45 protein-coding genes (2 of these 45 cut by a window edge) are annotated in these 57671 nt (G+C 72.1%); 34 read left to right on the top strand and 11 right to left on the bottom strand.

The window, feature by feature from the left end:
• From LN042_RS19315 to LN042_RS19370, 12 genes are all read left to right on the top strand, one after another.
• On the top strand, positions 1–478 hold the final stretch of the coding sequence (locus LN042_RS19315) for a vitamin B12-dependent ribonucleotide reductase (protein ID WP_230052517.1). 2405 nt of this gene lie to the left of the window's left edge; 478 of the gene's 2883 nt are visible here — the last part of the coding sequence; the start codon falls outside the window, past its left edge; its stop codon occupies positions 476–478.
• 285 nt (positions 479–763) lie between these two features.
• Positions 764–2488, top strand: a complete 1725-nt coding sequence (locus LN042_RS19320; protein ID WP_230052518.1) for an ATP-binding protein — start codon at positions 764–766, stop codon at positions 2486–2488.
• Positions 2485–2904: a roadblock/LC7 domain-containing protein gene (locus LN042_RS19325; protein ID WP_230052519.1), complete on the top strand. Its 420-nt coding sequence runs from the start codon at positions 2485–2487 to the stop codon at positions 2902–2904. Before LN042_RS19320 ends, LN042_RS19325 begins: the two co-directional genes overlap by 4 nt.
• The gene (locus LN042_RS19330; protein ID WP_230052520.1) at positions 2901–3266 is read left to right on the top strand and encodes a DUF742 domain-containing protein; all 366 of its coding nucleotides are present in this window, start codon (positions 2901–2903) and stop codon (positions 3264–3266) included. Before LN042_RS19325 ends, LN042_RS19330 begins: the two co-directional genes overlap by 4 nt.
• Complete coding sequence (locus tag LN042_RS19335) at positions 3247–3954, top strand: GTP-binding protein (RefSeq protein ID WP_230052521.1); 708 nt, start codon at positions 3247–3249, stop codon at positions 3952–3954. The genes LN042_RS19330 and LN042_RS19335 overlap by 20 nt, the downstream gene beginning before the upstream one ends.
• Positions 3951–5213: a cytochrome P450 gene (locus LN042_RS19340; protein ID WP_230052522.1), complete on the top strand. Its 1263-nt coding sequence runs from the start codon at positions 3951–3953 to the stop codon at positions 5211–5213. The genes LN042_RS19335 and LN042_RS19340 overlap by 4 nt, the downstream gene beginning before the upstream one ends.
• Positions 5210–6421 (top strand): cytochrome P450 family protein, encoded by a 1212-nt coding sequence (locus LN042_RS19345; RefSeq protein ID WP_230052523.1) that lies wholly within the window; start codon positions 5210–5212, stop codon positions 6419–6421. Before LN042_RS19340 ends, LN042_RS19345 begins: the two co-directional genes overlap by 4 nt.
• A gap of 404 nt (positions 6422–6825) precedes the next feature.
• Positions 6826–8199: an ABC transporter substrate-binding protein gene (locus LN042_RS19350; RefSeq protein WP_230052524.1), complete on the top strand. Its 1374-nt coding sequence runs from the start codon at positions 6826–6828 to the stop codon at positions 8197–8199.
• Between the two features lie 17 nt (positions 8200–8216).
• Positions 8217–9401 carry a carbohydrate ABC transporter permease gene (locus tag LN042_RS19355; RefSeq protein ID WP_230052525.1) on the top strand — a complete coding sequence of 395 codons (1185 nt, stop codon included), beginning with the start codon at positions 8217–8219 and terminating at the stop codon, positions 9399–9401.
• A complete protein-coding gene (locus LN042_RS19360) occupies positions 9398–10537 on the top strand; it encodes a carbohydrate ABC transporter permease (RefSeq protein WP_230052526.1) in 1140 nt (379 codons plus the stop codon). Before LN042_RS19355 ends, LN042_RS19360 begins: the two co-directional genes overlap by 4 nt.
• 310 nt (positions 10538–10847) lie before the next feature.
• Positions 10848–11528 (top strand): ribonuclease HII, encoded by a 681-nt coding sequence (gene rnhB / locus LN042_RS19365; RefSeq protein WP_230052527.1) that lies wholly within the window; start codon positions 10848–10850, stop codon positions 11526–11528.
• A gap of 467 nt (positions 11529–11995) precedes the next feature.
• On the top strand, positions 11996–12457 hold the full coding sequence (locus LN042_RS19370; RefSeq protein ID WP_230052528.1) for a hypothetical protein: 462 nt from the start codon (positions 11996–11998) through the stop codon (positions 12455–12457).
• Positions 12458–12691: 234 nt separating this feature from the next.
• Here the strand turns inward: LN042_RS19370 and LN042_RS19375 are convergent, their stop codons facing one another.
• A complete protein-coding gene (locus LN042_RS19375) occupies positions 12692–13360 on the bottom strand; it encodes a hypothetical protein (protein WP_230052529.1) in 669 nt (222 codons plus the stop codon).
• Positions 13361–14322: 962 nt separating this feature from the next.
• Positions 14323–16572, bottom strand: coding sequence for a RecQ family ATP-dependent DNA helicase (locus LN042_RS19380; protein WP_230052530.1), 2250 nt, complete (start codon positions 16570–16572; stop codon positions 14323–14325).
• A 203-nt stretch (positions 16573–16775) separates the two neighbouring features.
• Between LN042_RS19380 and LN042_RS19385 the strand changes: the two genes are divergently transcribed.
• On the top strand, positions 16776–18479 hold the full coding sequence (locus tag LN042_RS19385; RefSeq protein ID WP_230052531.1) for a DUF4192 domain-containing protein: 1704 nt from the start codon (positions 16776–16778) through the stop codon (positions 18477–18479).
• Positions 18480–19099: 620 nt separating this feature from the next.
• Here LN042_RS19385 and LN042_RS19390 read toward each other — a convergent pair.
• Entirely contained in the window at positions 19100–20413 is a 1314-nt protein-coding gene (locus LN042_RS19390; protein ID WP_230052532.1) for an alpha/beta fold hydrolase, read from the bottom strand.
• A gap of 672 nt (positions 20414–21085) precedes the next feature.
• Here LN042_RS19390 and LN042_RS19395 point away from each other — a divergent pair.
• The 7 genes from LN042_RS19395 (at position 21086) to LN042_RS19425 (ending at position 31174) form a co-directional block, all read left to right on the top strand.
• A complete protein-coding gene (locus LN042_RS19395; RefSeq protein ID WP_230052533.1) occupies positions 21086–23032 on the top strand; it encodes a glycogen debranching N-terminal domain-containing protein in 1947 nt (648 codons plus the stop codon).
• A gap of 167 nt (positions 23033–23199) precedes the next feature.
• A complete protein-coding gene (locus tag LN042_RS19400; RefSeq protein ID WP_230052534.1) occupies positions 23200–23943 on the top strand; it encodes an NUDIX hydrolase in 744 nt (247 codons plus the stop codon).
• 170 nt (positions 23944–24113) lie between these two features.
• Positions 24114–25907 (top strand): DUF8746 domain-containing protein, encoded by a 1794-nt coding sequence (locus tag LN042_RS19405; protein ID WP_230052535.1) that lies wholly within the window; start codon positions 24114–24116, stop codon positions 25905–25907.
• 4 nt (positions 25908–25911) lie between these two features.
• Positions 25912–26739: a hypothetical protein gene (locus LN042_RS19410; RefSeq protein ID WP_230052536.1), complete on the top strand. Its 828-nt coding sequence runs from the start codon at positions 25912–25914 to the stop codon at positions 26737–26739.
• Positions 26740–27128: 389 nt separating this feature from the next.
• The gene (locus LN042_RS19415; protein ID WP_308191830.1) at positions 27129–28061 is read left to right on the top strand and encodes a FadR/GntR family transcriptional regulator; all 933 of its coding nucleotides are present in this window, start codon (positions 27129–27131) and stop codon (positions 28059–28061) included.
• Between the two features lie 389 nt (positions 28062–28450).
• Positions 28451–30091, top strand: coding sequence for an RNA polymerase sigma factor (locus LN042_RS19420; protein WP_230052538.1), 1641 nt, complete (start codon positions 28451–28453; stop codon positions 30089–30091).
• Between the two features lie 204 nt (positions 30092–30295).
• Positions 30296–31174 (top strand): S1 family peptidase, encoded by an 879-nt coding sequence (locus tag LN042_RS19425; RefSeq protein ID WP_230052539.1) that lies wholly within the window; start codon positions 30296–30298, stop codon positions 31172–31174.
• Positions 31175–31290: 116 nt separating this feature from the next.
• Here LN042_RS19425 and LN042_RS19430 read toward each other — a convergent pair whose 3' ends face one another.
• The gene (locus LN042_RS19430; protein WP_230052540.1) at positions 31291–31521 is read right to left on the bottom strand and encodes a DUF7455 domain-containing protein; all 231 of its coding nucleotides are present in this window, start codon (positions 31519–31521) and stop codon (positions 31291–31293) included.
• A 510-nt stretch (positions 31522–32031) separates the two neighbouring features.
• Between LN042_RS19430 and LN042_RS19435 the strand changes: the two genes are divergently transcribed.
• The 6 genes from LN042_RS19435 to LN042_RS19460 all read left to right on the top strand — a co-directional run bounded on the left by LN042_RS19435 (position 32032) and on the right by LN042_RS19460 (position 39481).
• Positions 32032–34143: a DNA gyrase/topoisomerase IV subunit B gene (locus LN042_RS19435; protein ID WP_230052541.1), complete on the top strand. Its 2112-nt coding sequence runs from the start codon at positions 32032–32034 to the stop codon at positions 34141–34143.
• A gap of 155 nt (positions 34144–34298) precedes the next feature.
• On the top strand, positions 34299–34784 hold the full coding sequence (locus tag LN042_RS19440; RefSeq protein ID WP_230052542.1) for a CcdC protein domain-containing protein: 486 nt from the start codon (positions 34299–34301) through the stop codon (positions 34782–34784).
• A 29-nt stretch (positions 34785–34813) separates the two neighbouring features.
• Positions 34814–35971, top strand: coding sequence for a sensor histidine kinase (locus LN042_RS19445; protein WP_230052543.1), 1158 nt, complete (start codon positions 34814–34816; stop codon positions 35969–35971).
• A 34-nt stretch (positions 35972–36005) separates the two neighbouring features.
• Entirely contained in the window at positions 36006–36821 is an 816-nt protein-coding gene (locus LN042_RS19450) for a response regulator transcription factor (protein ID WP_230052544.1), read from the top strand.
• Between the two features lie 387 nt (positions 36822–37208).
• Positions 37209–37802, top strand: coding sequence for a DUF485 domain-containing protein (locus tag LN042_RS19455; protein ID WP_230052545.1), 594 nt, complete (start codon positions 37209–37211; stop codon positions 37800–37802).
• Complete coding sequence (locus tag LN042_RS19460) at positions 37799–39481, top strand: monocarboxylic acid transporter (protein WP_504871030.1); 1683 nt, start codon at positions 37799–37801, stop codon at positions 39479–39481. The genes LN042_RS19455 and LN042_RS19460 overlap by 4 nt, the downstream gene beginning before the upstream one ends.
• A 202-nt stretch (positions 39482–39683) precedes the next feature.
• On the opposite strand, the gene LN042_RS19465 is transcribed toward LN042_RS19460, so the two are convergent.
• Both LN042_RS19465 and LN042_RS19470 read right to left on the bottom strand, forming a co-directional pair.
• Positions 39684–40586: a ferredoxin family protein gene (locus tag LN042_RS19465; RefSeq protein WP_230052546.1), complete on the bottom strand. Its 903-nt coding sequence runs from the start codon at positions 40584–40586 to the stop codon at positions 39684–39686.
• A 41-nt stretch (positions 40587–40627) separates the two neighbouring features.
• Entirely contained in the window at positions 40628–43078 is a 2451-nt protein-coding gene (locus LN042_RS19470) for a DNA gyrase/topoisomerase IV subunit A (RefSeq protein ID WP_230052547.1), read from the bottom strand.
• A 235-nt stretch (positions 43079–43313) separates the two neighbouring features.
• On the opposite strand from LN042_RS19470, the gene LN042_RS19475 reads away from it, so the two are divergent.
• The 3 genes from LN042_RS19475 (at position 43314) to LN042_RS19485 (ending at position 47539) form a co-directional block, all read left to right on the top strand.
• Entirely contained in the window at positions 43314–44636 is a 1323-nt protein-coding gene (locus LN042_RS19475) for a M16 family metallopeptidase (protein ID WP_230052548.1), read from the top strand.
• Positions 44633–46012 carry a M16 family metallopeptidase gene (locus LN042_RS19480; protein WP_230052549.1) on the top strand — a complete coding sequence of 460 codons (1380 nt, stop codon included), beginning with the start codon at positions 44633–44635 and terminating at the stop codon, positions 46010–46012. Before LN042_RS19475 ends, LN042_RS19480 begins: the two co-directional genes overlap by 4 nt.
• Before the next feature lie 333 nt (positions 46013–46345).
• Positions 46346–47539 (top strand): RtcB family protein, encoded by a 1194-nt coding sequence (locus LN042_RS19485; RefSeq protein ID WP_230052550.1) that lies wholly within the window; start codon positions 46346–46348, stop codon positions 47537–47539.
• A gap of 93 nt (positions 47540–47632) precedes the next feature.
• Here LN042_RS19485 and LN042_RS19490 read toward each other — a convergent pair whose 3' ends face one another.
• The 3 genes from LN042_RS19490 to LN042_RS19500 form a co-directional block, all read right to left on the bottom strand.
• Positions 47633–48388, bottom strand: coding sequence for an SAM-dependent methyltransferase (locus LN042_RS19490; RefSeq protein ID WP_230052551.1), 756 nt, complete (start codon positions 48386–48388; stop codon positions 47633–47635).
• A gap of 73 nt (positions 48389–48461) precedes the next feature.
• A complete protein-coding gene (locus tag LN042_RS19495; RefSeq protein WP_230052552.1) occupies positions 48462–49193 on the bottom strand; it encodes a GNAT family N-acetyltransferase in 732 nt (243 codons plus the stop codon).
• Between the two features lie 98 nt (positions 49194–49291).
• Entirely contained in the window at positions 49292–49570 is a 279-nt protein-coding gene (locus LN042_RS19500; RefSeq protein ID WP_230052553.1) for an HPr family phosphocarrier protein, read from the bottom strand.
• Positions 49571–49707: 137 nt separating this feature from the next.
• On the opposite strand from LN042_RS19500, the gene LN042_RS19505 reads away from it, so the two are divergent.
• From LN042_RS19505 to LN042_RS19520, 4 genes are all read left to right on the top strand, one after another.
• Entirely contained in the window at positions 49708–52542 is a 2835-nt protein-coding gene (locus tag LN042_RS19505; protein ID WP_230052554.1) for a bifunctional acetate--CoA ligase family protein/GNAT family N-acetyltransferase, read from the top strand.
• A 94-nt stretch (positions 52543–52636) separates the two neighbouring features.
• Complete coding sequence (locus tag LN042_RS19510; protein WP_141633883.1) at positions 52637–53224, top strand: DUF5998 family protein; 588 nt, start codon at positions 52637–52639, stop codon at positions 53222–53224.
• A gap of 3 nt (positions 53225–53227) precedes the next feature.
• Entirely contained in the window at positions 53228–54412 is a 1185-nt protein-coding gene (locus LN042_RS19515; RefSeq protein ID WP_230052555.1) for an alkaline phosphatase family protein, read from the top strand.
• 52 nt (positions 54413–54464) lie between these two features.
• Positions 54465–55115 (top strand): thymidine kinase, encoded by a 651-nt coding sequence (locus LN042_RS19520; RefSeq protein ID WP_230052556.1) that lies wholly within the window; start codon positions 54465–54467, stop codon positions 55113–55115.
• 1 nt (position 55116) lies between these two features.
• Here LN042_RS19520 and LN042_RS19525 read toward each other — a convergent pair whose 3' ends face one another.
• The gene (locus LN042_RS19525; RefSeq protein WP_230052557.1) at positions 55117–55905 is read right to left on the bottom strand and encodes a VOC family protein; all 789 of its coding nucleotides are present in this window, start codon (positions 55903–55905) and stop codon (positions 55117–55119) included.
• A gap of 165 nt (positions 55906–56070) precedes the next feature.
• On the opposite strand from LN042_RS19525, the gene LN042_RS19530 reads away from it, so the two are divergent.
• Positions 56071–56949, top strand: a complete 879-nt coding sequence (locus tag LN042_RS19530) for a sulfurtransferase (RefSeq protein ID WP_230052558.1) — start codon at positions 56071–56073, stop codon at positions 56947–56949.
• A 39-nt stretch (positions 56950–56988) separates the two neighbouring features.
• Here LN042_RS19530 and sepH read toward each other — a convergent pair whose 3' ends face one another.
• Positions 56989–57671, bottom strand: partial view of a septation protein SepH gene (gene sepH, locus LN042_RS19535; RefSeq protein WP_230052559.1) — the 3' portion only. It continues 415 nt past the right edge of the window; the window shows 683 of its 1098 coding nt (coding positions 416–1098); its start codon lies off the right edge, out of view; the stop codon is at positions 56989–56991.

The raw sequence follows: 57671 nt of genomic DNA on the forward strand, positions 1-57671 counted from the left end.
GCAGTACGGCGTCCCGCTGGAGACCTACGTCTCGAAGTTCACCAACATGCGCTTCGAGCCGGCCGGTCTGACGGACGACCCGGACGTGCGGATGGCCCAGTCGATCGTCGACTACATCTTCCGCCGCCTGGCGCTGGACTTCCTGCCGTTCGAGACCCGTTCGGCGCTCGGCATCCACTCCGTCGAGGAGCGCCAGCGCCACCTGGAGACCGGCTCCTACGAGCCGCTCGAGGACGACGTGGACGTCGAGGGCCTGGCCCAGTCCGCGCCGCTGGCCAGCCAGCTCGGCAAGCCGGCCCCGGCGGTCGAGCCGGCGCCGACCGTCTCCAAGGCTCCGCACAACTCGACGGAGCTGCTGGAGATCCAGCTCGGCATGAACGCCGATGCGCCGCTCTGCTTCTCCTGCGGCACCAAGATGCGCCGCGCGGGCAGCTGCTACCTGTGCGAGGGGTGCGGCTCCACCAGCGGCTGCAGCTGATTCCGCGCGAGCGGGCACTGGCGTCCCGCTGACTCGGCGGTGAACGGGCGGGGCCACCGGACCATCCGGTGGCCCCGCCTTTCGCGTGCCCGGGGGACCATTCGGTGGCCCCGCCCTGCCACAGGTGCGGCGCATTTGACAGACGTCACGTCAACTGAACGTTTGAGCGGAATATCTAAGTCGATATCATCTGTTGACCGCGTGAACTGATCATGCTGCTCCCGGCCGCCGGGGGGCCGGTGCGCTGTCGCCTGCCCGATCCCGACCCCGCCGAGGAACCGACCGATGACCGCACGCTCACGCCTCACCGGCAGACCCGCCACACTGCTCGCGGCGCTGGCGGCCGTGCTGGTCGCCGCAGCCGCCGTGATCGCCGCCACGGCGGCGGCCCCCGAGCGGGACCGCACCGCGGTCGGCCTGTGGTCCGTGGTCGCCGCCGCGGCCTGGTGCGCCGCGGTCGCCGCCGCCCTCGTCCAGCGCCGCCGGGCCCGTCACCTGGCCGCCCAGCTGGCCACCGCCCGGACCAAGGGCGAAGCCGCGCTGGCCGCCGTGGTGCGGGCGGAGGCCGCCACCGCCGACGCGATGGCCGAGGCGCAGGCCGCCCGGGCCCGCGCCCAGGCGAGCCGGACCGACGCCGAGGCAGCCCGCGCCGAGACCCTGGCCGCCCGGGCGGAGGCCATGGAAGCCCGCAGCGAGGCGGCCGCCGCCCGGGCCGCGGCCGACGACGAGCGGGCCGAACTGGTCAAGCTGGCCGAGCACACCATTCCCGAGGTGGTCCGCAGGCTGCGGGCCGGCGCCTCGGTGGAGACCGTCCTGGTGGAGCACCGGCAGACCGCCCACGAGGACCTGCTGGCGTTGCTGGCCCGCGAGGTCGCGCACGGCGAGCGCCAGCGGGCCGCCGCCCTGGCGGTCTGCGCGACCGCCGCCGGCCGGGTGCAGGCCCTGGCCACCAGCATGCACGCCGAGCTGCGCGAGATGCAGCACCGGCACGACGAGGCGGTCCTCGGCGATCTGCTGAGCCTCGACCACAGCACCGCCCAGGTCGGACGGATGGCGGACAGCATCGCCGTGCTCACCGGCGCTCGCAGCGGCCGCCGGTGGACCAGGCCGATCCCGGTGGAGAGCGTGCTGCGCGGTGCGCTCGGCCGGATCGGCGCCTACCGGCGGGTGCGGCTGCACTCGGCCAGCACCGCGTCGGTGGCCGGCTTCGCCGCCGAGGGCGTGATGCACGTCCTGGCCGAACTGATGGACAACGGCGCCAACTTCTCCGCTCCGCCGGCCGAAGTGCACGTTTACGTCGAAGAGCTGCACACCGGCCTGGCGGTCACCGTGGAGGACGGCGGCCTCGGGCTCTCCGAGGTCTGGCTGCGCCGGGCCGAGCAGGCGGTCTCCGGTGAGCCGCTCGACCTGACCGCGCTCTCCGCCGGAACGAGGCTGGGCTTCGCGGTGGTCGGCGCGCTGGCCCGCAAGCACGGCCTGTCGATCTCCTTCCGGCCCTCGTCGCGCGGCGGCACGGGTGTGGTGGTGCTGGTGCCGGCGCAGCTGGTGAGCCACCCCGAGCCGGAGGACCGGCAGCCGGAGGTCCCGGCGGCGCTCCCGCCCGCGGCACCGGCTCCCGCGGCGCCGGTTCCCGCCGCCCCGGGCCGGCCCGCGCTGCCGGCTGCCCGGCCCACGGTTCCGGTTGTGCTGCCCGCGGCTGACGCCACCTCGGACGGAACCAGGGCTCCCGAGGCCGACGCCACCTCGGACGGAACCAGGGCTCCCGAGGCCGACGTCGTTGAGAGCGTGCCCGCGCCGCCGACCGGCGGCAGCGACCTGCCCAAGCGCCGCCGCGGTCAGACCCTGGCCGCATCGGCCGACCCGGCGCCCGCAGCCCCCGCGGTGCGGCGCCGACCGCCGAACGCCGCCCGGCTCGGTGCCTTCCGGCAGGCCGTGCAGGGCGCCCGAACCGTTGTGCCCGTGCCCGATCCCGCGCCACCCACCGACTTCCCGAAGGACGACCCCCGATGAGCAGCACCACCGATCGCGACCTCGACTGGCTGTTGGAGAACCTGCTGGCCAACACGCCCGACTCCCGGCACGCCCTGGTGCTCTCCGCCGACGGCCTGAAGCTCTGCCACAGCACCGGCCTGACCGAGGACCAGGCCGACCAGCTGGCCGCCATCGCCTCCGGGATCCAGAGCCTCGCGCACGGCGCCTCGATCGAGTTCGGCGACGGCACCGGCGGGGTGCGCCAGTCGATGACCGAGTTCCACGGCGGCATCCTGTGCATCGTGGAGGCCGGCCAGGGCGCGCACCTGGCCGTGATCACCGAGGACAGCGCCGACGTCGGCCTGGTCGGCCACAACATGCACGCCCTGATCGAGCAGATCGGCGAGTTCCTGAGTGCGCCGCCGCGCGAGGACGCCACCGCCGGGGAGGCATGACCGGCCGTCGGCGGCTCGGGCCCGACGACGGCCCGGACCGCCTCTACACGGTGACCGGTGGCCGCAGCCGGCCCGCCACCGACGCCTTCGACGTGGTGACGCTGATCGTCGCGGAGAGCGCGCCGGTGCCCGGCATGCAGTCCGAGCACGCGCGGATCCTGCGGCTGGCCGAGCACCCGATCGCCGTGGTGGAGCTCTCCGCCGAGCTGGAGCTGCCGGTCAGCGTGATCAAGATCCTGCTCGGCGACCTGTTGGAGGCCGGCCGGATCACCGCCCGTCACCCCCGGTTCGCCCCGCGGACCAACCGGTTGCCCGACGTCGACACGCTGAAGCAGGTGCTGCATGGACTCCAACGGCTCTGACGCCCCGGGTGCCTTCGGCACCGCCGGTGCCCCGGGTGCTGCCGGCGTCCCCGGCACCGCCGTCCTCGAAGCCGCCCGTCCCGCCCGGACGCCGCTGCGCAGCACCACCGACAATGCCTGGAAGATCGTCGTGGTCGGCGGGTTCGGCGTCGGCAAGACCACCCTGGTCGGTGCGGTCAGCGAGATCCGTCCGCTGACCACCGAAGAGGTGATGACCAAGGCGGGCGTCGGAGTCGACGATCCGTCGGCGGTGGCGGACAAGCGGTCCACCACGGTCGCCTTCGACTTCGGGCGGATCACCCTCTCCGCCGAGAGCGTGCTCTACCTGTTCGGCGCGCCCGGGCAGGAGCGCTTCTGGTTCCTCTGGGACCGGCTGTTCTCCGGTGCGCTCGGCGCGGTGGTGCTGGTCGACCCGCGACGGCTGGAGGACTCCTTCTACGCCATCGACCGGCTGGAGCACCATGGGATGCCGTTCGTGGTGGCGCGCAACAACTTCGAGCCGCCCCGGCACACCCTGGAGCAGGTCCGCGAGGCGCTCGACCTGTCGCCCGAGGTGCCGCTGCTGGACTGCGACGCCCGTGCGAAGGAGTCCGGCAAGCAGGTGCTGATCACTCTGGTCCGCCACCTGACCGAGCTGGCCGCGGCCCAGTACGGGTCGGCCGACGCTGATGGGGAGAACCTCTCGTGACCGAACCGGCGACCACCCCGCCCCCCGGCTGCCCGGCGCACCGCGGCGCCGCCGCGCTGTACGGGCCCCGGTTCCAGACCGACCCCGGTCAGGTGTACCGCGAACTGCGGGCCGCGCACGGGCCGGTGGCCCCCGTCGAGCTGCCCGGCGGGGTGTCGGCCTGGCTGGTGATCGGCTACCGCGAGCTGCAGCTGGTGACCAGCCAGCCCAAGGTCTTCGGCCGGGACTCCACCCGCTGGAACGCCTGGCCGTCGATCCCCGAGGACTGGCCGCTGCGGCCGATGATGGCCCCGGTGCCGTCGATCCTCTACGCCGAGGGGAGCGAGCACCAGCGGCGCTCGGCCGCGATCACCGACGCGCTGGCCGCGGTCGACCCGTACGAGCTGAAGACCTACAGCGAGCGCGTCGCCGACCGGCTGATCGACGATTTCGCCGGCCGCGGCGAGGCCGACCTGGTCACCGAGTACGCCCACCGGATGCCGCTGCTGGTGCTCTGCTGGATGCTCGGTCTGGACCCGTCCCAGGTGCCGGTGCTGATCCAGGGGCTGCTGGACATGCTGGACGGCGGCGCCAACGCCCAGCAGGGGGCGCAGCAGCTCATCGCCGTGATGACGGAGCTGGTGGAGGCCAAGCGGGCCCGGCCCGGCGCCGACGTCACCTCGCGGCTGCTGGTGCACCCGGCCGGGCTGACCGACGACGAAGTGATCCGCGACCTGCGCGTGCTGCTGATCGCCGGGCACCAGCCGAGCGCCTACTGGATCGCCAACGCGCTGCGGCTGATGCTGACCGACGAGCGGTTCGCGGCCTCGCTCTCGGGCGGGCGGCGCAGTGTCGGGCAGGCGCTCACCGAGGCGCTCTGGGAGGACACCCCGACGCAGAACTTCGCGGGCCGCTGGGCGATCCGCGACACCCAGCTGGGCGGGCAGAAGATCGCCGCGGGCGACATGCTGCTGCTCGGCTTCGCCGGGGCCAACGCGGACCCGGCGGTGCGGCTGCCGGACGGCTCGGCGCCGGAGGGCAACCACGCCCACATGAGCTTCTCGCACGGGGAGCACCGCTGCCCGTTCCCGGCGCAGGAGGCCGCCGAGGTGATCGCCGCCACCGCCGTCGAGGTGCTGCTCGACCGGCTGCCAGACCTGGGCCTGGCGGTGGCCGAGCACGCCCTGGTCTGGCGGCCCTCGCCCTGGGTGCGGGCACTGGTAGCGCTGCCGGTGAGCTTCACCCCGGCCGCCGACACGGGAGGAGGGGCTTTCCGGTGACGCAGACGGTCATAACGCTGGACCCGTTCGCGCGGGACAGCGCTGCTGAGGGCGCGTTGCTGCGGGCGGCCGGGCCGGTGGTGCGGGTGCTGCTGCCCGGCGGGGTGCCGGCTTGGGCGGTCACCCGGCACTCGGCGGCCCGGGCGCTGCTGACGGACCACCGGCTGGTCAAGGACGCCAAGCACTGGGCCGCCCTGCAGCGCGGTGAGGTGCCGCGCGACTGGCCGCTGATCGGGCTGGCGGTGCCCGGGCCGAGCATGGTCACCACCGACGGGGAGGAGCACCGGCGGCTGCGCGCGCTGGTGGCGCAGGCGTTCACGCCGCGTCGGGTGGAGCTGCTGCGCCCTCAGGTGGAACTGCTCACGGGACGGTTGCTGGACGAGCTGGCCGCCGGTGAGCCGGTGGTGGACCTGAAGAGCGCCTTCGCGTTCCCGCTGCCGATGTCGGTGATCGGCTCGCTGCTCGGTCTCGACCCGGCCGACCACGGATACCTGCGCGGCCTCTACGAGGTGTTCCTGAGCAGCGTGCCCGACCCGGCCGGCATCCAGGCCACCATCGCGGCGCTCAACGCCTTCGTCAACGATGTGGTGCGGCAGCGCCGTGCGGCGCCCCGCGACGACCTGGCGAGCGCGCTGCTCGCGGCCGACCTGGAGGGCAGTGCGCTCACCGACGAGGAGGCGGCGGCCACCATCCGGGTGATCATCGCGGCCGGGCACGAGACCACGGTGAACCTGATCACCAATGCGGTGCGGGCCCTGCTCACCCACCCCGACCAGTTGGCGCTGGTCCGCTCCGGGCAGGTGGGTTGGGACGCGGTCGTCGAGGAGTCGCTCCGCTGGACGCCGCCGACCAGCAACTTCCTGTTCCGTTTCGCTGCCGAGCCGATCGAGGTGGGGGACGGCGTGGTGGTGCCGGCCGGCGACCCGGTGCTGATCTCCTACAACGCGATCGGCCGGGACCCGCAGCAGCACGGGGTGACCGCCGAGCTGTTCGACATCACCCGCAGCCCCAACCGGCACCTGTCGTTCGGGCACGGCCCGCACGTCTGCCCGGGTTCGCCGCTGGCCCGGCTGGAGGCGCAGGTGGCGCTGCCCGCGCTCTTCGATCGGTTCCCCGGGTTGGCGCTGGCGGTGCCGGACGGCGAGCTGCGGCCGACCGCCTCGATGGTGGTGAACAGCCTGCAGGAGTTGCCGATCCGGTTGTTCTGACGGCCGTGGATTGCCGGCGTCGTCGCGGGCTCGATGTCGTGTCGGCCCGGCTGCGGCGACAGGACGCCCGGTGCGCGGAGTCGACCTTTCGTCGACTCCGCGCACCGGAGTCGTTTTCGGCTCCGGCCCGGGCGGGCAAGCAACCATGGTCCGGTCCCTTGGCGCCGGATGATCAATACGTTACCGTCGTCGGATCAGTTGCCGAGGATCAGCGCCAACTACACGTCATCGTCGACTCGTTCAGTGCCGCGCCCGCACCTGCTCTTTTCGCGCGCACCTGTTCTTTGCGCGCACATGTTCTTTGCCGCACCTACTCTCTGCCCGCACCTGCTCTTTGCCCGCACCTGCTCTTCGTTCGTCCCGTTCGTCCGCTCGTCGTCCGTTCCAGGCCGCAGGAGAACGCAGTGAACAGCATCTTGAGTGTCCGGCTTCGTAGGAACCTGATCGTCGCACCCGCTCTGCTCGGCCTGGCCCTGGTCTCGGCCTGCTCCAACAGTTCGGGCGGCGGGGGCGGCGGCGGGCCGACCACGCTCGCCGGGGACTGCGCCAAGTTCCAGCCCTACGCGGGGCATTCGGGCACCAAGGTGACGATGTTCGCGTCGATCACCAGCCCGGAGTCGGACTCGCTGGAGAAGTCATGGGCGGACTTCAGCAAGTGCACCGGGATCCAGATCTCCTACGAGGGTTCCAACGACTTCGAGTCCCAGCTGCCGGTGCGTGTGGCCGGCGGCAACGCACCCGACCTGGCGATCATTCCCCAGCCCGGGCTGCTGGCCCAGATGGTCAAGACCGGGAAGGTGGCCAAGCCGTCGGCCCGCACCGAGGCCAACGAGAACCAGTGGAGCCCGGTCTGGAAGAGCTACGGCTCGGTCGACGGGACCTTCTACGCGGCCCCGATGAGCGCCAACATGAAGTCCCTGGTCTGGTACTCGCCCAAGGCCTTCAAGCAGGCCGGCTATGACGTGCCGAAGACCTGGGCCGACCTGATGGCGCTCAGCGACAAGATCGCCAAGGCCGGTGCCAACGGCAGCAAGCCGTGGTGCGGCGGTATCAGTTCGGGCACCGCGACCGGCTGGCCGGCCACCGACTGGCTGGAGGAGGTGGTGCTCGGCGGCCAGGGCGGTGACGTCTACGACCAGTGGGTCAGCCACAAGACCAAGTTCAGCGACCCGCAGATCATCCAGTCCATGCAGACGGTGGCGAACTGGATGCAGAACCCGGCTTGGGTCAACGGCGGCATCGGCGACGTGAAGTCGATCGCCACCACCACCTTCCAGGACGCCGGCACGCCGATCCTCACCGGCAAGTGCTGGATGCTGCAGCAGGCTTCGTTCTACGAGGCGCAGTGGCCCAAGGGCACCAAGGTCGGGCCGGACGGCGACATCTTCGCCTTCCAACTGCCCGCGGTGAACCCGGCGATCACCAACCCGGTCGAGGGCGGCGGCGAGTTCGTGACGGCCTTCTCCAACCGGCCCGAGGTGCAGGCCGTTCAGGACTACCTGTCGACCGCGGACTGGGCCGACTCGCGGATCAAGGTCGCGCCCGGCTGGGTCTCGGCCAACCAGGGCGTCGACAAGAGCCTCTACACCGACCCGATCGACCAGCTCTCCGCTGCTGCGCTGACCAATCCCGCGTCCACCTTCCGCTTCGACGCATCAGACATGATGCCGGCTGCGATCGGGTCCGGGCAGGAGTGGAAGTCGCTGACGGCCTGGTTCGCCGAGGGGCAGTCCGTCCAGAAGGTGGCCGCTGACATCGACGCCGCCTGGCCGCAGTAGAGCGGCGGGAGGGTCGCATGGTGGTCATGGATCTCTGGGCCGGCCACGGGGGCGTCGCGTACGACGGCGCCGGGCGCGGTGGGCAGGCCGCTGTCGCGTACGGCGGTGTCGGGCACGGGGGTGTCGGATACGGCGGTGTCGGGCACGGTGCCGTCGCGTACGGTAACGGCGCGTTCGACGGTGCCGGGCATGGGGCTGTCGGGCTGCGAGCGGTTGAGCTCGCCGGTTCGTGGAACGACGCGGTGATCAAGTTCGGCAACACGGCGGGCGCGATCGCCGGCTTCCTGGCCGTGCTGCTGCTGGTGTTCTTCGCCGCCGGGCGGGCCACCGGCCGCTTCGCCCGGCCGCTCGCGGTGCTGATCTTCCTCGGGCCGGCGTTGCTGCTGGTTCTGGTGGGGCTGGTGGTCCCGCTGATCCGGACGATCTTCCTGAGCTTCCACAACGACGACAGCACCCGGTTCGTCGGCGCCGCCAACTACAACTGGGCGTTCGGCAACGACTCGATCCACCAGGTGCTGCTCACCACCCTGCTGTGGTTGCTGATCGTCCCGGTGGCGGCCACCGGGCTCGGCCTGGCGCTGGCGCTGCTGGTGGACCGGATGCGCGGACAGTCCGTCTACAAGTCGCTGATCTTCATGCCGATGGCGATCTCGCTGGTCGGGGCGAGCATCATCTGGAAGTTCGTCTATGACTGGCGTGACACCTCGCAGTCGCAGATCGGCCTGCTCAGCCAACTGGCGATCTGGCTCGGCTGGCGACATCCGCCGAACTGGATCCTCTCCCAACCGCTCAACACCTTCCTGCTGATGGTGGTGATGGTCTGGGTGCAGACCGGGTTCGCCATGGTGGTGCTCTCCGCCGCGATCAAGGCGATACCCGACGAGATCACCGAGGCGGCGCGGCTGGACGGCGCGAAGGGCCTGCGGCTCTTCTGGTACGTCACGGTGCCGATGATCCGCACCACGCTGGTGGTGGTGCTCACCACGGTGCTGCTCATCACGCTCAAGGCCTTCGACATCGTCCGCACCATGACCGGCGGCAACTTCGGCACGCAGGTGCTGGCCAACGAGATGTACTCGCAGTCCTTCACCCAGTTCAACGTCGGGCGGGGGAGCGCGCTCGCGGTCCTTCTCTTCATGGCGGTGCTGCCGCTGGTCGCCTACAACATCGTCCAGTTGCGGAAGGAGCGGGCCAGCCGATGAGCGGACAACCGGGCAGGGGCGGCCAGGTGGACAGCGGTGGTGGGACGGACAGGGGCGGCCGGGCGGACAGCGGTGGTGGGACGGGGAGGGGCGGCCGGGCGGACAGCGGTGGTGGGAAGGGCAGGAGCGGCCGGGCGGACAGCGGTGGTCGGGCGCGCAGGAGCGGCTGGGAGGCCAACGGAGTTCGGGCGGGCAGGGGCGGCCGGCAGGTCAAGGGCGGCCGACCGGGCAATGGCGTCAGCGCGGTGCGGAAGTCCTTCAGCAGCCCGCTCGCCTCGCTCTTCGTGGTGGTGATGACGGCGCTGTGGACCATCCCCACTCTGGGCCTGCTGGCCACCTCGCTACGGCCGAAGCAGGATGTGGCGGACACCGGTTGGTGGACCGTCTTCACCCACCCGCATCTGGGACTGTCCAATTACCATGCGGTGCTCTTCGAGGGCGGGTTCGGGGTCAGCGGTGGCATGATGCCCTACCTGGTCAACTCGCTGGCGATCAGCATCCCGGCCACCGTCTTTCCACTGGTGCTGGCGTCGATGGCCGCCTACGCCCTGGCCTGGGTGCGGTTCCGGGGCAGCGACACCCTTTTCTTCGTGATCTTCGCGCTGCAGGTGGTTCCGCTGCAGATGGCGCTGATTCCGCTGCTCCGGCTCTTCTCACACGGCTTCCACCTGGGCGCGCTCACGGTGATCCCCCCACTCGGCACCGGGAACAGCTACGCCCCGGTCTGGCTCGCGCACACCATGTTCGCGATGCCGCTGGCCATCTTCCTGCTGCACAACTTCATCTCCCAACTGCCGCAGGACCTGATGGAGGCGGCAGTGGTGGACGGCGCCTCGCACTTCAGGATCTTCCGGTCCATCGTGCTGCCGCTCTGCGCACCGGCGCTGGCCTCGTTCGCGATCTTCCAGTTCCTGTGGGTCTGGAACGACCTACTGGTGGCGCTGACCTTCGCGGGCGGCACACCCGACGTGGCGCCGATGACGGTGCGCCTGGCCCAGCTCTCCGGGTCCTTCGGCGGGCACTGGGAGCTGCTCACCGCCGGGGCGTTCCTGACGATGGTGGTGCCGCTGATCGTCTTCTTCGCGCTGCAGCGGTACTTCGTGCGGGGTCTGCTGGCAGGCTCGGTCAAGGGGTGACGCCGGCTGCCTCACGGGGTGGTCGGGGCGTTGTGGGGTGAGGTCGAAGACCTACTTCGATCGGAGCGACCGGACGGTCCTTCGGTCGATCGAACGACTCTGCGCCCGGGCCGGTGGGTCCTGCGGTGGACCGGTGGGTCCCTGCGGCGGGCTGGTGGGTCCTACGCCGGGCCGGTTGGTCCTGCGGCGGGCCGGTGGGTCCCGCGGTGGACCGGTGGGTCCTGCGGTGGTCGTAGGGTGGAGGGCGCGGGGTCGGGTGCTGGCTCTGCGCGCGTCGACTGCCCGCGTTACTTGAAACGGACCTGCCGCCATGCCCTTTGAGCCGCCAACCCACAGCGTGGAGCGCTCGCTGCGCCGGGCCGGCGCACGGGTGGTGGTCGGGCTGGACGAAGTCGGACGTGGAGCCTGGGCCGGGCCGGTGACGGTGGGCGCGGCGGTGACCGGGATGCGCAAGCCACCGGAGGGCCTGACCGACTCCAAGCTGCTCACCCCACTCCGTCGGGAGCACCTGGCCCCGGTACTGGCGACATGGGTCACTGCCTCGGCGATCGGGCAGGCTTCGGCGCAGGAGTGTGACGAACTCGGCATGACGGCGGCCCTGCGCCTCGCCGCGGTCCGCGCGCTGGAGGCACTGCCGATCGAGCCGGACGCGGTGATCCTCGACGGCAAGCACAACTACCTCGGAGGACCTTGGCGGGTGCGCACCGTCATCAAGGGCGACCAGAGCTGCGTCTGCGTCTCTGCGGCCTCGGTACTGGCCAAGGTGCACAGGGACGCGCTGATGGCCGAATTGGCGCCGCAGTACCCCGCTTACGGTTTTGAGGACAACGCCGGATATCCCTCACCGGTGCATCGTGCGGCGCTGGAGGAATTCGGGCCGACCGAGCTGCACCGACTGTCCTGGGCCTATCTGGACGCGCTCCCGAAGTGGAGCCACCTGAAGCGGAGCCGGGATGCGGACGGCGACGAACAGCTCACGCTCGGTTTCTGACTGGTCATCAGGAGTGGTTGCGGGAGCACGTTCCGCTGATGGGCTCGGTGGTTCGAGGCCCAATGGGTGGGGCGCCCGTGCGCATCCGACCGGCATTTGATAGATATCCGGGTATGCCTGTCTTCCCCGAGGAGCCGGAGATTCACGAGAGCATCCCGGGCCCCGGCGTTCCCTTCCCCCGCGAGTCGGACGCAGAAGCCCTCAATCCGCCTGCCACCGGTCAGGTGTCCCCTGCCGCAACGGCTGCCGCTGCCGATCGGACGGTGCAAGCGGCTCGCTCCGCTGCCGCTCCGGTTCCCGGGCCTCGGCCCGGCCCGCGACCGGGGCCGCGCCCAGGACCGCGCCCGACTCCGCCGCCTCCCGCGGCGCCCAACTCAGGTCCGGCGAAGGCTGCGCCGGCTGGCGCTCCTTCCGCGGTGAAGGGCGCGTCGGCTGCTGCTGCTCCTGCGGGGAAGGTGGCGGCTCGGGTGCGGATCCCCAAGCCGGGCCCGCGGCCGGATGCCGCACCGGCCGCACCGGTCGCCAAGCCTGCGGTCCAACTGGTTCCCGCGGCGCCGGGAGCAGCGTTGGAGCGGGCTGACGAGACGGTCGACCTGCTGCTGGAGTCGGGCCACAACCCCGGCGACATCCTGGTATTGACCGCCGACGAGCCCCATCCGTGGCAGCAGCACGAGCTCTCCTTCGGCGCGGATCGCTACTGGGCGCAGCTGGCCGAGGGCACCGATGTCTTCTACGCCGACTTGGAGTTGACCCGTCCGGCCAGCCGTGACGTGGTGGTTCTTGTGCTGGATGCGGCGGCCGACCCGGGCCGGGCCGTGCTCGCCGTCGAGAAGGCGCGCAACTCGGCGGGCTCGCTGCTCGTGGTCTGCGGAGCGACCACGCAGCTGAGCGGGACCCAGATCCATGTGGAGCAGCCGGTACCGGCCTGACAGGGCGCCGGATGCCGGGTGTCGGGTTCCGACGACACGAACTGCAGGAACCCGACGCCCGGTTGTGCTGTGCACTGCCTCGACTGACGAGTGGTCAAGTGCATCGAGCGGTGAAGCACAACGAACGGTCAAGCACATCGAGCGGTCGAACGCATCGCGCGGTCAAGCGCTTTGAGCGGCCGATCGTCAGGGTGCTGCGCGCCGGGGCGCCTTGGCACGAGCTTCCCGCTGGGGCTAGCCGGCGGCAGGGGAGAGTCCCCGTCCGGCACTTGAGAGCTCCTGCCAGGAGGGAACTGGTTGCCCGGGATCGGCTGAGCCCCCAGAGTGGCAGTGTCCGGGGAGATCGGCCACAGGAAGGCGCGGAGGTAGCTCGGAGACGGTGTGCAACGGACGCTGTGCCCAGGACCCCGCATGCGGCTTGCGCCCGAAGCGACCCTCGCCGAAGACGTGCCAGCCGGACGGCGTCAGTGTGATGTAGGCACCACACCGCAGACCGTGCAGGGCGGCGGCGTCCCGCAGAGCCCACATCCAGGCACCATCCTGCTCGCACCAGTCGGCCGCCCCGTCACGGCAGCGAAGCAGCACGGCGGTTCGTCGCGGAGCGGGAAGTCTGAGGTCGTGATGCGTGATCTGGCGCAGCTGGGTGAGCAGCACGTTCCGGTGCTGCCAGCCGTCCGTCACGTGTGGGCGAGCGCTGGCCGAGGCCGAGGCGACCACTCGGTGGTCGCGGTCCAGCACGGCTATCACGGTGGTCCCGGGCTGCGGCAGATGACGCTGATGCAGCTCGGTGACCAGGTCACGCGGGGCACGCAGTAGCGGCACTCCCGCAGTGGCCCAGCTCTCCAGAGCGATGCTCCGACTCGTGGCGGAAGAAAGCTGACCGCGGTCAAGGCCGTGGATCATGGTCCTCCTTCCCGGCCCGCGCATCGCGCGGACCCGTGAGTACGCCAAAGGCAGGTCCTGGGGACCGACTTCTGGGTACGCTGCAATTCTCACGGCAGATGCGTCGGGCGGCAACGATGAACTAGCAAAGGGCGCCCCAAAACCTGCGATTCGCCGGATTTATTCACCAAATGGCACAGACTTCCTCCGGGTACGTCGTCACCACCCCGCCCGCACGCGCCCGTGAACTGGCCCCCAGCCGGCCGAGAGCCGAATGGCCGCGAGCCCCTCGAACGGATCGTCCCGGGATGGCGGGAGCCATCCGCCCTCTACAGATTCCGCGGGCCCTTCAGTACCGTGACCAGCCAGATCGTTTGGCCCAAGGCTGGCGTCGCTCCCCGAGAAGTCCAGACGGGCGGCCCATCTGGCTCCGGGGCTCACCAAGTACCCGCCCTGTCCTGGCCGGCCTGGTGTCAGGTGCGGAGGGCCGGTGGTCTCCGCCGCGCTCGGCAACAGCGAGACGCGCTTGAGGGCCTCAAGGAACGGCTGCATTTCCTACTGGAGCACCGCGTCCTCGGGCTTGGTCGTCTGGTGGCGCTGGTCGGGGTGCACCACCCAGGCTCCGCACTTCGGCGTGCCTTGCTCCGGACTCACCTGGCCCCGGCGCCGGACGGGATGAGGGCCCCGTACCCCAGGGCTGCTGGATCACTGCGTCCTGGGCTTGGCCGCTGTCCGGTGTTCGGTGGGATGGCCATCTGAGCGCCGCATGTCGGCCATGCCTTGCTCCGGGCCTACGCCCCCGGCGCTGGGTGCGTGAAGGCCTACGGCTCCTCTGGGTCAACTGGACCACGAGTTTCGGGCTCGCTGAACCAGTGGCCTCAGGCGCGTCGGGCCACCATGCCCTGGCTTACGGTGGACCCCACGGCCAATTGTGCGGCGCACGGAAGCCGACGGCCTTCGTGAGCCGTGCAGCCAAGGATGACTCAGGCCTGCACTGCCAAGGCCAGCGGCAGTACCACCTGGGCACCGGCTTGGCGGAGCAGCCGGGCAGCGACCGTGACCGTCCAGCCGCTGTCAACCAAGTCATCCACGAGCAGCACCGGACCCTGGAGTTCGGTCAGCGCAGCGGCCAGTCCCGTCGGCACCACCAACGCTCCGGAGAGCGATTTCAGTCGCTGGGCGCTGTTGCTGCGCGCACCCGTCGGTCGCTCGCCATGCCGGTACTCAACCCGACCCAGCATTGGTAGCCGCCCGATCTCGGCGATCCGACCGGCGAGCGATGCGACCAGCTGCGGACGGGCGGCGGAGGCCATCGCCACCACCCCGACCGGCCGGGCGGTATCAGGTTCGCCACTCGCCCAACCGCCAGGGCCACGGGCCCAGTCGGCCAGCACCGTGACCAAGGCGTCCAGGACGTCGGTGGGCACCGGCGCGTCCGGTGCGTTCTCGGCCAGGATGGTCCGAAGCCGACCGCCCCAGCCGATGTCGGACAGACGGCCCAAGGCGCGTCCGGTCTGGGCCTGCTCATCGGCAGGGATCTTCCCCTTGAGTGCGACCCCGAGGGTGTCCATCCCGGTCGGCCAGAGTCGGCGCGGCTCAAAGCTGACTCCCGGGCGTCCCAGCGCCGCCCGGGCGGCTTCCAACGCCTCGGTGGAGACAACCGCGCTGTGCCGTGCTCCGGAGCAGACATCACACCGCCCGCACGGCGCGGCCAGGTCGTCGTCCAGCTGCCGGCGCAGGAACTCCATCCGGCACAGCTGGCCGGTCGCGTATTCGCGCATCGCCTGTTGTTCGTCGGCCCGGGCCCGGGCGACCTTGGCGTACCGAGGGCCGTCATAGACCCAGGGCTCTCCGGTCGCCAGCCAGCCGCCGCGCACCCGGCGCACCGCACCGTCCACGTCGAGGACCTTGAGCATGGTCTCAAGGCGAGCCCGGCGAATGTCCACGTGGGTTTCCAACGCGGCCGTCGACAACGGCCGATCAGCCTGAGTCAGAGCCTCGAGCGTCCGGCGGACCTGCTCCTCTGGTGGGAAGCCGAGGGAAGCGAAGTAGCGCCAGATCGCCTCATCCTCTCGGCCGGGCAGCAGCAGTACCTCTGCTCGATCGACGCCGCGGCCGGCTCGGCCTACCTGCTGGTAGTAGGCGATAGGGGAGCCGGGGGATCCTAGGTGGACCACGAAGCCGAGATCGGGCTTGTCGAAACCCATACCGAGAGCGGAGGTTGCCACCAGCGCCTTGACCCGGTTGGCCAGCAGGTCGGCCTCTGCGGTGCGGCGCTCGGCATCCTCGGTGCGGCCGGAGTAGGAGGCTACGGAATAACCACGGCTCTGCAAGAACTCGCTCACCTCCTCCGCAGCGGCCACCGTGAGGGTGTAGATGATCCCCGAACCCGGCAGCTCGTCGAGGTGGTCAGCGAGCCAGGCCAGTCGGTGCGCCGGGTCGGGCAGCGGGAGAACCGCCAGGGTCAGGCTCTCCCGGTCCAGCGGGCCGCGAAGCACCAGGGCCCGGCCGTCGGCGCCCGCAGTACCCAGCTGCTCGGCGACGTCATCGGTGACCCGCGCGTTGGCGGTGGCGGTGGTTGCCAGCACGGGGACACCGGGGGAGAGCTCGGCGAGCATGGTGCGCAGTCGACGATAGTCGGGCCGGAAGTCGTGACCCCAGTCGGAGATGCAGTGAGCTTCGTCGACCACCAGCAGGCCGGTGGAGGCGGCCAGCTTGGGCAGCACGTGGTCGCGGAAGTCAGGGTTGTTCAGGCGCTCTGGGCTGACCAGCAGGATGTCCACCGTGCCGGCAGACACCTCGGCCTGGATCGTCTCCCACTCCTCGGGGTTGGCCGAGTTGATGGTGCGTGCGTGGATCCCTGCTCGAGCGGCCGACTCAACCTGATTGCGCATCAGGGCCAGCAGCGGGGACACGATCACCGTCGGACCGGAGCCCCGGGCACGCAGGAGGGCGGTGGAGATGAAGTAGACGGCGGACTTGCCCCAGCCCGTCCGCTGCACCACCAGTGCACGGCGGCGGTCGACCACCAGTGCTTCAATGGCCAGCCACTGGTCGTCCCGCAGCCGGGCGCTCGGACCGGCGAGCTCGCGCAGCACCGCCTCGGCGCGTTCCCGGACGGCCGTGCGGTCGACCGTTCCGGCAGCGGAGGTGCCTGCGGCGTCGGCAGGGGCACCCGGGCTGGTCGCCAGTCCGCCGGAGTGCGGGGCTGGGGTGGGGATCGGCTGGTTCATGGCATCTATGTAACCCCGCACGGCCGACAACCGGCGAATGGGGTTTCGAGCTTGTGGATAACACCTTGGTCGGGAGGAGTATGTCACCCGTTCGGCGGCGCTTTGCTGACGCTGCTCTGCCGGAGTTGTCCACAGGTCGGGGGTTATCCACAGTTTCCGCAGCATTTCGCCGCTTCGGGTCGGAACGGTCGCACTCTGCCCTCATGACGCACGACGACTCCACCGCCCCCGCCAGCCGGCTCGCCGGATTCCAGCTGCTGCAGATGCGCGGCCCGGCCGACATGGCCGCGATGCTCCCCTACTTGCTCGGTTTCTATCCGGACGACAGCCTGGTCGCCGTCGGCCTGCACGGCCCGCAGTTGCAGCAGGGAGGTGCCATTCGACTCGACATCCCTGAGGAGCCGCAGCTCTGGTCCGCGGTCGCCACCGACTTCGCCCGGCTGCTGGTCGAGCTCTCGGAACAGCGCGACCGCCGCCCGGAGGCGGTGCTGCTCTACCTCTGCCGTGATCCCGAGCCCGACAGCCCTGCGGTCGTGTCCTCGCTGCGTCCGTTGGCCGACCACCTGCTGCGCGCCTTCCGCGAGCTCGACATCCCGGTCAAGGAGTCGCTGTGCATCTCCGGCGGCCGCTGGTGGTCCTTCCTCTGCGCCGACCCGGCCTGCTGCCCGTCCGGTGGTACGCCGGTCTACAGCAGCCAGGAGCCCCGAGCCGTGGTTGCCGCCGCCACCTATGCCGGCCTCGCCCCGCGCGGCAGTCGCCGGGCCATCGCGGCCGGGCTGGCGCCGATCGGGCCGCCGGAGGCCGAGGCGCAGCGCGCTGCCCTGGCCCACCAGACGGCCCTGGCGTGCGAGCGACTGATGGTGGAGCCCTTCGGGGCCGCGCGAACGGTCGCCGCCACCGCGGAGCTGCTCGAGCAGGCCATGGCCGAATGCAGATCCGGCAGTCCCCAGCTCGATCCGGAGCGCAGCGCCCGGCTGATCGTCGGCCTGCTGGACAAGGTCACCCGGGATCGCGCCGCTGAGTACGCGGAGCCGGAGGAACTGGCCGCTGCCCAGCGACTCTGGCGGTACCTGGCCCGACGCTGCGTCGCCCCCTACTCCGAGTACGCCAAGGTGCCGCTCACCCTGTTGGCGTGGACCTCCTGGCTGGCCCGGGACACCGCGACGGCCCGTGTGGCCCTGGGTATGGCGCTGGAGCTGGACTCGGACTACACGCTCGCGGTCCTGCTCTACGAATCGCTGAACACCGGCCTGGCTCCGGAGGGCCTGCTCGGTATCGTCCGCGGAGAGCGTGCCCGCCGAGCCGCCGAGGCGAGCGCCGGTAAGACGTGCGGTGCCGCCTCAGATCCGCTCACTGGCAGTCACGTTGATCCGCCGGATGAGTCTCCTGAAGGTCGGCGATCCGATGGAGCTGAAGGCTCTCCCGGCCGACGAGACTCGCCGGGGGACGACAGTGATGTCTCGGAGGCCGGGGGTCGGCCAGGGCACGCAGGCGCCCCTGGCGGCAGGGGATCCGCGACCTCGGGTGCGACCCCGATGCCTGAAGCAAGTCACCAGTCGTCCGATGCTTCGAGGCAGTTCGGCAGTCAGGACTCCTCCGGGTCAGGTCCCTCGTTGTCGAGCCCGGCCGCTGGCGCTAAGCCGGGTGAGGCGGGCACCGGCCATGGCGGTTCGACGCAGTCGATGACGCCTCCGGCGAGGATGCCCAGGCAGCGGATGGGCGCTGAACTGCCGCCGTCGGCGGCGGACTCCTCGCAGTTGGGCGACGGACCGTCCCCAGCAGCCCGCCAGGCTGGACCGTCCTGCGCAGCCGGCCACCTCCGGCGTCTCAGGTGTCGCACGGCTCGCCGCAGGCCAGGGTGTTGCGGTGGCAGTCGAAGGTGGAACGAAGGGGGTGAACGGGCATGACTGAGCAGCAGGCCAGAGCGATCTCCGCCGAGTCACCGCACGCGGATGCCCCCTCGGTGCCCAACTCCCCCTCGACGGCCGACCTCGGCGGCGCACCCGCCATCCAACCCGTTGCCACAGGGTCCGTTGCCACACGGTCTGTTGCTGCCGGGGCCGCTACCGCAGCCCTGCGCCGTGGGGTGGGTGACATCATGGCCGGTTTCCCTGCCCTCGAGGCTGCCTCGCACCAGGCCTACCCCAGCACGCGGCTCAGAGCTCGCGCCAGGATGGTCGCGAGCCCCAGTCGCCCGCCCCAGCCGCCGCCGGACGTGACATCGCCTGTCTGTTCGCCTGCCTCGGCCGCGGTCCGGGTGGCCGACGCCGCCCGTACGACCCAGGCAGTACGGGCGGCCCGCGCGATCTGTGGGTCCCACGAACACCGGGCGCTCCACCGTGCCGCTCGGGCCCACCGTGTCCGTCGGCCCCATCGGCCGCTGTGGGCGACCCCACCCCGGCCCGGACGCACGGTCGTCCGACGCCGACGGTGGCTCGCAGCGCGCGGCCGGGCCCGAAGTTTGCAGCGACCGCCGCAGCTCGGCCGTATTGGCCGAGTGCCGCAGCCGCTGTCGTCGAGCGGACTGCTAGGCCTCGCCGTGCACCATGCGGATCAACCGGTCGAGCACCTGCCCGCCGCTGACCCGCAGGCCGTCGTGCTCCCACTGGTTGGTCACCCACGCACGCAGACCACGCACCGCGTCGGCAGTCGCCAGCGAGTCGGCGGTGTCCACGTACATGTCGTCGTGGTAAACGGCCGCCACTACCGGCACTTGATTGGCAGCCAGCGCCTCGGGCGAGTAGAGATCGGGCCAGTCCGTGCGCTCGGCCAGCAGCTGCGCCGCCTCGCTAAGTGGGCGAAGCGCCGGATCAGTCTCGAACATCCACGGGTAGATCATTTCGCCGGTGAAACGCACAGGGGTGCCGTCGGCCAGCGCCCGGATCGCGTCGAACTCGGGGAACTCCGCGCGCACCCGGTGGGCTGCCCAGGCCGTCGGTCCGGCGTCGACCGAGCGCTGGCCGTAGATTGACTCGTGGAGTACGGCGTACAGCGGGCCGCCGGCGAACGACAGCTGCGATTGCACCCCGGCCAGGAAGGTGTCGGAGAGCTCCAGTCCGGCGCTGCCGCGAACCCAGGCGTCCTCCACGAGGTAGTGCAGCGTGTCGGAACCATTGCCGGAGCCGAGCAGTTGACCGAGCGCCTGGAAGGCGGGCACGGTCAGGGCGCCTCCGTCGGGCAGCCGCGCCGGTGCGTCGGCCAGGTGCTCGACGATCCGCCGCACCGCCTCGATGTCCTGGGGGTAGCGGGCGTAGTGCGTGGCGTTCTTCCTGGCCACTCGCGGGTAGGCGGCTCGGTACACATCGGCGGCGCTGCTGCGCAGACCGGCGAGGCCACCGGTCACCATCGCCTCACGAACGCCTTCCGGCGCCAGCGACAGGTAGGTCAGCGTGCAGAAGCCACCGTAGCTCTGGCCGAGCAAGGTCCATTGACCATGATCGCCAAGGAGCTGGCGCCGGATCAGCTCGGCATCCCGGACGATGGAGTCGGCGCGGAAGAAGGACAGGTACTCGGCCTGCTCGGCCGCACCGCCGCGCAGCGGCAAGGTCTGCCGGGTTGCCGGGGTCGAGCGTCCGGTGCCGCGCTGGTCCAACAGCAGGACGCGGTAGTCGTCGAGGGCCCGGTCCAGCCAGCTGTCACGCCCGAGAGGCCGACCGGCCCGGCCCCCGGGCCCGCCCTGCAGGAAGAGCAGCCAGGGCAGCTCTGCCCGTTCCTTGCCCGCCGCAACGACTTCACGGGCGTAGACCTCGATCTGCTCTCCGTGAGGTTCTGCGTGGTCCAGCGGCACCTGGAAGAGATGGTCTGTCAGGACGACGCCTGGCTGTCGGATCACGACGGACATGAGACTCCTTCATCTGTGCGAGGCGCGGCTGGGGTGCGCGCTGGTCCACCTGTGCCGGAGCCGGACGGCCCGCACCTGGCAGCGGGTGGCGGCCGGCGCGGGCCTGGGCACTTCCCGATGCGGTCGGTACCACCTCGGCACCGTATCCTGGCGCCCGCCGGGCAGCAGCGGCGCCGTCCGTCCAAGTCGGTCTGCGGCTGCGGTGGTGCTCGGTGCGGAGCCGGCCGGGACCAGTCCTACCGGCAGGCGAACCGCCAACCAGCTGGGCGTGACCTGCGGCCCGTGCGCCGCGTTCACATTGAGGGGCGCCATCGGGTTCGAGACCCATGGTGGTCGCGCCTCTGCGGGAAAGCCGTGCCCGGGGAGCCGGAGCCGGACTACTGTGCTCCCGGCCCGCCGCTGGGAGGTGCGCGGCCCGCTCCGCGTACGACCGATACCAGCCCGGACAGGCGGGACCCGTGGGCCCGCGCTGCCCACCGACAGGAGGAGTGCCCGGTGACGGCCCCCAGGCCAGCACAGACCGCGAACCCGGCCGAGACGGTTGCCGGTGCGCCCGCGGTCGCGTCGCCCCGGTCCGAGTCGTCCCCGGTCGGCACCGGCCGCCCCGGACCTCCGGCCCGTCGGCTGCCCACTTCGGCCCACGCCGATGTGCTGTGCGTCAGTGCACCGGCGATGATCACCTCCGGAGTCGACGGGCAGCTGCGCGGTGACGGGCTGCACGGCTTCTACCGCTCCGGGATCCGCCAGTTGAACCGGATGGAGGTCCGGCTCGGCGGCCTCGAGCCGCTGCCGCTGCTGGGGGAGCTCATCACGGCGTCCCAGGCCCGATTCCTCGGTGCGATCCGACTGCCCGGCGAGCTCGATCCTGACCCGGCGCTGACCGTGGAGCGCTCGCGGCACGCGGATGGCATCGAGAGCATCACCGTGCGCAACGCCGGTAGCCGCCCGGCGCGGCTCCCACTGGAAATCGCGCTCGGCACCGATCTCGGCAATCTCGCCGAAATCGGCGCAGGTGCGCGCCTGCCCGACATCTCGGCACAGGTACAGTCCGCGGGTCTGCGGTGGATCGGCCGGGGGCACAGCGCCACGGTGATAGCCCGGCCCTCGCCGCATGCCGTGCTCGCTGGTGCCGGCGTGCTGCGCTGGGACTTGGAGGTGCAGCCCGGAGCCCGGTGGTCGGTCGAGCTGCGAGTGGAGTTGGAGCCGCAGGCACCTGCCCAGGTGCGCCCGCCGATCGGCCGTGGCGCCGGAGTCCCGGCGCCCTGGACCGACCTGGAGGTCCGCTGCGACGACCCGCGGGTCGAGTTGCAGGTGAGTCGCTCGCTGGACGCGCTGAGCAGTCTCCTGCTGGCCGACGCTGACCGACCGGGTGACCTCTACGCGGCCTCAGGGGCGCCGTGGCGGTTCGGCCTGGCCGCGGCCGACGCACTCTGGGCCGCCAGGCTCACCCTGCCCCTCGGTACCAGGCTGGCCGGTGGGACACTGCGCGCCCTGGCGCGCCGTCAGCAGCCGGCCGGTAGCCGGGGTGAGGGGATCATCCCCGGACCTCTGCGACATGCGGGGCCCGAGCTGCCGCCGTCCTGCACGGCCACCGAAGCGACTCTGCTCTTCGTCACGGTGCTCGCGGAGGCCTGGCGGTGGGGGCTGCCCGGCTCGGAGGTGACGGAGCTGCTGCCGGTGGTCGAGCGGGCGCTGGGGGCGCTGCGGACCACGGCCGAGGCCGGCCTGGTGGACGGCTTCGTGGCGGACTTGAGCCGCCTGGGCGACGACCGAGCCACCGCACCGCCCGCCGCTCGCTGCGAGGTGCAGGCGCAGGCTCACCGCGCCGCACTGCACGGCGCGGAGCTGCTGGACGCCTTCGGGCGGCCCGGTGCCGACTACTGGCGCGAGTGGGCGCAGGGGCTGCGGGAGCGCTTCCACGAGCAGTTCTGGGTGGACGATCTCTCCGGCGGTCGGCCCGCAGCGGCGCTGATGGCCGACGGGCGCCTGGTGAACGCCGTCACCGGTTCCTCGGTGCACCTGCTGGACCTCGGGCTCGGTGCGACGGGCGATGCCCTGCCGGGTCTTCTCGACCGCGAGCAGACCCGGCTGCTCGCCCACCGCTTGGTGACGCCCGACCTCGACTGCGGCTGGGGTCTGCGGACGTTGGGGGCGAAGTCGCCCCGGTTCAACCCGCTCGGTCATCGCAGCGGCGCCGTGCGGGTGCTGGAGACGGCGCTCGCGATCTCCGGGCTGGCCGAGGCGGGATTCGAGCGCGAGGCCGGGACCCTGCTGGACGGTCTGCTAGGGGCCGGAGCCCACTTCGACGGCCGACTGCCGGAGATGTACGCGGGGGAGCAGCGACTGCCCAACTGCCCGCCGGCACCGCATCCGGCAGCCTGCCGGCCGGCCGCCGGCGCCGCTGCCGGCGCCGCACACGCGATCTTCTCCCTGGCTGGTGTCCGCCCGGACGTGCCCGCCGGCCGGGTTCTGGTCCGGCCTGCGAGTACGGCCCCGCTGGGGGAGCTGGGGCTGGCGGGTCTGCGCGTGGCGGGAGAGCCGTTCTCGGTGCGGGTCAGTCGGATCGGCGTGGCCGTGGTTGAGGAGGCGTCTCCGCAGTTGCAGCTCGGCAAGGGGTGACGGGAAGTCAGCCCGTCCCAGACAGGCTCAGCCCCCGCGTCAAGCCGCTCGTCAGCCTCCATTGGCCCTCGGGTGCCGTGTGCACTGTGCAGCTCGCCCATCACGTAGTGGTACTGCTTTTGGCCGACCTCGTGTTTATCGTCAAAGAGACGACTATGATCGACCTCATGTCTCGCTATGACCCGTCGGCCTTTCCCCCGTTCGCAGTCACGGTCGATCTTGTGGTGCTGACGGTCCGCGAGCACGAACTCTGCGCACTGCTGGTGCGGCGGGGTGAGCCTCCTTTCCAGGGGTATTGGGCACTGCCGGGGGGCTTCGTGCGCCCCGACGAGGGCCTGGGCGAGGCGGCCTCCCGCGAGTTGGCGGAGGAGACCGGCCTGCGCGCACACACCTCGGGCGGCCAGATCGCGGTCGGCGCACACCTTGAGCAGCTGGCCACCTACGGACACCCCCAGCGCGACCCGCGCATGCGAGTGGTGAGCGTGGCTCATCTGGCGCTGGCCCCGGACCTGCCCACCCCGAAGCCCGGCGGCGACGCCCGGGGCGCGCGGTGGGCGCCCGTCCGTGAACTGCTCGGCCCGGCCGAAGCAGACCGTGAACCGCTCGCCTTCGACCATGCGCTGATCCTCGCCGACGGGGTCGAGCGGGCCCGCTCGAAGATCGAGTACTCGGCGCTCGCCACCGCCTTCTGCCCGGAGGAGTTCACGGTCGGCGAGCTGCGCCGGGTCTACGAAGCGGTCTGGGGCGTGGCACTCGATCCGCGCAACTTCCACCGCAAGGTCACTGGGACGCCGGGCTTCCTGGTCCCGTCCGGTGGTACCACGACCCGTCAGGGCGGCCGTCCGGCCCAGCTGTTCGCGGCCGGTGGCGCTACCGTGCTCAATCCGCCGATGCTGCGTCCCGAATCCTGACGCGGCATCACGCCGGTCCGACGCGGCCGTCCCCTGATCGGGTGAGACGGGCTGCGAACTGGCCTGCGTCGCCTGCACAATGCCCGAAAAGCCCTGGTGCGCCGCCTAGGGTGCTGAATTCGGAGCGGCTGAGCCGCCAGGGCAGCAGAGCATGGTGGGAGCAGCCAGTGATGATCCAGGCCAGAGGACTCACGAAGGTCTACCGTCGTGGCCGCCGCCCGGCCGTCCTCGATCTCGGTTTCGACGTCGGACCCGGTTCCGTGACCGCCCTGCTCGGCCCCGAGGGCGTCGGCAAGACCACAACCCTGCGCCTGATGCTTCAGCTGGAGCACGGCCTCGGCGTGACGCTCTTCGACGGCCGGACCTACCGTCGGCTGCGGTGCCCCGAGCGGGAGGTAGGCGTACTGCTGCCGACCGCTCACCCGGGATTCGGCAGTCCCGGCCGCACGGCCCGCGGGCACCTGCGGATGCTGGCCGCCGCGGTCGGTGTGCCGGCGCGCCGGGTCGATGAGCTGCTGGAGCAGACCAGGCTGGCGGGTGCGGCCGACCAGCGGTTGCGCACCTTCTCCGTCGAGATGGCCCGGCGCCTCGCGATTGCGGCCGCCCTGCTCGGCGAGCCCGGAACGCTCCTGCTGGATGCCCCGACCGCCGAGGTGCCAGCACACGCGCTGGAGTGGCTGCACTCGTTCATCCGGTCGTTTCCCGCAGGCGGCGGATCGGTGCTGTTCACCACCCGCAGCCCGCAGGAGGCCGCACTCCTGGCCGATCGCGTGGTGACCCTGGCCGACGGACAGCAGGTCGCCGACCAGCCGGTCTCCGAGTTCCGGCGGACCCGCTTGCATCCGGAGGTCGCGGTCCGTGGACCGCAGATGGCCCGGCTCGCAGACCTGCTGACCGAGCAGGGCGCCGCCGTTCGTCAGGAGGGCGGCGCGGGCCTCGCCGTCAGTGGCTTGGCGCGCACCGAGATCGGCGAGCTCGCCTATCGCAACGGCATCATGTTGCACGAACTCGCCGACCGCGTGGCCGAGCAGCCGGCTCCGCGTCCGGCCCGCCCGATGCGGGTCCGGTTGGCGCCCGCCCCGATGGTCAAGCTGCGCCGGATGGCTGCGATCGCCGTGCGAGGCCGACCGGCCCTGCCCGCGCTCCGCCCGCCGACGCCCGGCCCAGCGCGGGAGGCGTCGCCCACGATCGAGCTACCGCCAGTCCTGGACCCACTGCCGTCGGCTGTCGCGCAAGCCATCGCCGGTCCACCGGACTTCGCCCCAGGGGCCTGGCCCGCTGAGGCGGCGGCCGTCGAGTCGTTCGCCTCGACCGGCGCGCCGGTTGTCGTCATCTCGCAACCGCCCGCTCCGGACAGCGCCACCGGGGTGCTCGACGACGCAGCACGGCCGGCAGTGGCTTCCCGGCAGCCCGCCTCCGTGACCGAGGGTGCCGCCGCCCCCTCAACCGACCCGACGCACGAGGCGCGGCCCATGACTCATGACGCACCGGTCGTGACGCATGAGGCGTCGTCAACGACCTATGAGGCGTCACTCGTGACGCAGGAAGCACCGCTCCTGGCCGTGCTCGCCTCGTTCGACGAGGCGCCGCCCGCTGCCCTGCCCGCCTGGAGCACCGAGGCACCCGTCGCCGGTCTCGCTGCCCCCGGAGTCGAGCCGGCCATCGCCCCCGGCCACCTGATCAACCCCGGTGCCCTCCCGGGCGCCGGCCCCCTCGTCGCCGAGGGGCTGCCCGACGACACCGCGCCCGCTGCCGTGCCCTCCCCGACCCCGCTGCCGCCCACCCCCGACCTCGAACCGCTGTCCGTCGGCGAACCGCTGTCCGTTGGTGAGCGCCTGTCCGTCGGCGAACCGCTGTCCGTTGGTGAGCGCCTGCCCGTCGGCGAACCGCTGCCCAGCGGCGAGTCCCTGGCCACCAGCCATGATCCGCAGCCCCTGACCGGGCCCGACCACTGGAACGGGTGATCGCATGCGAGCCCTCGCCTACGAAGGCCGCCGCCTGCTCGCGATCCGGAGCACCTGGCTGATCCTGGCGACCGCCGTGCTGGTCCAGGCAGCGGTCACGGTACTGCTCGCCCACCGCGCAGGCCCGGCGGAGCTCCGGATGCCACAGCTGGTCCGGACCCTCACCACCACGTTGCCGCTGCTCCCGGTCCCGCTCGCCGGGTTGACCGCCGGCCTGCTCGGCGCCCTCGCCGCTGATCACGAGGTACGCCAGCCCGGCCTCGCCGCCTCGCAGGTCCGCTACCTGACCCGGATGCGCCTGCTGCTCGCCAAGCTGGGCATGGTCGGCGCGGTCGCCGCCGTCCTGGCCGCCGTTTCGCTGCTGGTCGACGCCGTCATCGTGCGGCTGGTCCGACCGTCGACGGCATACGTCCTCACCGTCGGAGAGGTCGGAAACATCGGACAGCCGCAGGCGAACCACTGGCGGTTGAGCGTGCTGCTCGCCTTCACCGCGGTGGTGGTCGCGGCCGGCTGGTTGGGGCTGCTGGCCGCCGCGGTGTCCCGCAGCGCCGTGGTCGGCTTCCTGCTGTTCTGCGCACTGCCCATGCTGGTCGAGGTGGTGGCCGACATGCCGTTGTTGCGTCGGCTGGGCGACGCGGGGTTGCCCCTGGTGGCCCAGATGGCCCATCTCACCCGGACGGCCAGGGTGCCGTGGACCGAGTCGGCGTCGGTGCCGCTGGACGTCCTGGACCCGATCGCCCAGCCGGTCCCCGTGCTCGGATCCCTGCTGCTGCCGGTCAGCCTGCTGCTCATCCTCTGCCTTCTGCTCCAGGTCCGCCGCCGCTCCTTCTGACTCAGGCCCGCCGCCCGACCCAGGCTCGGCACCCCGCCCCCGGGTGGCCCGCCTCCCTGACCCCGGCCCCGGCACCCCGCCCCCGGTGGCCCGCCGCCCGACCCAGGCCCCGGCACCCCGCCCCGGGCGGCCCGCCTCCCTGACCCCGGTCCGCCCTCCGAGCCCGACCTCCTGACCCCAGGCCCGACGTCGCACCGTCCAACGCGTGGCGAGCGCCCCCCAGCAGGGAGTGAGCGCCTCGGATCCCGGTCTCGCCCTCCTCTCCCACGCCCACTGCAGTGGACACAGTCCGTCAGAAGCCAGTACGAAGCAGGCAACTTCCAGATCGCTACGGCCATTTCCGCTTGCTAAGAAGTCAATGGTTCAGCCTCGGGCGATCACCCTTTCGTGTGCTTTTCACGAGAATCCTCAAGCCGCGCGCGCCGATCGCCGACAAAGGACGTGTGAGTACCCTTGCGCACCCCGCCATCACCGCCGCCCGCACTGCCGAGGCCCCCGCGCCCGGTGCTGCCGAGCTCGACCGTTTCTCCTACGCCGATCGGCCGACCCCGCCCGTCCCCCGTTGGGACGGCGCGGAGAGCGACCTCGCCAGGGTCGGCCGCAAGACCACCAGCAGTCGTGGCCGCGGGCTGCACGGGCAGCTCGTCCAGCAGCTCGGCCAGATGATCGTCTCCGGTGATCTGGGCGCCGACCGCCCACTGGTCCCGGAGGAGATCGGGCAGCGGTTCGAGGTCTCCCGCACCGTGGTCCGCGAGTCGCTGCGCGTCCTGGAGGCCAAGGGCCTGGTCAGCGCCCGGCCGAACGTGGGCACCCGGGTCCGCCCGGTGGGCGACTGGAACCTGCTGGACCCGGACATCATCGAGTGGCGCGCCTTCGGTCCGCAGCGCGAGGAGCAGCGCCGGGAGCTGTTCGAGATGCGCTGGGCGATCGAGCCGCTGGCCGCCCGGCTGGCGGCCGGTCACGGGCGCGAGGACATCCAGCAGCGGCTGGCCGAGCTGACCGAGATCATGAGCGCGGCATCCGCCCAGGGCGACCTGATCACCTTCTCGCGGGCCGACGCCGAGCTGCACGCACTGGTCCTGCAGATGGCCGGCAACCGGATGCTGGAACACCTGTCCGGCATCGTGGCCGCGGCGCTGCAGGTCAGCGGCGGTCCGGCGACCGCTTGTGAGCGACTCTCGGAGAGCTCGGTGGCGGTGCACGGCCGCCTGGTGGACGCCATCGGCGGCGGTGACGGCGCGGCGGCCGAGGCCGCGATGCGCACCCTGCTGACCGTCCATCCGGACGTGGAGCACGCGGTCCCCGCGCCCCGCGAGCACTGAGCGGGTCGGCCACGGACCTGCTGGACGTGAGCAGAGCCCTCCGGCGACCCGCGCACCCGCGTCCGGGACCGTCCGGGGGGCCCGCCGCCGGGCCCGTCCGGGCTCCGCAGGGCAGTGTGTGACCTGTGCCACGAGCGGCATGCGTAACACTTGGGGAGCGGCAGCGATGTGTACGGAGCGGAAGCAGCTCCGGAATACCCGCGCCATGTCAGAATGCTGTGTTGGTCTGCGGCGCTGCTGCCGTCCTACAAACCAGCGTCCTGCAAGCCCAGTCCTCAAGTCCGAGCCGGTCGGAAAGCCCCGCCTGTCCCCGCGGCAGGTGCTCCTTCCACGCCCTCTCGGGCGGTCCGGTACGGGTTCGAGTCCACTCTTCGTCCGAGAGGTTGTTCGTGTCGGCCAGCACATCCCGTTCGCTCCCCCCCGAGATCGCAGAGTCCGCGGCCCTGCTGGCGCTCATCGAGCGGGGCAAGGCCCAGGGGCAGATCGCCGGTGACGACGTGCGTCAGGCATTCGAGGCGGACCAGATCCCGGTCACCAAGTGGAAGAACGTCATGCGCAGCCTCAATCAGGTGCTGATCGAGGAGGGGGTGGACCTGATGGTCAGCGCTGCTGAACCGTCCGCCGCCAAGCGCAAGAGCGTCGCGGCCAAGAGCACCACCAAGCGCACCGCCACCAAGGCGGTCACGACGCGCACCCCGAGCGCCCCGACCAAGCCCCCGGTGCGGATCGCGCCGGCCGCGACGGTGGCCCCGGCCGCCGTGAGCTCGGTCACCTCCGTCACGGTGGTCGCCTCGCTCGATGACACGGTGTCCACCGAGTCGGTCGCCGCGCCCGCCGTCACCGCTCCGGCCAAGAAGGCCGCCGCCCCGGTGAAGAAGGCCGTGGCGAAGAAGGCCGCCGCCCCCGCGAAGAAGAGCGCCGCCAAGAAGACCGCGTCGAAGGCCGAGAAGTCCGGGGGCGACGACGAGCTGCTGAGCGACGACGAGCTGCTCGAGGACGTGGCGCTGCCCGGCGGCAAGGCCGAGACGGAGGGCGGCGAGCCGGAGGAGGAGTCGGAGGGCTTCGTCCTCTCCGACGACGACGAGGACGACGCCCCTGCCCAGCAGGTGGCCGTCGCCGGTGCCACCGCGGACCCGGTCAAGGACTACCTCAAGCAGATCGGCAAGGTGCCGCTGCTCAACGCCGAGCAGGAGGTCGAGCTCGCCAAGCGGATCGAGGCCGGCCTGTTCGCCGAGGACAAGCTGAGCCAGGCCGACAAGCTGGCTCCCAAGCTCAAGCGCGAGCTGGAGATCATCGCCGAGGACGGCCGCCGGGCCAAGAACCACCTGCTGGAGGCCAACCTCCGCCTGGTGGTCTCGCTGGCGAAGCGTTACACCGGCCGCGGCATGCTCTTCCTGGACCTGATCCAGGAGGGCAACCTCGGTCTGATCCGTGCGGTCGAGAAGTTCGACTACACCAAGGGCTACAAGTTCTCGACCTACGCGACCTGGTGGATCCGCCAGGCGATCACCCGCGCGATGGCCGACCAGGCCCGCACCATCCGCATCCCGGTGCACATGGTCGAGGTCATCAACAAGCTGGCCCGTGTCCAGCGCCAGATGCTCCAGGACCTGGGCCGCGAGCCCACTCCGGAGGAGCTGGCCAAGGAGCTCGACATGACCCCGGAGAAGGTCATCGAGGTCCAGAAGTACGGCCGCGAGCCGATCTCGCTGCACACCCCGCTGGGTGAGGACGGCGACAGCGAGTTCGGTGACCTGATCGAGGACTCCGAGGCCGTCGTCCCGGCCGACGCGGTCTCCTTCACCCTGCTCCAGGAGCAGCTGCACTCGGTGCTCGACACGCTGAGCGAGCGCGAGGCCGGCGTGGTCTCGATGCGCTTCGGCCTCACCGACGGCCAGCCGAAGACGCTGGACGAGATCGGCAAGGTCTACGGGGTCACCCGTGAGCGCATCCGCCAGATCGAGTCGAAGACCATGTCGAAGCTGCGCCACCCGTCGCGCTCCCAGGTGCTCCGCGACTACCTGGACTGATCGCACGTCGTCAGGTGGGCCGAGGGCCCGGAACGGTTCGCCGTTCCGGGCCCTCGGCCGTTTCCGACAATCCGGGGTGTCAGCCGGGTGGACGCTCCGAGTCACTCGTCCGGGTGGCCGGCGGTGCATCGCCGAGCACACAGGGTGAGAATCTGACTACGCTATGGCGGTTGCCCGCTGTCGAACCGCTCGGAGTGTGCTGTGATGTCCGTCTCGTCCGTTCCGTCCCGTGGTGGTCTCCGTCGCACTGTCCGGCCGCAGTCCGGCCGCCGGCGGGTCGCCGTGCTGACCCTGCTCGCCGTGCTGCCGACCGCGCTGGTCTCCCTGGGGGCCTCGCCCGCCCATGCCGACCGGCGGATCATCGGCGGCTCGATGGACAGCACCGACCAGCATCCGTGGATGGTGGCAGTGGCCAGCCGGGCCCAGTTCGGGAACACCCGCTCCGGCCAGTTCTGCGGCGGAACCCTGGTGTCACCCACCAAGGTGGTCACTGCCGCGCACTGCTTCTACGACGACCAGAGCGGCAAGCAGGTCGAGCGCCCGGGGCTGAAGGTCCTGGTGGGCCGGACCGATCTGACCGGGCGGCTGGGGCAGGAGGTGCCGGTCACCAACGTCTGGATCCACCCGCAGTACTCGTTCGAGGAGAACATGCAGGACGTGGCGGTGCTCACGCTGCAGACCCCCCAGTCGGACCGGGCCGTGCTGCCGATGGTCGACCAGGGCGAGACGGCGCCGTACGTTCCGGGTACCCAGGCCACGGTGTACGGCTGGGGCGACACCAGCGGGCGTGGCAGCTACGCCGTCACGCTGCACAGCGTCGACGTGCCGATGGTGTCCGATGACGAGTGCGCGCGCGACTACTCGGGCGGCCAGGAGGGCAACTTCGACGCCAGGGGCATGGTCTGCGCCGGTGAGGCGCGCGGCGGCAAGGACGCCTGCCAGGGCGACAGCGGCGGCCCGCTGGTGGTGAACGGTCGGCTGGTCGGGCTGGTCAGCTGGGGCACCGGCTGCGCCGAGGCCGGGCACCCGGGGGTCTACACCCGGCTGTCGGCGGTGGCGGATGCGGTGCGTGGCCGACTCTGACCGCTGAGCTGCCGGTCGGGGGCGGATACGACGCCGGGCGGCAGGCCTGTCAGCCTGCCGCCCGGTGGCCGGCCCGCAAGGGCCGACCTCAGCACGTCAAGGGGAGCGTCGAACGCTCAGCGCTCATCGTTGGCGGCCGAGGCCGCCGTGGTGGCGAGACGACCGCTCTCGTCCTGTATTTCCACGGCGATCTTCTTGAGCTCCGGCTCGAACTTCCGCCCGTGGTGGGCGCAGAACAGCAGCTCTCCGCCACTGGCCAGAACGACGCGCAGGTAGGCCTGGGCGCCGCAGCGGTCGCAGCGGTCAGCCGCGGTGAGCGGGCTCGCAGGTGTCAGAACAGTAGTCACGTCGCCTCTTCTCTAGCTCGACGAGCTGTCGTACCAGGGTCAACATCCAACCAGGCCGAAAACGTTCCCGCTCGTGGCTTTTCTTCTCTGAGGATTCTGCTGTGTTGATGAGGACGTGCCCCGGGCGCCGGTGGTTCATGCGCGCCGGAAACCGCGACCTGTCTATCACTCGAACGCACCTTCGAACTGTTGTCCGAAGGTGGGCGTAGCATAATCCCGTACCGGGTTGGAGCATAAGCCCCGTCCCGAGCACCCGGTAGCCTGCATCGTGGCAGCTCCAGCGCTCGCGACCGCCTCGACGATCCGCCAGGATCCGTCGGACGCGGGCGAGATGGCGCTCTCCCGCCCAGTCCCAGGTGCCGTTCGTGTTCGCGCAGCGCGTACAAGCCGCGGAGCCGTGCGCGGGCCACGCGACGCCTGGTCGGAGCGTGGTAACGGAGCACCGGCGGGAACCTGCCACAGCAGCAGTCGGCCGGACCGAGTCAGAGTCTCTTGGAGGAGTGCACCGCCGTGAGTGCCGAAACGACCGTGTCGTCCGCCCTGCGGGCCGCGGAGGACGGATCCAACTACACCGCTCGGCACCTGCTCGTCCTTGAGGGGCTCGAGGCGGTTCGCAAGCGGCCCGGCATGTACATCGGATCGACCGACAGCCGCGGCCTGATGCACTGCCTCTGGGAGATCATCGACAACGCGGTGGACGAGGCGCTCGGCGGCTTCTGCGACCGCATCGAGGTGCTGCTCCACGAGGACGGCTCGGTCGAGGTGCGGGACAACGGCCGTGGCATCCCGGTGGACGTGGAGCCGAAGACCGGGCTGTCCGGCGTCGAGGTCGTGATGACCAAGCTCCACGCCGGCGGCAAGTTCGGCGGCGGCTCCTACGCCGCCTCCGGCGGTCTGCACGGAGTCGGCGCCTCGGTGGTCAACGCGCTCAGCGCCCGGCTCGACGTCGAGGTGGACCGCAGCGGCCACACCCATGCGATCAGCTTCCGCCGCGGTACCCCCGGCATCTTCACCGAGCTCAGCCCGGACGCCCCGTTCGAGGCGCACAGCGGCCTGACCCGCACCCGCAAGGTGCCCAAGACCCGCACCGGGACCAGGATCCGCTACTGGGCCGACCGGCAGATCTTCCTCAAGGAGGCCCGGCTCTCCCTGGAGACCCTGCACAACCGGGCCCGGCAGACCGCCTTCCTGGTGCCGGGCCTGACCATCGTGGTCCGTGACGAGCGGCTGACCGAGAGCGACAAGGTCGACGAGGCGGTCTTCCGCTTCGACGGCGGGATCGGCGAGTTCTGCGAGTTCCTGGCACCCGACAAGCCGGTCTGCGACGTGCTGCGGCTGCGCGGCGAGGGCACGTTCAAGGAGACCGTCCCGGTCCTGGACGAGCTGGGCCACATGACCCCCACCGAGGTCACCCGGGAACTCGGCGTGGACATCGCGCTCCGCTGGGGCACCGGCTACGACACCACGCTGCGCTCGTTCGTCAACATCATCGCCACCCCCAAGGGCGGCACCCACGTCACCGGATTCGAGCGCTCGCTGGCGAAGACCGTCAACGAGACGCTGCGCGCCACCAAGCTGCTGCGCGTCGCCGAGGACGACATCACCAAGGACGACGTCACCGAGGGTCTGACCGCGGTGGTCACGGTGCGCCTGGCCGAGCCGCAGTTCGAGGGGCAGACCAAGGAGGTGCTCGGTACCTCGGCCGCCAACCGGATCGTCGCCGCGGTGGTCGCCAAGGAGCTGAAGGCCTTCCTCGCCTCGACCAAGAAGGACGAGAAGGCGCAGGCCAGGGCGGTCCTGGAGAAGGTCGTGGCGGCCGCCAGGACGAGGGTGGCGGCCCGCCAGCACAAGGAGGCGCAGCGTCGCAAGACCGCGCTGGAGACCTCCTCGCTGCCCGCGAAGCTGGCCGACTGCCGCAGTGACGACGTGGAACGCAGCGAGCTCTTCATCGTCGAGGGCGACTCCGCACTCGGCACTGCCAAGCTGGCCCGCAACTCGGAGTTCCAGGCGCTGCTGCCGATCCGCGGCAAGATCCTCAACGTCCAGAAGGCCTCGATCTCGGACATGTTGAAGAACGCCGAGTGCGCCGCGATCATTCAGGTCATAGGGGCCGGTTCGGGGCGGACCTTCGACATCGACCAGGCCCGCTACGGCCGCGTCATCTTCATGGCCGACGCCGATGTCGACGGATCGCACATCCGCTGCCTGCTGCTGACGCTCTTCCAGCGCTACATGCGGCCGATGGTCGAGCAGGGCCGGGTGTTCGCTGCCGTGCCGCCGCTGCACCGGATCGAGCTCACCAATCCCAAGCGCGGCCAGGAGAAGTACCACTACACCTACTCCGACGCCGAACTGCGCCGCACGCTCCTGGAGTTCCAGGGCAAGGGGCAGCGCTGGAAGGAGCCGGTGCAGCGCTACAAGGGCCTCGGTGAGATGGACGCCGACCAGCTGGCGGAGACCACCATGGACCCGCGCCACCGGATCCTGCGCCGGATCAACCTGGGCGACCTGGAGGCCGCGGAGCAGGTCTTCGACCTGCTGATGGGCAACGAGGTGGCGCCGCGCAAGGAGTTCATCGTGGACTCGGCGGCAACGCTGGACCGTTCGCGGATCGACGCCTGAGCCGAGGCGTCCACCCGCCGCGAGGGGGCTCTCCACCCACGGGTGGAGAGCCCCCTCGCGCGTGGAATCAACCCTGGCTCCGATCAGATCGCGGCCCCGGATCCGTAACTTCGTAACCGTCAGTGAGAACCACATGGAGGGGACGGAGCGGTCCGATGCTGGGCTTCGCAAACATCATCATCGTCATTGCCGTCATGGCCCTGATCGTGAGCCGCCAGTTCCGGGCTCAGAAGCTGGACGACGGCAGGCGGTTCTGGCTGCTGCCGCTGATCCTCGGAGCCGTTGCGCTGAGTGACCACAAGCTGATCGACGCGGCACACCGCGCGGGGTCGGTGGCCCTGCTGGCCGGCAGCGTCGTCGTCATGCTGGCGATGGGCTCGGTGTGGGGCTGGACGGTGCGCCTGTGGCGGGAGAGCGACGGCAGCATCTGGATGAAGGGCACCGGAGCGACGCTGGCGGCCTGGATCGGACTGATCGCGGTGCGGCTCGGCATCTACGCGCTCGGCTCGGCGCTCCACGTCCACCAGGCCGCCAGCGGACTGCTGCTGACCCTCGGTGTGCTGCTGCTCACCCGTGGTGGGGTGCTGAACTGGCGGGCCCGGCTGGTGGACGACCCGCGTCGGCCGCACCCGGTAGCGTGAACCACGGCACCGTCGTGGAAGGACCGTCCGTGCAGGTGGAGAGCTGGACCCGTTGGCCGTCGCGGGAGCTGGGCCGGGACCACCGCTCCCGCCCCGGCCTGCTGCTCTCCTGGGGCGGCCGGCTGGCGATGCTCGTGACGGTCACCACGAGCACCGTGGCCGGCAAGCGGTTCACCGGTCTGCCGGCGGTGGTCTCCGGGGTGGGCCTGGTGGCGACCGTCCTGCTGTTCTGGCTCTTCGTCCGCCTCACCACGAGGCGCAGGCTCGGCTGGGCACTGGTGGTGGCGGCCCAGCTGCTGGTGGTGGCGGGCAGCGTCCACCAGGCGGGAGCCGTCACGCTGGCGGACTTCAGCTGGTGCGCCCTGGCAGTGATCAGCCTGGTGCGGATGCCACTCGTCGCGGCCGTGCCGATCTGTGCGGGGGCGCTGATCGGCTTCTCGGTCACCAGCGGGAACGGCTACCTGGCGCTGATCGCGACGGTGGCCGGCCTGATCCTGGTGGGCTGGCTGATCCGGTTGGACAGCGAGGCCCGGGCCACCGCCAATCGGCTGCAGCAGCAGGAGCACGCAGCCCGGGCGGCCGAGGCGGAGAGCGCCGCGCTGGACGAGCGGGCCCGGATCGCCCGGGAGATCCACGACGTGCTCGCCCACAGCCTCTCCGCCCAGCTGGTCCACCTGGAGGCGGCCCGGCTGATGCTGGACGGCGGGGCCGACCGCGAGCAGGTCAAGGAACGGGTGGTGGCCGCCCGTCGGATGGCCCAGGAGGGGCTCAAGGAGACCAAGCAGGCACTCTCGGCGCTGCGCGGGGAGTTCACCGCGGTCGGGGAGTTCCTGGTGGAGCTGGCCGACCAGGAGCGGGCCGGACTGACCGTCACCGGGACCCCTCGGCCGCTGGCCGCGGAGACCGGCCTGGCGGTGCGGCGGACGGCCCAGGAAGCCCTGACCAACATCCGCAAGCACGCGCCGAGCGCACACCGCACGATCCGGCTGAGCTACCTTCCCGAGGAGGTCGAGCTGGAGGTCCGCAACACGGCGAGCCCGGCATCCGGGATTTCGGCCGAACTGGCCGACAGCGGCAGCGGGTACGGTCTGCTGGGAATGCGTGAACGTGCCGAACTGCTGGGCGGCAGCCTGCGGGCCGGTCCCCAGCCGGAAGGCTGGTCGGTACTGCTGAGACTGCCCGCGTGAGCGGTCGGTCGGTTGAAGGGAACGGGGCGCAGCGATGACCGAGCAGGGCGGGAGCGGGAGCGGGACCGGGGGCACGGCCGGGCCGGCGACCCGGGTGGTGGTCGCGGACGACCAGACCGTGGTGCGCGAGGGCATCGTGATGCTGCTCGGGCTGCTCCCGGGGATCGAGGTGGTCGGCGCCGCGGCGGACGGGGAGGAGGCGGTCCGCCTGGTCGCCGAGCTCGTCCCGGACGTCGTGCTGATGGACCTCCGGATGCCGCGCTGCGACGGCGTGACCGCGACCCGCCGGATCCGCAGCGAGCACCCGGGCACCGACGTGGTGGTGCTGACCACCTACGCCGATGACGACTCGCTCTTCCCCGCGCTGCAGGCGGGCGCCCGGGGCTACCTCACGAAGGACGCCGGTGCGGAGGAGATCGCTCGGGCGATCGCGGACGTCCGGGCGGGCGCGGCCGGCCTCTCGCCGCAGGTCCAACTCCGGCTGCTGGAGCGGTTCTCCACGCCCTCCGGCACGGGTGCCGCGGCACCGGCGCCGCCCCGCCCCGCCACTGAGTCGACGGCGTCCCGGAGCACCGGGTCCGCCACGCCCGCCGCCGCCTCCGGGGCCGCGGGTCCGGCGTTCCAACCGGGAGAGCTGCCGGACGGTCTGACGGCGCGCGAGGCGGAGGTCCTGGCGTTGATCGCCGACGGTCTGTCGAATGCGGAGATCGCCGCTGTGCTATTCGTCAGTCCGGCCACGGTGAAAACGCATATCAACAACCTATTTGCCAAGACCGCCGTGCGGGATCGGGCACAGGCGGTCAGTTATGCATTCCGCCATGGCATTTCTCGGAGTTCGCCGGCGGACTAGCCTCACTACATCGAGTGAAAAGCCTGCCCTAATGCCCGATTTGCGATTCTGACGCGACATCATGGTTTCGTCAGGGCGCCGTCGGTACGCCGAATGGATCTTCGGGGCGGGTCGTCCGGAGTGCCCGGTGCCGATACCCACGCCCACCGCTCGGTGGCGCATCCCGGGCCAGGAGCAGCATTGGCACAGCACGAAGTCACCGGATCGGCCGGTCGTCCGCCCCACCAGGGGCAGGAGTTCGATTGGTGGTCGGCCTCCGGCACGATCGGTTCCGAAGAAACCGATCAACGGTCCTCCGGCTTCTCCGGGGAGCCCGTCAACGAGCCCATTCACGAGCCCATTGACGAGCTCATGGCCGAGTTCATGCACGAGCCCATTCGGGAGCTCATGAACGAGTCCCGCCTCGAGTCCGCCCACGATCCCAGGCACGAGGCCATTCCCGAGTCGGGGCGGGCGGCCACCCGTCCGGACTCCCAGCCGACCGGCCGGAGCACCGGTCGTCCGGTCGGCGGTAGACCGCAGCCGACCGGCTCGACCGCCTTCGCCGATCCGGAGGGCTCCGACCGGTCGGTGCTGTCGACCGAGTCCACCTCGGTGATCCCGGCCCAGCGTCCGAGCGGAGTGCCGGGTTCGCCGGGCGGCCCGGACGATCCGGAGCACGATCCGGTGGCCGCCGAGGTCTACCGCGAGGTCCAGCAGAGCCAGGCCTTCCAGGAGATCCGGCGCAGCCACCGGCGCTTCGTCTTCCCGGCCACCGCGGCCTTCGTCTGCTGGTACCTGTTCTACGTGACCGTCCTGGCGGCCGCCCCCGGTCTGATGCGCACCCAGCTGGTCGGCCCGATCAGCGTGGCCTGGCTGCTGGGACTGCTGCAGTTCGCCTCCACCTTCATGATCACCTGGCTCTACGCCCGTAACGCCCGCACCAAGCGTGACCGAGCCGCCCTCGGTCTGCGCTGGGACACTCAGGACCAGCTTCGATGAACCGACTTCCTCAGCTCAGCGGCTCCGGCACCCCGCTCGCGACCGTGCTGCCGCCCTTCCCGCACACCCAGCCCTCGGTCGATGGCTCGCACCACAACCTGGCCGTCGTGCTCTTCGCGCTGGTGGTCGTGATGACCCTGGCGATCACCCTCTGGGTGGGCCGGCGCGGTCAGGCGGCGGAGGACTTCTACACCGGCGGTCGCGACTTCGGCCCGTTCCAGAACGGCATCGCGCTCTCCGGGGACTACCTGTCCGCCGCCTCCTTCCTCGGCGTCACCGGCCTGATCGCCCTCTACGGCTACGACGGGATGCTCTACAGCATCGGATTCCTGGTCGCCTGGCTGGTGGTGCTGATGTGGGTGGCCGAGCTGGTGCGCAACACCGGCCGCTACACGCTGGCCGACGTCCTCGCCACCCGGATGCGCCAGCGCCCGGTGCGGGCGGCCGCCGGCACCGCAAGTGTGGTGGTCACCCTGCTGTACCTGATCGCGCAGATGGTCGGGGCCGGTAGCCTGGTCGCCCTGCTGCTCGGCACCACCGGCGCCGCCGCCAAGACCTGGACCATCGTGGCGGTCGGCGGCCTGATGATCATCTATGTCACGGTCGGCGGCATGCGGGCCACCACCTGGATCCAGATCGTCAAGGCGCTGATGCTGACGACCGGCGCGGTCCTGCTCACCGTCTGGGTGCTGGTCAGATTCCACTTCGACCTGGCCGAACTGATGCGGACCGCCGCACACGGCAGCCCGGCCGGGGACCGCTACCTGGAGCCCGGCCTGCTGTACGGCGAGTCGACCACCAGCCGACTGGACTTCGTCAGCCTCGGCATGGCCCTGGTGCTGGGCACCGCCGGTCTGCCGCACATCCTGTCCCGCTTCTACACCGTGCCCACCGCCCGGGCCGCCCGGCGCTCCGTGATCTGGGCGATCGGCATGGTCGGCTGCTTCTACCTGATGACCGTCGTGCTGGGCCTGGGGGCCACCGCGCTGGTCGGCGCCAGGGCCGTCAAGGCCGCCAACTCGGCGGGCAACACGGCGGTCCCGCTGCTCGCCCTCAACCTGGGCGGCGGCGAGGGCAGCACCGGCGGCACCCTGTTCTTCGCCGTCACCTCGGCCATCGCCTTCGCCACCATCCTCGCGGTGGTGGCCGGGCTGACCCTGGCCTCCTCGGTCTCGTTCGCCCATGACCTCTACGCCCAGGCCTTCCGCAGCAGGAACAAGCCGCCGGTGACGGAGCGCCAAGAGGTGGTGATGGCGCGCATCTCGGCCGTGGCGATCGGCGGCCTGGCGATCGTGCTGAGCCTCTACGCGCAACGGCTCAACGTGGCCTTCCTGGTCTCGCTGGCCTTCGCGGTGGCCGCCTCGGCGAACCTGCCTACCCTGGTCTACAACCTGTTCTGGCGCCGGTTCACCACCCGCGGTGCCTGCTGGGCGACCTACGGGGGCCTGGTGCCGGCACTGGTCCTGGTGTTCTTCTCGCCGGTGGTGTCCGGTTCCAGGACCGCCATGTTCCCCGGAGTGGACTTCCACTGGTTCCCGCTGGAGAACCCGGGCCTGGTCTCGATCCCGCTGGGCTTCCTGCTCGGCTGGATCGGCACCGTCAGCGGCGAGGAGAAGGCGGACCCGGACAAGTTCGCGGAGCTGGAGGTCCGTTCGCTCACCGGCGCCGGCGCGGTCTGATCGCGGACCGGCCCGGTGTGACCGTGGACCCGGGCGCTGTGGGGGCGCCCGGGGTCACGGCATTCGGTGCAACTCCGCAAGGGTTGGGCGTTGGAACGGTCATGCCCGGTCAGCAGCCGGAGGGCCCGAGCGGAACCGGAAGCCGGAGGGCCCGAGCGGAACCGGAAGCCGGCGGACCCGAGCGGAACCGGAAACCGGCGGATCAGAGCGCGGTCAGCGACCGCACGTCCATCCGCGCCGGAGTGCCCGGAGCCTTGCCGCAGCTCTCCGGGCGGGGCGGCTCGCTGCGCCCCTGAACCACCTCGACCGACCAGGCCCGGCCGTCCTGGTGCGTCACGACGACCCGCCACTCCCCATCACCCGAAACCTCCTGGCGGACCGTCAGGGCATCGGCCGCGTGCTCCCCGGTCAGCTCGCGCACCGCGTGCTCGGCGGCCTGCCCCGGCCGCTCCCAGCACGAGCGCCCCCGGGAGAACCCCGGCAGCGTCTGCCCGGCGGCGGTGGCGGCCAGCACCTCCTTGGCACTCGTCTCGGTCAGCCGGCCGTACGCGTAGCCGTAGGGCAGCACCAGCATGGTGGGGGAGAAGCGGTGCCCGCCCAGATGGGTGACCTCCCACACCTCGGTGTGCCCGGCGGCGGCCAGCTCGGCGGCCAGCGGTCGACCGAGCAGCGCGCAGCAGCGGTCCCGCCGGCCGTTGGTGCACACCAGGGCCAGCGGACCGCCGTGGTGAGCGTCGCCGAAACCGCCGTGCTCACCGGCCCCGAGCGCACCGAAGTCCAGCTCCAGAAGCTCCGCCGGCGAGGCCACCTCGGCCCGCCGGACCCAGCCGCGACCGGGCACCGTGTGCGCCACGATCACCTGGTGGCGGGCCGTCGGCCGGTCGTCGGCGTGCCGCCCCGGGTGGCGGACCAGTGCGATCCGCACCCCGGTGCCGGCTGCGGCGGTGTCCAGTGCCCGCCCCAGTTCCGAATCGAGGTGGCTCTCGGTCAGCGCCTTGGCCCCCCAGGGGCCGGACTGCTCGATCAGCAGCCAGGTGGCCGCGGTGGCCGCGGTGGCCGCGAGCGGCTCGGCCAACTCGTTCGACAGACTCGTACAAGTGATCACCGGGGCACCCTACCGCCGGGCGGTGGGGCGCCCCGGGAATATCAGGCCGGCCCGGCCACGGCGGCGACCGCCTTGCTCACCGGGCTGCCCGACCCGTCCCGGCGCGGGTCGCGCTCCGGCAGGGCGACCGGCGCCCCGTTGGCCGCCGCCGCCCGGGCCGGCGCCGCACCCGCCCAGGCGAACGCCAGCGAGTCCTCACCGCGCAGGAAACGCTGGCAGCGCACCCCGCCGGTGGCCCGGCCCTTGCGCGGGTAGAGGTCGAACGGCGTCAGCTTCCAGCTGGACTGCGTCTCGCCGGTCAGCGTCCCGGAGGCGCCGGCCACCGAGAGCACCACCGCGTCGACCGCCGGGTCCACCGCGGTGAACGAGAGCACCCGGGCCCCCTCCGCCAGCTTGATGCCGGCCATCCCGCCCGCCGGCCGGCCCTGCGGCCGCACCTGCGAGGCCGGGTAGCGCAGCAGCTGGGCGTCGGTGGTGATGAAGACCAGGTCCTCCTCACCCGTGCGCAGCTCCACCGCGCCGACCAGCTCGTCGCCCTCCTTGAGCGCGATCACCTCGAACTCGTCCTTGTTGGCGGGCCACTCCGGCACCACCCGCTTGACCACGCCCTGCACCGTGCCCAGCGCCAGCCCCGGCGAGGACTCGTCCAGCGTGGTCAACGCGATCAGCCGCTCGTCCGCGCCCAGCTTGAGGAACTCGCTCAGCTGCGCCCCGCCGGCCAGCGACAGCTGGGCCTGCGGCGGCAGCGCCGGCAGGTCGATCACCGGCAGTCGCAGCACCCGACCGGCCGAGGTCACCGCGCCGACGTCGCCCCGGGCGGTGGCCGCCACGGCGGAGACGATCACATCGTGCTTGGACCTGGTCTCGCCCTGCGCGACCGGCTCGCCGTCCGCGGACCGGGCCAGCAGCCCGGTGGAGGAGAGCAGCACCCGGCACGGGTCGTCCGCCACCTCCAGCGGCACCGCCAGCGAGGCCGACGGCAGTGCCCCGGCCTCCAGCAGCACGGTGCGCCGCTCGGTGCCGAACTGCTTGGCCACCGCGGCCAGTTCACCGGAGACCACACTGCGCAACTTGGTGTCCGAGTCCAGGATCTCGGTCAGCTCGGCGATCTCGGAGACCAGCTTGGCCTGCTCGGCCTCCAGCTCCACCCGGTCGAACCGGGTCAGCCGGCGCAGCGGGGTGTCCAGGATGTAGGCGGTCTGGATCTCCGACAGCGAGAAGCGCTCCATCAGGCGCTCCTTGGCCTGCTGCGCGTTGTCGCTGCCGCGGATCAGCGCGATGACCTCGTCGATGTCCAGCAGCGCGACCAGCAGGCCCTCGACCAGGTGCAACCGCTCCTGGCGCTTGCGGCGGCGGAAGTCGCTGCGCCGCCGGACCACCTCGAAGCGGTGGTCGACGTAGACCTCCAGCAGCTCCTTGAGGCCCATGGTCAGCGGCTGGCCGTCGACCAGCGCCACGTTGTTGATGCCGAAGGTCTCCTCCAGCGGGGTCAGCTTGTACAGCTGCTCCAGCAGCGCCTCCGGCACGAAGCCGTTCTTGACCTCGATCACCAGCCGCAGGCCGTGCTCGCGGTCCGTCAGGTCCTTGACGTCCGCGATGCCCTGCAGCTTCTTGGCGTTGACCAAGTCCTTGATCTTGCCGATCACCTTCTCCGGGCCGACCGTGAACGGCAGCTCGGTCACCACGATGCCCTTGCGCCGCGCGGTCACGCTCTCGATCGAGGTGGTGGCACGGATCTTGAAGGTGCCGCGGCCGGTCTCATAGGCGTCGCGGATCCCCGACAGGCCCACGATCCGGCCGCCGGTGGGCAGGTCCGGACCGGGGACGAACCGCATCAGGGTGTCCAGGTCGGCGTTCGGGTGCTTGATCAGGTGCCGGGCGGCGGCCACCACCTCGGAGAGGTTGTGCGGCGGCATGTTGGTCGCCATGCCGACCGCGATGCCCGTGGTGCCGTTCACCAGCAGGTTGGGGAAGGCGGCCGGCAGCACCACCGGCTCCTGCTCGGCGCCGTCGTAGTTGGGCGCGAAGTCGACCGTCTCCTCGTGGATCGACTCCACCAGGGCCATCGACGCCGCGGTCAGCCGCGACTCGGTGTACCGCATCGCGGCCGGCGGGTCGTCGTTGCCCAGCGAGCCGAAGTTCCCGTGACCGTCGATCAGCGGCACCCGCATCGAGAACGGCTGCGCCATCCGCACGATCGAGTCGTAGATGGAGGCGTCCCCGTGCGGGTGAAGCCGGCCCATCACCTCGCCGACCACGCGGGCGCACTTCACGTGGGCCCGCTCCGGACGCAGACCCATCTCGTTGGCCTGGTAGAGGATCCGGCGGTGCACCGGCTTGAGGCCGTCCCGCGCGTCCGGCAGGGCCCGCGAGTAGATCACCGAGTAGGCGTACTCCAGGTAGGAAGCTTGCATCTCGTCCACGACGTCGACGTCGAGGATCCGCTCCTCGAAGTCTCCGGCGGGCGGGGTCGGCGAACTGCGGCGGGCCATCGCGGCGGGGCTCCCTTGCGTCTGTCAGCGGCTTCTGCTTCACATGTCGTCACCGGGGTACGGCGCCCCCCATTGTGGACCCTCGCGCGGACAGTCCCTGCCAGCGCGTTGCGCCCCTGGCGAACGCCCGGCGCGCGCGGACACATCCCGGCACCGTACGCGTTGCACCACAATGGGGCACTGCAGACCCCGACGTTCCCCCCGACCCCCGAACCGATGGGAAGGACCAGAGCGCATGGCCAACCCGGCCCCCGCCTCCACCGGAGGCATCGCCATCACGGAACACCGCCTGGCCAACGGCCTGCGCGTGGTGCTCTCCGAGGACCACCTGACGCCGGTAGCCGCGGTCTGCCTGTGGTACGACGTGGGCTCCCGCCACGAGGTGAAGGGTCGCACCGGGCTGGCGCACCTCTTCGAGCACCTGATGTTCCAGGGCTCCGCCAACGTCTCCAACAACGGCCACTTCGAGCTGGTCCAGGGCGCCGGCGGGTCGCTCAACGGCACCACCAGCTTCGAGCGCACCAACTACTTCGAGACCATGCCGACCCATCAGCTGGAGCTGGCGCTCTGGCTGGAGGCCGACCGGATGGGCTCGCTGCTGGCCGCACTTGACGAGAAGTCGATGGAGAACCAGCGCGACGTCGTCAAGAACGAGCGCCGCCAGCGGTACGACAACGTGCCCTACGGCACGGCCTTCGAGAAGCTCACCGCGCTCTCGTACCCCGACGACCACCCGTACCACCACACGCCGATCGGCTCGATGGCGGACCTGGACGCGGCGACCCTGGAGGACGCCCGCGCCTTCTTCCGCACGTACTACGCGCCGAACAACGCGGTGCTCTCGGTGGTCGGCGACATCGACCCGGAGCAGACCATCGCCTGGGTGGAGAAGTACTTCGGAACCATTCCCTCGCACGACGGCAAGCAGCCGCCGCGGGACGGCAGCCTGCCCGAGGTGATCGGCCGCGAGGTCCGGGAGCTGGTCGAGGAGGAGGTGCCCGCCCGCGCCCTGATGAGCGCCTACCGGCTGCCGCACGACGGCACCCGCGAGGCCGACGCCGCCGACCTGGCGCTGACCGTGCTCGGCTCCGGCGAGTCCAGCAGGCTCTACAACCGCCTGGTCCGCCGCGACCGCACCGCGATCTCGGCCGGCTTCGGAATGCTCCGGCTGTCCGGCGCCCCGTCGCTCGGCTGGCTGGACGTCAAGGCCGCGGGCGAGGCCACCATCGCCCAGATCGAGCTCGCCGTGGACGAGGAGCTGGCCCGGTTCGCCGCCGAGGGCCCCACCACCGAGGAGCTGGAGCGGGCCCAGGCGCAGATCGAGCGCGAGTGGCTGGACCGGCTCACCACGGTCGCCGGACGGGCCGACGAGCTCTGCCGGTTCGCCGTGCTCTTCGGCGACCCCAAACTGGTCAACGGCGCCGTCGCCCGGGTGCTCGACATCACCGCTGACGAGGTCCGCGCGGTCGCCGCGGCCCGCCTGCGTCCCGACAACCGCGCGGTCCTGGTCTACGAGCCGGTCGCCGCCTCGACCGATGAAGAGGAGCAGGCCGCATGACCGCCCCCGCCATGACCTTCCACCCGCAGCCCGAGCCCGGCACCCCGACCCCCTGGGCGTTCCCGGCCCCGCAGCGGCTCACCCTGGCCAACGGCCTGACCGTGCTGCACTGCCACCGCCCCGGCCAGCAGCTGGTCGCCGTCGAGGTGCTGATCGACGCCCCGCTGGCCGCCGAGCCGGCCGGGCTCGACGGCGTGGCCACCATCCTGGCCCGCGCCTTCAGCGAGGGCACCGACACGCTCACCGCCGAGCAGTTCGCCGGCGAGCTGGAGCGGGCCGGCGCCAACATGGAGGCGCACGCCGACCACCCGTGCATCCGCGCGGTGCTCGAGGTCCCGGCCTCCCGCCTGGAGCGCGGCCTCACCCTGCTCGCCGACGCGCTGCGCTCGCCCGCACTGCCGGCCGACGAGATCGAGCGCCTGGTGGCCAACCGACTCGACGAGATCGTCCACGAGCAGGCCAATCCGGCCCGGCGCGCCGCCAAGGCGCTCTACGCCGAGCTGTTCCCGGCCGACGACCGGCTCTCCCGGCCGCGCTCCGGCACCGCCGAGACGGTGCACGGGATCGACCGGTCCGCCGTCAAGGCCTTCTACGACGCCCACGTGCGCCCGTCCACGGCCACCCTGGTGATCGTCGGCGACCTGGCCGGCGTCGAGCTGCCCGAGCTGCTGGAGTCCACCCTGGGCCGCTGGACCGGCGACCAGGCCGAGCGCAGCACCGTCGCCTCGGTGACCGCCGACGACCGCAGCCGGGTGATCGTCGTGGACCGGCCCGGCTCGGTGCAGACCCAGCTGCTGATCGGCCGGGTCGGACCGGACCGCCACCACCCCGCCTGGTCCGCCCAGATCCTCGGGACCTACTGCCTGGGTGGCACCCTCACCTCCCGCCTGGACCGGGTGCTGCGCGAGGAGAAGGGCTACACCTACGGCGTGCGGGCCTTCGCCCAGCCGCTGCGCTCCAACGCGGAGGGCACCGGTCAGGCCATGCTGGCGATCAGCGGCTCGGTGGACACCGCCTCCACCGCAGCCGCGCTCGCCGACACCTGGGCGATCCTGCGCACCTTGGCCGCCGAGGGCCTCACCGACGCCGAGCGGGAGGAGGCCGTGCAGTTCCTGGTCGGAGTCGCGCCGCTGAAGTACGAGACCGCCGGCTCGGTCGCCGCCACCCTGGCCGACCAGGTCGAGCAGCAGCTGGCGGACGACTTCCAGGCGGAGGTCTACCGGCAACTGGCCGAGCTGGACACCGCCGCCGCCACGGCCGCCGTGGTCTCCGCCTTCCCGCCGGACCGGCTGGTCACGGTGCTGGTCGGCGACGCCTCGGTGATCGCCGAGGACGTCAAGGCGCTGGGGATCGGCGAGGTCACGGTCATCAGCTGACCTTCCGACAGGAGGCCCGGTGAGCAACGCTCACCGGGCCTCTCGCATATTCGTTTGCGCCCCTCCACGGCCGCGTGGGTTGATATCCCCCGTCGCGGTGCGCGGCCGATGTCGAGGGCGCCGAGCGCGCCGAGTGCGTCGAGTTCGTCGAGTCCAGAGAGGAGGCGGTCACCGTGCGGGTCGAGCCATGTCGCAGGCGCTCCCCGAGGCCGTCGTACCCCTCCCGGACCACCGCCTGAGCGCACCGCACCCCTGATCTTCCCCGAGCCACGCCGGAAGCTTCGCGTGGCAGTCCGACGTCTCAACCAACGACCTTTGGGGGTCAGTTCCACCATGTCGTACACCGAGGTGCCCGGCGCGCGGGTCCCGATCCGGATGTGGGCCGACCCGGCCACCGTCGAGGGCGCGGCGATGCAGCAGCTGCGCAACATCTCCACCCTGCCGTGGCTGCACGGCCTGGCCGTGATGCCCGACGTCCACCTGGGCAAGGGCGCGACCGTCGGCTCCGTGATCGCCATGAAGGGCGCGGTCTGCCCGGCCGCGGTCGGGGTGGACATCGGCTGCGGGATGAGCGCGGTGAAGACCTCGCTCACCGCCCGCGACCTGCCGGACAACCTGAGTCGGCTGCGCTCCCGGATCGAGCAGCTGATCCCGGTGGGCCGCGGCCTGCACGACTCGCCGCTGGACCCGGCCACGTTGCGGGACTTCCCGGTGGCCCAGTGGCAGCGGATGTGGTCCGGTTTCGATTCGATCACCCCTGCGGTCAAGGACCGTCACGAGCGTGCGGCAAAGCAGATGGGAACGCTCGGAAGCGGCAACCACTTCATCGAGTTCTGTCTCGACGATGCCGGTTCGGTCTGGCTGATGCTGCACTCCGGCTCCCGCAACATCGGCAAGGAGCTGGCGGAGCACCACATGACGGTGGCCCGCGGCCTGTCGCACAACCAGGGCGTCGTCGACCGCGACCTGGCGGTGTTCCTCGCGGACACCCCGGAGATGCAGGCCTACCGCAACGACCTGTTCTGGGCGCAGAACTACGCGAAGTACAACCGGGCCATGATGATGGCGCTCTTCCAGGACGCCGTCCGGGCCGAATTCCCGCGCGCCGGGGTCGGCTTCGAATCGGTGATCAGCTGCCACCACAACTACGTCGCCGAGGAGCGGTACGACGGCGTGGACGTACTGGTCACCCGCAAGGGCGCGATCCGGGCCGGCTCCGGCGACCTGGGCATCATCCCGGGCTCCATGGGCACCGGTTCCTACATCGTCCGCGGCCTGGGCAACCCGGCCTCGTTCAACTCCGCGTCGCACGGCGCGGGTCGGAAGATGAGCCGGACCGCGGCGAAGAAGAAGTTCACCGTCCGGGACCTGCAGGAGCAGACCCGGGGCGTCGAGTGCCGCAAGGACTCCGGCGTGGTCGACGAGATCCCGGGCGCGTACAAGTCCATCGAGAAGGTGATGGACCAGCAGCGCGACCTGGTCGAGGTGGTGGTGCACCTCAAGCAGGTGGTGTGCGTGAAGGGCTGAGCCCGGGGAAGCGGTGTGCCCGGCGGACGCGGCACGGTCTGGCGCCGTGTCCGCCGTCATCACCGGGTCGGCCGGGCCCTGCTCGGGATCTGATCAGTTCTGGCGGCGCAGCAGCAGGGTGACGAAGCCGAAGGTGCCGCGGTAGCCGTGCAGCCAGCCGTGGCGGTGCTCGTCGGCGAGGCGGGCGGCCTCGGCGGCGAGCGGGTCGGACGGGTTGTCGAGGGCCCATTCGGCGAGCGAGCCGGTCCACGCCCACTCGTAGTCGTCGAGTTCGGCCTGGGTGCTCTGGTGCCCGGCGACCGGGATCCAGCCGTCGGCGAGGACCTTGTCCACCAGGGTGGGGAGGTCGTCGAAGTCCTCGCGGGTGGCCTCGAACCCGTCCAGGGCGGCCTGGACGGGCTCGCGCTGCCAGTAGCCCTCGCCGATCAGCACCCGGCCGCCCGGGGCGAGGTGCCGGCGGGCGGCGGCCAGGGTGGGGAGCAGGCCGTCGAATGCGTGCGTGGAGCCGATGCAGAACACCAGGTCGTAGGGGTGCGCGGCGGTGAACTCGGCGGCCGGCTGGTGGTGCAGGCCGAGGCGGCGGTCCACGCCGAGCAATGCGGCGTTCTGGCGGGCTTCGGTGAGGCCGCCGGCGGCGATGTCCACTCCGTCCGCGGTGACGTCGGGGTGCGCGGCCAGAACGCGGAGCAACCAGGCGCCCGCGCCGCAGCCGAGGTCCAGGATGCGCTCCCGGCCGGTCGTCACCGCGCGCCCCAGCAGGGCGGCGACCGAGTCGTCGCTCAGCGGCGCGCAGATCGGGTGGTGGGCGTGGGCGGTGTGGGACAGACGCGCGCGATCATTTGAATCCATCGTTCCACCATGGCACCCGGGCGCCGGACGGAGAACCGAATGAGCCCTGGCGGGGCGTCGACCTGATCGGCCGTCAGCCGTCCTTGAGTCGGGCCACGCACAGCTCGCGCGGTGCCATGCCGAGCCGCCGGTAGAGCCGGACCGCGGCCGTGTTGTCCGCGTTCACCATCAGGGCGGCCCGGCCGTGGCCGCGCAGCAGCGCGTCGAGCACCAGCCGGCAGGCCGCCTCGGCGTGGCCGCGGCCCCGCCCGTACTCGGGGTGGGCGGCGACGCCGGCCATGAATCCGACGGTCGGGGCGCTCCAGGCCTCGCAGGCCGTGGCGGTCAGCCGGCCCGCCTCGTCGCGCACGCCCGCCCAGCGGGTGGCACCGGGACGCAGCGGGTGGGCGTGGGAGGTTGGCAGGGCGAGTTCCAGCAGTTCGGCGGCCTCCGGGTAGTCGGCAGGGGTGAGCCAGTGCGCGCCGGGTCGGGTGGCGAGCGAGTCGCCGGCCGTCTCCATCCACAGGAACGGGGGGACGGGTCGCAGTTCTGGGGCGGCGTCGACCAGTTGGTCGATCAGGGCTCGGTCGCCGACCGCGCCGTAGTGGCTGCCGAGCTCGGCGAAGGCGTGGCGGACGAGGGTGAGCACGGGCTCCACCGGGCCGCGTACGGTCAGCCGGTCGCGACCGGAGAGCGCGGGGGTGGCGATGGCGGTGGCGCCGTCCAGGGTCCAGATCCGCACGCCGGGGGCGAACCCCTGGGCGGCCCAGTCCAGCAGGGAGTCGTCGGTGGTCAAGTCGTCTGCATCGGCTGTCCGTATGGGCATCCGGTCATGATCACGCAGCGACGCGTCGGGCCGGTAGCGGATTTCCCGCGGACGCGGCGGCGGCCCCGGGCAGTGGGCCGCCGCCGTGGCCCGGGCGATCAGGCGACGGGCAGCTCGTCCAGGCCCTGCTCGACCAGCTTCGCCAGGCGCTCCAGTGCCGCGTCGGCCCCGGGGGCGTCGCAGGACAGCACGACCTCCTCGCCGCCCTCGGCACCGAGCGCCAGCAGGCCCAGCATGGAGGCGGCGTTGACCGGGGCGCCGCCGGCCTTGGCGATGGTGACGGGCACGCCCACGGCGGCGGCGGCCCGGACGAAGACGGAGGCGGGACGGGCGTGCAGGCCCTCGGGCCAACCGATGGTGACGCGGCGCTCAGCCATGAGACATGCCTTTCCGATGGTGCAGGTTGTGACGGCGTTGTCTAGACCATTCTGGCACGGCCGCCCGGCAACGCTTTTGTCCCGGCGGGCCGGTACGAGGAGAGCCGACCGCCGCGCCGCCGGATAGCCTGGCCGGTGTGGAGCACCCCGCCGCTGACCGGCCCCTCGGCTACCCCCCGTACTGGGAGGCCGACATCCTGCTGCGCGACGGCGGTACGGCACGGATCCGGCCGATCGTGCCCGAGGACGCCCAGCGGCTGGTCGACTTCTACGCCCAGGTCTCCGACGAGTCGAAGTACTTCCGGTTCTTCGCCCCCTATCCGCGACTGTCCGAGAAGGACGTGCGGCGCTTCACCCACCACGACTACGTGGACCGGGTGGCCCTGGCGGTGGTGGTGCGCGACCGGTTCATCGCCACCGTGCGCTACGACCGGATCGACGAGGCCGGGCGCCCGTCCGCCACCGGCACCGACGCCGAGGTGGCCTTCCTGGTGCAGGACGCCCACCAGGGCCGGGGCGTCGCCTCGGTGCTGCTGGAGCACATCGCCGCGGTCGCCCAGGAGCGCGGGATCCGCCGGTTCGTCGCCGAGGTGCTGCCCGCCAACCGCAGGATGACCAAGGTCTTCACCGACGCCGGCTACGTCCAGAAGCGCAGCTTCGCGGACGGCGTGGTGCGCCTGGAGTTCGACCTGGAACCCACCGCCGCCTCGCTCGCCGTGATGCGCGCCCGGGAGCACCGGGCCGAGGCGCGCTCGGTGCAGCGGCTGCTGACGCCCCGTTCGGTCGCGGTGATCGGGGTCTCCCGGGACGAGCACGCGGTGGGCCGGACACTGCTGCGCTCGGTGCTGGCCGGCGGGTACGCCGGGCCGGTGTACGCGGTCAACAGCCGGGCGCCGGTCGGCACCGTACTGGAGGGCGTGCCGCTGCACCGCTCGGTCGCGGAACTCCCGGGGCCGGTGGACCTGGCGGTGGTCGCGGTGCCCACCGAGGCGGTGCCCGGAGTGGTCGCCGAGTGCGGCGCGCACGGGGTGCAGGGCCTGGTGGTGGTCACCGCGGGCTACGCCGAGACCGGCGAGGGCGGCCGCGAGCGGCAGCGGGCCCTGGTCCGCCAGGCCCGGGCGGCCGGGATGCGGGTGATCGGCCCGAACGCCTTCGGACTGCTCAGCACCTCGGCCGAGCATCCGCTGAACGCCTCGCTGGCACCCCGGCTGCCCCAGGCAGGACCGTTCGGGATCTTCTGCCAGTCCGGGGCGATCGGCGTGGCGCTGCTGGAGGCCGCGCACCGGCGCGGCCTCGGCGTCTCCTCCTTCGCCTCGGTCGGCAACCGGGCCGACGTCTCCGGCAACGACCTGCTGCAGTACTGGGAGGAGGACCCGGCCACCGAGGTGGTCCTGCTCTACCTGGAGTCCTTCGGCAACCCGCGCAAGTTCACCCGCATCGCCCGGCGGCTGGCCACCACCAAACCGGTGGTGGTGGTCAAGGGCGCCCGGCACACCGGCTCGCTGCCGCCCGGCCACGCGGTGCCGCCGACCACCGGCGGGCTGAGCGACGCCACCGTGGACACGCTCTTCCAGCAGGCCGGGGTGGTCCGGGTGGCGACCATCACCGAACTGCTGGACACCGGCGAACTGCTGGCCGGTCAGCCGCTGCCGTCCGGTCCCCGGGTCGCGGTGGTCGGCAACTCCGACTCGCTCGGCCTGCTCACGTACGACAGCTGCCTCAGCGCCGGCCTGCGCCCGCACCCGCCGGTGGACCTGACCACCGCCGCGACCGGCGACCACTTCCGGGTGGCGCTGGAGACCGCGCTCAGCGACAGCACGGTGGACGCGGTGATCGCGGTGGCCATCCCGCCGATCGTCAGCCCCAGCCTGGCGCTGCGCGACGAGCCGGTGCTGGCGGCCGACGACCCGGCGCTCGGCGAGGGTCTGCTGCACGCCGCCGAGACCGCCCGACGGGTCGGCAAGCCGCTGCTCCTCACCCACCTGGCACTCGGCGAACTCCCCGGGGTGCTGCGCGCCGCCGAGCACCCCGTACCTGCCTACCCTGCCCCGGAACGCGCCGTGCGCGCCCTCGCACACGCCGTGCGCTACGGCGCCTGGCGAAGCACCGCGGAGACCGCCGAGCAGACCGCCCGGGTGCCCGAGTTCGACCGGATCGACGCCCCCGCGGCCCGGGTCCTGGTCGAGGCCGCGCTGGCCGGCGGTATGGCCGCCGCCCGCCCGTCGCCCCCCGCCACCCCTGTCGCGGGCTCCGCCGGACCCCCTCCACCGCGGCCCGGCGGTGCCCGATCCACGCTGCCCGACGAGCAGGCCGCGGCGCTGCTCGGCACGTACGGCATCGACGTCCTGCGGGCCCTGCCCGCGGTGACCGAGGAGGAGGCGGTCCGGGCCGCCGACCGGCTCGGCTATCCGGTCGCGCTCAAGGCCACCGCCGCCCACCTGCGGCACCGGCCCGACCTCGGCGGCGTCCGGCTGGAGCTGACCGACGAGGACGGCCTGCGCCGCGCCCACCGGGAGCTCGCCGAACTGCTCGACGGTGCCGCGCGGGCCGAGCTGGTGGTGCAGCGGATGGCCGCCCGCGGGGTGGACACCGTGATCAGCGCCACGGTCGATCCGGCGGTCGGGGCGATCCTGTCCTTCGGCCTGGCCGGCGCCCCGGCCGAACTGCTGGGCGACGTCGCGCACCGGCTGGTCCCGGCCACCGACCAGGACGTGGCCGCCCTGGTCCGCGAAGTCCGGGCGGCACCGCTGCTGTTCGGCTGGCGGGGCGCCGCCCCGGTGGACACCGCCGCGCTGGAGGAGCTGCTGCTGCGGGTCTCCCAACTGGTCGACGACCTGCCGGAGGTGGCTTCGGTGGAGCTGGAGCCGGTGGTGGTCGCACCGCACGGGCTGGCGGTGCTGGGCGCCGCGGTGCGGGTCGCGCCGCTGCCGCTGCGGACCGATCTGGGCCCGCGGAGCATGAGCACGCTGTAGCCTTCCTGGGTTGCGCCCGCTTCGGGAACTCCTGCCCGAAGCGGTACGGCGCAGTCCAGCCCGCCGGGTCGGCGGGGCATGCCAGGATGGAGTTATGGCGAAGACCGGTACCACCACCACGCAGGACCTGCGTTCCGCGATCGAGCGCAGTGGCTACTACCCGGCGCTGGTGTCCGAGGCCGTGGAGTCCGCGGTGGGCCCCGAGCCGATCAGCTCCTACCTGGTCCACCAGGAGACCACCTTCGACGCCAACGAGGTCCGTCGGCACGTCACCGTGCTGGTGCTCACCCCGAGCAGGTTCGTGGTCAGCCACACCGACGAGCAGGCCGCCGACGCGACCAGCCCGGTGCCGTACGCGACCACCTCGACCGAGAGCGTCCGGCTGGACCGGATCGGCTCGGTGGTGCTGAGCCGGATGGTGGCCAACCCGGAGACGTACACCCCGGGCCGGCTGCCGCGCGAGGTGGTGCTCACCATCGGCTGGGGCGCCGTGCAGCGGATCGACCTGGAGCCGGCCGGCTGCTCGGACCCGAACTGCGAGGCCGACCACGGCTACACCGGCTCGGCCACGGCTGACGACCTGTCGCTTCGGGTGAGCGAGGCCGGCGACGGCCCGGAGACGGTGGCCCAGGCCCTGGTCTTCGCCAGGGCGCTGTCCGAGGCCACCATCAGCAGGGCCTGAGGCGTGTCACAACACTTCCACAGCCCCGACCCGTACGACCTGCTGGACGTGGCCGGCGCGCCCGCGCCCGGCTACGGCACCGGTTCGCTCAGCGACCTGCTGCCCTCGGTGGCGGCGGGCCTGGGCGTGCCCGGCTTCACCGCGACCCTGCCGCTCCAACCCGCCGACCGGGTCTGCGTCTTCCTGGTGGACGGCCTCGGCTGGGAGCTGATCCGCCGTCACCCCGAGTGGGCGCCCTTCCTGACCGGCCTGCTGGAGAGCTCGCTGGGCGGCACCGGGCGGCCGCTCACGGCCGGCTTCCCGTCCACCACGGCCACCTCGCTGGCCTCGGTGGGCACCGGCCTGCCGCCGGGGCTGCACGGCCTGGCCGGGTACACCGTGGCGATCCCCGGCGAGAACCAGCTGATGAACCAGCTGCGCTGGCAGCCCCCCGTGGACCCGCAAGCCTGGCAGCCCTACCCGACCGTCTTCGAGCGGGTGCACGCGGCCGGTGTCGCGGCCAGCCAGGTCTCCTCACCGCTGTTCGCGCAGACCCCGCTGACCCGGGTGGCGCTGTCCGGCGGCGACTTCCTCGGCCGCACCACCGGCGAGGAGCGGATGGATCTGGCGGCACGTCAACTCGCGTCGTCCGACCGGGCGTTGGTATACACCTACGTCAGCGAGCTGGATGCGATGGGCCACCGCTACGGCGTCGACTCGGACGAGTGGCGGCTGATGCTGAACACCGTTGACGGGCTGGCCCGGCGGCTGGCCGAGCAGTTGCCGCCCCGCTCCGCGCTCTACGTCACCGCCGACCACGGAATGATCGACATCGCGCCCGAGGACCGGATCGACTTCGACGAGGACTGGGAGCTCGGCGCCGGCGTGGCGCTGCTGGGCGGCGAGGCCCGGGCCCGGCACGTCTACGCGGTGCCCGGCGCGGCGGCCGACGTCCACGCGGTCTGGCGCGAGGTGCTCGGCGACCGGATGTGGGTGGCCACCCGCGACCAGGCGATCGAGGCCGGCTGGTTCGGCCCGGCGGTCGACGACCGGGTCTACCACCGGATCGGCGACGTGGTCGCCGCGGCCCGGGACGACATCGCGGTCACCGCCTCCCGCAGTGAGCCGGGGGAGTCGGCGATGACCGGCCTGCACGGCTCGATGACGCCGGTGGAGCAGCTCGTCCCGCTGCTCGAAGTCCGCACCTGAGACCCATGCTCCGAAGATCCGTACCCGCTGAGAGAGGCATCCCCACCCCACCATGGCTGACCTGGTCTTCTTCTCGGGGACGATGGACTGCGGCAAGTCCACCCTGGCGCTGCAGATGAACCACAACCACGCCGCCCGCGGGCGGCAGGGCATCATCTTCGCCCGGCACGACCGGGCCGGCGCCTCCACCATCTCCAGCCGGCTCGGCCTGCGCGCCGAGGCGGTGGAGGTGACCGAGGACTTCGACTTCCAGCTCTACGTGGTGCAGCTGCTCTCGGCCGGCGGCAAGGTTGACTACCTGATCTGCGACGAGGCCAACTTCTACACCGCCGAGCAGGTCGACCAGCTGGCCCGGGTGGTCGACGAGCTGGGCATCGACGTCTTCACCTTCGGCATCACCACCGACTTCCGCACCCGGCTGTTCCCCGGCTCGCAGCGGCTCCTCGAGCTGGCCGACCGGGTCGAGGTGCTGCAGGTGCAGGCGCTCTGCTGGTGCGGGGCCCGGGCCACCCACAACGCCCGTACGGTGGGCGGGGTGATGGTCGTGGAGGGTCCGCAGGTGGTGGTCGGCGACGTCGCGGTCAACGAGGACGAGGTCGGCTACGAGGTGCTCTGCCGTCGCCACCACCGGCGCCGGCTGACCGCCGCCACCGCCCGGGCGGCGGCGCTCTCCCCGGACGTGCTGCCGTTCGAGCAGCTGTAGCTCACAAGGCGACCACCGAGAACCGCGCGCCCTCCGGATCGGCGAGCCGGGCCACCCGGCCGTACGGCGTGTCCCGCGGCTCCACCAGCACGGCGCCGCCCAGCGCCCGGCACTGATCGGACGTCAGGTCCGCGTCGGCCACCGCGAAGTGGATCCGCCAGCGGGGCGGCCCGTCCCGCAGGTCGCCGGTGCCCCCCAGCCCGGTGATCCGCAGCCCGGCCACCCGCTGCCCGGCCGTCCGCAGCGCGGCGTCCTCCTCGCCGCAGGCCACCGCCGACGGGTCCGCCTCCACCACCCGGCGCTCGAAGACCGCGCCGTAGAAGGCCGCGGCCGTCGGCCCGTCGCCGGTGACCAGCTCGGTCCAGGCCGGCGCGCCGGGCTCGCCGACCAGCTCCCAGCCGAGGTGCTCATGGCCCTCCCAGAGCCCGAAGACGGCCCCCGACAGATCGGCGGCGATGGCCAGGCGCCCGGCCGGGCCCTCGCTCAGCGGGCCGACCGCCACCGTGCCGCCGTGCTCCCGGACCCGGGCCGAGGCGGCGTCCGCGCTGTCCACCGCGAAGTACGCGGTCCACTCGGCCGGTGCCGCGGGCAGCTCCGGGGCCAGGCCGATCCCGGCCACCCCGGCGCCGAGCCGGGTGGCCCGCAGACCGCCACCCGGCTCGGCGGCGCCCGGGGCGAACTCCCACCCCAGCAGCGCCGAGTAGAACGCCTGGGCGCGGTCCAGATCATGAACCAGCAAGGTCACCCAGCAGGGTGAGCCGTGCGCCACTCGGACCCGTACCGCCGTCATCGCGACCTCCTCGCGGGGGTACCCGGCCCGGTGGCACGGGTCCCGGGCAGATGCTCCCACCCGCGGGGGCACCAGGTCGGGCGACGGCACCGGAAGCATGGCAAAGAGCGCACAAAGCATCGCCGACCGCAACCGGTCGACCGGGCGACCCAGCAGAATGGCCGCATGGACAACACTTCTCCGCTGATCTCCGTCGAGGAACTGGCCGCCTCGCTGGCCGGCGAGCACCCGCCGGTGCTGCTGGACATCCGGTTCGTGCTCTCCGCGGCCGGCCCGACCGGGGCATCGGGCGCCGACGAGTACGCGGCCGGCCACTTGCCCGGTGCCCACTTCATCGACCTGGAGCAGGTGCTGGCGGCGCCGCCCGGCCCGCCCGGCAACGGCGGCCGGCATCCGCTGCCCGACCCGGAGGTGCTGGGCGCGGCGCTGCGCCGGGCCGGGGTCTCGGCCGATCGCCCGGTGGTGGTGTACGACGCGGGCCCGGCCACGGCGGCGGCGCGGGCCTGGTGGGTGCTGCGCTGGGCCGGGCACCCGGCGGTGCGGGTGCTGGACGGCGGCTTCGCGGCCTGGCAGGCGGCCGGACTGCCGGTCACCGACGAGGTGCCGGACGCCCGCGGGGGCGCGGTCGGCGACTTCAAGCCGGTGCCCGGGCAACTCGCCACCCTGGACAAGGACGGCGCCGCCGAACTGGCCCGCACCGGGCTGCTGCTGGACTCCCGGGCAGGTGAGCGCTACCGGGGCGAGGTGGAGCCGCTGGACCCGCGGGCCGGGCACATCCCCGGCGCGGTCAGCGCGCCGACCTTCGACAACACCACCGCGGACGGCCGCTTCAAGCCCGCCGCCGAGCTGGCCGAGCGGTTCCGGGCGCTGGGCGCGGACGACCACCCGGTGGTCGGGGTCTACTGCGGTTCCGGGGTGACGGCGGCGCACAACGCACTGGCCCTGGAGCTGGCCGGCTACCGCACGGTGCTGTACCCGGGCTCGTGGAGCGAGTGGTCCAGCGATCCGCAGCGCCCGGCGGCGACCGGACCGGAGCGGGGCTGACGGGCGGTCGGGGCCCTTTCGGTCAAGGGCCCCGACCGGCTACTCGCTCTTCTTGCGCCGGCTGCCGAAGACGATCTCGTCCCAGCTGGGCACGGTGGCACGGCGGCCCGGGCGGACGCCGTCGGCCTCGGCCTGCCGGTCGGTGGTGCCGACCAGCCGCTCCCGGTGTGGTGCGACCGCCCGCGGCATCAGGATGTCCGCGTAGGCCGAGCCGGCGCCCACGGCGGGCGCGGCCGCGGCGGCGGCCGTCTCCTCGACCTCCTGGTCCTCCTCGGCCGGCGCCGCCTCGATCGCCGACGGGCCCACGGCCAGGTCGCCGCGGAAGGCGGGCACCACGTCCAGCAGGCTGGTCAGCGAGTCCCGAGAGTCAGCCGTGGCCTCCCGCAACTCCCGCGCCTCCCGGGCCGGCAGCCGCTCGGGCGGCGACATGATCCGGTCGGCCGACGGCCGCTCGATCATCGGCCGGTGCGGGCGGTCCTGGGGGAGCCGGGCGATCCGCGGGATGAACGGGAAGACCGACTCCTCCTCCCGCTCCACGCTCTCGCCGATCAGCGAACGGGCCTCGTCGTCGTTCGGCTGCACCAGGCGCCGCGGCGGGTCGTACGTCCAGCTGGCGGTGCGGCCCTCACCGTCCGCGCGGTAGGAGAGGACGACCTCCCAGGTGCCGTCGTCACGCCGCCAGGAGTCCCAGCGCTCGGTGTCCTTCTCGGCCGCGCGCAGCA

This window comes from Kitasatospora humi, assembly GCF_020907985.1.
Taxonomy (GTDB): Bacteria; Actinomycetota; Actinomycetes; order Streptomycetales; family Streptomycetaceae; genus Kitasatospora; species Kitasatospora humi.

What these genes read in the sequence shown, in the direction of transcription:
- LN042_RS19320 (WP_230052518.1), top strand. Translation starts at nt 764, where the DNA reads ATGACCGCACGCTCACGCCTCACCGGCAGACCCGCCACACTGCTCGCG.
- LN042_RS19325 (WP_230052519.1), top strand. Translation starts at nt 2,485, where the DNA reads ATGAGCAGCACCACCGATCGCGACCTCGACTGGCTGTTGGAGAACCTG.
- LN042_RS19330 (WP_230052520.1), top strand. Translation starts at nt 2,901, where the DNA reads ATGACCGGCCGTCGGCGGCTCGGGCCCGACGACGGCCCGGACCGCCTC.
- LN042_RS19335 (WP_230052521.1), top strand. Translation starts at nt 3,247, where the DNA reads ATGGACTCCAACGGCTCTGACGCCCCGGGTGCCTTCGGCACCGCCGGT.
- LN042_RS19355 (WP_230052525.1), top strand. Translation starts at nt 8,217, where the DNA reads ATGGTGGTCATGGATCTCTGGGCCGGCCACGGGGGCGTCGCGTACGAC.
- LN042_RS19360 (WP_230052526.1), top strand. Translation starts at nt 9,398, where the DNA reads ATGAGCGGACAACCGGGCAGGGGCGGCCAGGTGGACAGCGGTGGTGGG.
- rnhB (WP_230052527.1), top strand. Translation starts at nt 10,848, where the DNA reads ATGCCCTTTGAGCCGCCAACCCACAGCGTGGAGCGCTCGCTGCGCCGG.
- LN042_RS19375 (WP_230052529.1), bottom strand. Translation starts at nt 13,360, where the DNA reads ATGATCCACGGCCTTGACCGCGGTCAGCTTTCTTCCGCCACGAGTCGG.
- LN042_RS19380 (WP_230052530.1), bottom strand. Translation starts at nt 16,572, where the DNA reads ATGAACCAGCCGATCCCCACCCCAGCCCCGCACTCCGGCGGACTGGCG.
- LN042_RS19385 (WP_230052531.1), top strand. Translation starts at nt 16,776, where the DNA reads ATGACGCACGACGACTCCACCGCCCCCGCCAGCCGGCTCGCCGGATTC.
- LN042_RS19390 (WP_230052532.1), bottom strand. Translation starts at nt 20,413, where the DNA reads ATGTCCGTCGTGATCCGACAGCCAGGCGTCGTCCTGACAGACCATCTC.
- LN042_RS19395 (WP_230052533.1), top strand. Translation starts at nt 21,086, where the DNA reads ATGATCACCTCCGGAGTCGACGGGCAGCTGCGCGGTGACGGGCTGCAC.
- LN042_RS19400 (WP_230052534.1), top strand. Translation starts at nt 23,200, where the DNA reads ATGTCTCGCTATGACCCGTCGGCCTTTCCCCCGTTCGCAGTCACGGTC.
- LN042_RS19405 (WP_230052535.1), top strand. Translation starts at nt 24,114, where the DNA reads ATGATCCAGGCCAGAGGACTCACGAAGGTCTACCGTCGTGGCCGCCGC.
- LN042_RS19410 (WP_230052536.1), top strand. Translation starts at nt 25,912, where the DNA reads ATGCGAGCCCTCGCCTACGAAGGCCGCCGCCTGCTCGCGATCCGGAGC.
- LN042_RS19425 (WP_230052539.1), top strand. Translation starts at nt 30,296, where the DNA reads ATGTCCGTCTCGTCCGTTCCGTCCCGTGGTGGTCTCCGTCGCACTGTC.
- LN042_RS19440 (WP_230052542.1), top strand. Translation starts at nt 34,299, where the DNA reads ATGCTGGGCTTCGCAAACATCATCATCGTCATTGCCGTCATGGCCCTG.
- LN042_RS19450 (WP_230052544.1), top strand. Translation starts at nt 36,006, where the DNA reads ATGACCGAGCAGGGCGGGAGCGGGAGCGGGACCGGGGGCACGGCCGGG.
- LN042_RS19455 (WP_230052545.1), top strand. Translation starts at nt 37,209, where the DNA reads ATGAACGAGTCCCGCCTCGAGTCCGCCCACGATCCCAGGCACGAGGCC.
- LN042_RS19460 (WP_504871030.1), top strand. Translation starts at nt 37,799, where the DNA reads ATGAACCGACTTCCTCAGCTCAGCGGCTCCGGCACCCCGCTCGCGACC.
- LN042_RS19470 (WP_230052547.1), bottom strand. Translation starts at nt 43,078, where the DNA reads ATGGCCCGCCGCAGTTCGCCGACCCCGCCCGCCGGAGACTTCGAGGAG.
- LN042_RS19475 (WP_230052548.1), top strand. Translation starts at nt 43,314, where the DNA reads ATGGCCAACCCGGCCCCCGCCTCCACCGGAGGCATCGCCATCACGGAA.
- LN042_RS19480 (WP_230052549.1), top strand. Translation starts at nt 44,633, where the DNA reads ATGACCGCCCCCGCCATGACCTTCCACCCGCAGCCCGAGCCCGGCACC.
- LN042_RS19485 (WP_230052550.1), top strand. Translation starts at nt 46,346, where the DNA reads ATGTCGTACACCGAGGTGCCCGGCGCGCGGGTCCCGATCCGGATGTGG.
- LN042_RS19490 (WP_230052551.1), bottom strand. Translation starts at nt 48,388, where the DNA reads ATGGATTCAAATGATCGCGCGCGTCTGTCCCACACCGCCCACGCCCAC.
- LN042_RS19495 (WP_230052552.1), bottom strand. Translation starts at nt 49,193, where the DNA reads ATGCCCATACGGACAGCCGATGCAGACGACTTGACCACCGACGACTCC.
- LN042_RS19500 (WP_230052553.1), bottom strand. Translation starts at nt 49,570, where the DNA reads ATGGCTGAGCGCCGCGTCACCATCGGTTGGCCCGAGGGCCTGCACGCC.
- LN042_RS19510 (WP_141633883.1), top strand. Translation starts at nt 52,637, where the DNA reads ATGGCGAAGACCGGTACCACCACCACGCAGGACCTGCGTTCCGCGATC.
- LN042_RS19520 (WP_230052556.1), top strand. Translation starts at nt 54,465, where the DNA reads ATGGCTGACCTGGTCTTCTTCTCGGGGACGATGGACTGCGGCAAGTCC.
- LN042_RS19525 (WP_230052557.1), bottom strand. Translation starts at nt 55,905, where the DNA reads ATGACGGCGGTACGGGTCCGAGTGGCGCACGGCTCACCCTGCTGGGTG.
- LN042_RS19530 (WP_230052558.1), top strand. Translation starts at nt 56,071, where the DNA reads ATGGACAACACTTCTCCGCTGATCTCCGTCGAGGAACTGGCCGCCTCG.